The organism is Chryseobacterium vietnamense (assembly GCF_031454475.1).
GTDB classification, from domain to species: Bacteria; Bacteroidota; Bacteroidia; order Flavobacteriales; family Weeksellaceae; genus Chryseobacterium; species Chryseobacterium vietnamense.
Genome location: NZ_JAVDQX010000003.1, coordinates 632,294 through 681,901 on the forward strand (window position 1 = coordinate 632,294; position 49,608 = coordinate 681,901).

The window sequence follows — 49,608 nt, forward strand, 5'->3', positions numbered from 1 at the left end:
ACAACTTTTCACAAATGTCTTATTTTAATAAAGACATGAAAGTGAAAGAAGTGGAAGTTAACCGTCTGGACAACCAGATACTAGTCCGTTATTTCGATGAAGAGTGGGGGAAAGTACAGTAGAAAGCATTTTCTTACAACTATATTTTTAGGTAGCCTTATGCTTCCCTTTTTGCAGTATTGTGGAAAGAAAGTAAAAGCTTTGCTGCTAAAAATCACCGGAACCAATCATGTTCTCGGGCATAAACTGTGGGCAAAAGATTTTCCACAGTTTTCAGAAGTTATCCACACAAAATATCTTGTTGTGGGTGGTGGAATTTCCGGACTATCCGCATGCAGATTTTTCAGCCGGAATAATGAACAGGATTATCTTCTCCTTGAAATGGAAAACCATCTGGGAGGAAACTCTTCAAACGAACAGAATGCATTTTCAAAATTCCCTTTGGGAGCACATTATTTACCATTACCCAATAAGGAGAACGTCGAAATCATAGATTTTTTGAAAGAATGTGGAATCTGCCTCGGAGCAGAAGAAAATGGTGAACCCATACTCGATGAATATCAAATGACTTTTCCACAACAGGAAAGACTGTTTTATAAAAATTCCTGGCAAAATGATATAGTGCCTCAAAGAGGTATTTCAGCAGAAACGCAGCAGGAGCTTAACCGTTTTTTTAAGTTAATGGATGAATTCCGTGTAAAGAAAGATGGACAGGGAAAATACTGGTTTGCCATTCCGGTACATGATTCAAGCAAGGAAGATGAGGTTGTAAAGCTTGAAAAAATCATTTTTAAAGACTGGCTCGTCGAAAATAACTACCATTCTGAAGAACTTCTCTGGCTGCTGGATTATTCGTGCAGAGACGATTTTGGGTTAGGAATTGACTATGTTTCTGCGTGGGCAGGAATACATTATTTTGCTGGCAGAAAAAATAACTGGAGCACAAAATATAAAGATCAGGTATTCACATGGCCGGAAGGAAATGCCAGATTAGCAAAGCATTTTTCAAAATATACAGAAGGAAAACATATGTCCGGAAATCTGGTTTTTGATGTGAAAATCAATGATAAGGTCGAGGTATTGAGCTTTGATAATACTCAAAAGAAAACTAAAAAGATTATTGCTGATAAAGTATTGTTTGCATCACCACAGTTTGTAAACGAGAGAATTTTCAATCATCAGAAAGCAACTCCATTTCATTACGTGCCATGGCTTCTAACAACCATTACCCTGAAAAATGAATTTGGAGGAGATGAAGAACTGGCCTGGGATAATGTGATCTATGGATCTTCGGGATTGGGGTATATCTTTGACCAGCATCAGAATCTGAATCAGATTATAGGTGAAAAGGTAATTACCCACTATAAGAGCTTTTCAACAGGAGATTGTAAGAAAGCCAGGAAAAAGCTCTACGGAATGAAAGAATCTGAACTGAAAACTTTAGTTTTGGATGATCTGAAGAAAGCCCATCCTCTGATAGAAGATTTCATTCTGGAAATGCAGTTCCATAAAATAGGGCATGCCATGATTGCTCCGGTTCCCAATCAGATTTTTGGTGAAGAAACCCAAAAAGCAAAAGAACCGATAGAAGGTAAAATTTTCTTTGCCCATTCTGATCTTTCCGGAATATCTATTTTTGAAGAAGCCTTTTATCAGGGAATCCGTACTGCAGAAAAAATGATGTAAAATAATACAATGAAACAGCCGTGGATACATAGTGCAAAAACAGACTGGTGGTTTATCTTATCACCACCTTTTTTGGTGCTGCTTGTTATTTTTCTTTTTCAGAAACAAATTCAAGAGTTGGAAAATCATTATTCCTTTTATACATGGCTTTTTCTGATCGTTTTTGTGGATGTAGCCCATGTATATTCTACCTTGTTCAAAACCTATTTTGTAAAAGGAGAAATACAGAAAAATAAACTTCTTTACCTTGGAATTCCTGCTGTAAGCTGGATATTGGGAATTATTCTGTTTCAATTCGGAAGTCTGACATTCTGGTCGGTTTTGGCCTTGATCGCTGTTTTTCATTTTATACGGCAGCAGTATGGGTTTATGAGAATCTATGCCCGTTTTGAGCCGAATAACTGGAGCAAGAAAATAGATGAGGTGGCTGTTTATTCCGCAACAATCTATCCCATGTTATATTGGTTCAGTACACCGCGTGCCTTTACTTGGTTTGTTAATAATGAATTTGACTGGCTTAAAAACCTTCCGGATTATACTCATTTACTCACAGTCATATATTTTAGCATTCTGATTATCTGGATTGTTAAAACTACTTTTGAAGCTTTTAAAACCAAAAGAATTAATATTCCCAAAATAGCACTGATCGCAGGAACTTTTCTTTCCTGGTATTTCGGAATCGTGTATTTCAACAATGATCTTCTTTTTACTTTTCTGAATGTGGTTTCCCATGGGATTCCTTATATCGCATTGATTTATATCCGGGAAATACATCAAAAGGAAAACAATCAGCTTAACAGAATGCAGGTTTTTAAATCTTTTTCAGGTGTATTTTTATTTGTGGTTATTATTTTAGGATTTGCCTTTGTAGAAGAATTCTTATGGGAAACGCTGGTTTGGAATGAGCATTTTTCCCTGAATGTGATGCTCTCAGAAATATGGTATCAGTTTCTGGTTCCCTTACTGGTTGTTCCGCAGCTTACTCATTATCTGCTGGATGGCTTTATTTGGAGAAAACCAAAAAAAGTTACCTAACTTTGTCTCAATCTTTAAAATCTAAAAATGAGACAATATTTTCTGTCATTGGCAATTTTTCTTGGAATTATTGTTGGTGCCCAGCAGAAAACTTTCTGCAATCCTATCAACATAGATTATGGTTATACTCCTTTTGAAGTTTTTTCAAAACAAGGGAAACATCGCGCTACGGCAGATCCGGTGATTGTTAATTTTAAGAATAAACTGTTTCTTTTTTCTACCAACCAGGAAGGATACTGGTACAGTGATGATATGCTGGACTGGAAGTTTGTCAAAAGAAAATTTTTAAGAGATACTAAATATATTCATGATCTTAATGCTCCTGCAGTTTGGGCCATGAAAGATACTTTATACGTTTATGGTTCTACCTGGGAACAGGATTTCCCGATCTGGAAAAGTACAAATCCTACGAAAGATGACTGGAAAATAGCGGTAGATACTTTAAAAGTGGGAGCTTGGGATCCGGCATTCCATTATGATGAAGATAAAAATAAACTGTATCTGTACTGGGGCTCAAGTAACGAATGGCCATTGCTGGGAACAGAAGTGAAAGTAAAAAATCTTCAGTCTGAAGGTTTCGTAAAACCTATTATTAAATTAAAACCTGAAGACCACGGATGGGAACGTTTTGGGGAATACAATGACAATGTTTTTCTTCAGCCTTTTGTAGAAGGAGCTTGGATGACAAAGCATAACGGAAAATATTATATGCAGTACGGTGCTCCGGCAACAGAATTCAGTGGATACTCGGATGGAGTATACGTAAGTAAAAATCCTTTGGAAGGCTTCGAATATCAACAGCATAATCCATTCTCTTACAAACCGGGAGGATTTGCCAGAGGAGCAGGCCACGGAGCTACGTTTGAAGATAATTACAAAAACTGGTGGCACATTTCTACCATTTTTATTTCTACTAAAAATAATTTTGAAAGAAGACTGGGAATCTGGCCTGCAGGGTTTGATAAAGATGATGTAATGTACTGTAATACAGCTTATGGAGATTATCCTACTTATCTTCCGCAATACGCACAGGGAAAAGATTTTACAAAAGGTCTTTTTGCCGGATGGATGCTGCTGAATTATAACAAACCTGTTCAGGTATCGTCTACTTTAGGTGGATATCAGCCCAACTATGCTGTAGATGAAGATATCAAAACCTACTGGAGCGCCAAAACAGGAAATTCCGGGGAATGGTTTCAAACGGATTTGGGTGAGGTTTCCACCATCAATGCTATTCAGATCAATTATGCAGATCAGGATGCTGAGTTCATGGGGAAAACCTTTGGAAAAATGCATCAGTATAAAATCTACGGTTCCAATGACGGGAAAAAGTGGAGTGTAATTGTGGATAAAAGCAAAAACACCAAAGATGTTCCTCACGATTATGTAGAACTTGAACATCCTGCAAAAGCCCGTTTCCTTAAAATGGAAAACCTGAAAATGCCAACAGGAAAATTTGCATTAAGTGGTTTCAGAGTGTTTGGAAAAGGAGCAGGAAAACAGCCCGCAAAAGTAGAAGGTTTTGTACCATTAAGAGCTGATCCCAAAAAGTATGGGGAAAGAAGAAGTATCTGGATGAAATGGCAGCAGAATCCTGATGCAGACGGCTATGTAATTTATTTCGGAAAGTCTCCTGATAAATTGTATGGCAGCATTATGGTCTACGGAAAGAATGAATATTTCTTTACAGGTGCAGACCGAACGGATGCTTACTATTTCCAGATTGAAGCTTTCAATGCGAATGGCGTTTCAGAAAGAACAGCCGTTGCAAAGTCAGAATAAAAATTCAATTTTAAAATAAAAAAATAGCACGTTTTGAAGAATCAGAACGTGTTATTTTTTGTCTGTTTTTTTGAGAAATGTTTCTATTTTATCAATAAGAAATTGATCATTTGGGTGTTGATCCCAGTCCAGATGCCCGCCATTGAATGAATAAGACTCATGGAAAATATGGTTTTTATTTAAAACAGAATCTAATATCTTTTCTTGTGAAGAAGGAATAACACGATCTGAATTTCCATAGTAAGATAAAGTAGGAGCGGAGTTTTCATCGATCCATTTTACAGGACTTGCGAAATCTATTAGTGATGTTCCCGCTTTCTGTATTTGGGGATCAACAAGTCTTTTTTCCACAAAGGAATATTCCTGATAGTTTTTAAAACCCGGATCTGAAAGGTCTGCAGGACCAACAATATTAATAACAGCTTTTACTTTTTTATCTGTATCAAACTTATAGGCATACAGCATAGATAAATGGGCTCCGGCGCTGTTGCCTAATAAAATCACATTTGGATTATACCCCAGTTTATTTTTTAGTAGTTCAGTTACTTTTTTTATATCATCAGTTTGATTGGGAAGTCCAAAGTTACTAGCTGAAGCTAGTCTGTAGTTCATATTAACGAAGATATAATTGGGAAATCTCTCCATCATAGAAAGAGTGAAAAATGTAAGCTGTGATTTATTTCCACTGCGCCAGCCCCCACCATGAATCATGATAAAAACATTCTTTTCCTGAGTTGTTTTGATTTGTGGAATATAGAGATCCATTATCTGTTCAGCACTCTTCCCGTAATGAATATTTTCCTCTTTGTCAAAGTTGATATCCTTACCTAGTTTTATCTTTTTTTCTGTACAGCCAACCCAAAGAAAAAGAAGACTCATGTAAATTAAAATAATCGGTATGTGTTTTTTCATAGTGATTAAATATAAAAAATCCGCTGAAAATAATCAGCGGACATCGTAAGAATAATTGAATATGAAGAAAGATAATTCTTTTATCTTGTTCTGCTTTTAATGGCATCTGATGCGCCTTCTATATCTCTTACCTTTTTCACTTTCTGGTTTCCGAAATTATAGGTAAGACTTACGATTAAGCTTCTGTTGTAGCGGTTTTGATGGACATAATTATAATTCCCGTTTTCCTGAAAGTCTTCAATTTTAACGATGTTGGTATTCAGTACATCATTTACATTCACTGCAAACGTCCAGTCGTACCACATTTTCTTAAGACTAAGATCTAAACTCATCAGGTTTTTCAATGAACCAAGCTCAATCTGCTGCTTGTCTACGAAGAAATAATTAAGCCCGAAGAACCATGTTTTCTTTTTATCAAGACGAACGGTATTGTTGGTTTGGATCAAAAGGCTGGTAGAATTGGTTTTATTGGTGTAGGTAATAAAGTTTCCATTAGGACCTTTTTGATCTTTGAATCGGTCTCCGGTTGTAGGATCAGTATCAAGACTTCCATTGTTAATATTATGCTGTACACCGATATTGAAATTGGTCGTCCAGTATTGCTTGAAAAATGACTTTTGAATACCTACCATGGCAGACATTTCCTGCTTATTTCCAAAATTGGTTCTGATATATCTTAAAGCCGGGTTTTCTCCTTCCTTCCCGGCCGGCGATACCGGATATCCCTGAAGCGGAACCTGTGTGATCACATCCTGAATATAAGAGTGGTTTAGAATCAGGAAATATGAATTTTTGAACATATAAGTAAGCTCCTGATTATAGGTGGAAGATGCCTTTACAAATGGGTTATTCTGAGTATAATTATCATCTGTAAGAATGTTCCTTACCGGATTAAGTTCCCAGAAACTAGGTCTTCTCATTCTGCTTGAGAAGGAATAAGAGATATTGTTTTTATCATTAATTGCATAATTCAGACTTAGATAGGGAAGAAGGTTTTTGTAATTTCTTTCAATTCTTCTTAGGGCTTCTGTGGGAGCATTGTCAGAAGTTCCAAGGCTGTTTGTAATTTCATATCGGGCACCTACTTTTCCGGAAAGTTTGTCGGAAATTTTTTTCTCAACGGTAAGATACATTCCGTAGATGTTTTCATCATAGATAAAATGGTTAGGTCTTGAATCCGGAGCTTTTACGGGATTAAAGGAGTAAGTGATGTTTTTAGAATCGTTATCTGTTTTGGTCTTGTTATAATTTCCGCCTATAGAAACCGTCAGATCATTTTTAAACTTTTGATTATAATCCACCATTCCGGAGAAGTTATTAATGATCTGTGGAAGGTCCTGAATGACTTGTCTTGTTCTTGTCCCAACAACTCTGTCAATATCTGAAGCGAAAGTTTGGTTATCTGTGAACTGAAATCTTCTATAGTTGAGGTAAGCACCGTTTACATTCAGTTTACTGCCTAACGAATCCGTTTTTAATTCATAATTTAAATTCACAGAATTGTTATAAGATCTTGAATCCTCCCGGTTTTTAGACCATGTATATTCTGTATTTGTTTTTTTAATGGTATTAAATAAGTCTACCGTTGAATTATAACTTTTATTGGCCCATGTGTTCCATGATAATGCAAGATTGCTCTTATCATTCAGCTGATAATCAATATTCAGGTAACCTCCTATGTTTTTATTCGGGTCATCAACATCTCCTACAGATTCATTAGAAGTTTTGGCAGTCCCATTTCTTAAAGTATAAGTTTGTGGCTCAATATTTTCACCTCCGCTAAGGCTGGCGCTTATTCCCAGTTTGTTTTTTCTGTAGTTGGCTGAGAAGCTTGCCTGGCTTCCATTGTATTTATTGGTAGTGTTAGACATTCGCATGTTTCCGTTGAGGCCATCACTCATTTTTTTCTTTAAAACGATATTGATGATTCCATCAGATGATTCTGCCTGATACTCACTTCCCGGAACTGTAATGACTTCAATTTTCTGGATATTCTCAGCCGGAGTATTTTTCAGAAACTGAGCCAGAGATTCGGAATCCATATTGCTTTTTCTTCCGTTGATATAGATCAGCGCATTATTTTTTCCGGCAATTTTTAATGTTTTATCGTCTGTGGAAGATAATAATGGGGTCTGCTTCAGGAGGTCAAAAGTAGTATTTCCTTTCGCTACGGGAGAAGCTGCTACATCATATACAAAACGGTCGCTTTGCTTTTTGAAAACCTGCTTTGTAATGGTGACTCCTTCTATATTTTTTGTTTTTGCCGTATCAGATTTCTTCTCCTGAGCAAATGCGCAAGTACCGAATACGATGGCCATTGACAAAATTATACGTTTCATGTTGTTGTTATTTAAGAGTGGTTTAGTAATAAAGTTTTTATAAATCAGGTTCTTGATTTTACAGCATCATTAGCTGATTTCATTTCCCTTGCTTTTTTCAGTTTCTGATTTCCGAAATTATAGGTAACCCCGATGCTCATTAACCTTGGATAGTTGAAGTTGGTGATATTATTGTATTTTCCATTAGGCTGTACTCCTTTAATACTGTAGAAACTTTGATTGAATAAGTCACTCACTTCAGCTACGATTGTCCAGTCTCCTGCAATTTTTTTCAGACTCAAATCAAAGCTTTGTCTTGCACCTATCATACCTCCTTCCATTGCGGTCTGGCTGGCAAAGAAGTAATTCACTCCCAGGAACCAGTCTTTTTTAGAAGACAGTCTGATAACATTATTGAGGGTTGCAGACATATTGTAGTTTTTAACATCAATGATATAAGGATCTACTACCTCAGTTTCTCCCGGAACGGGCATAGAAGTAGGATCTTCAAATACGCCACCCTTATAGGTAACATATCCTAAATTGACAGAATAGTTGGTTGTCCATATGTCTTTGAACCATGATTTGTTCATTCCAAGAGTTAATGCAATCTCCCTGTTCTTACCATAATTAGTTCTGATATATCTTAAGAATCTGGTAGTTTCCATAATTGGATTTCCTTTGATATCCTTGATGATTTTCCCCTTAGAATCTTTTTTAGGAGCTGTTACCGTTCCCTGCAATGGAATCAGGTCTGAGGCTGCTGCATCTTCCACCATATTAAAACTAAGATTGGCATAGAAAGCATTTTTGTACATATAGTTTAACTCCTGATTATAATATTTGGAAGCCAATATAAATGGATTGTTCTGTGTATAATTGGTTGGAGTAAAATAGGTTCTTGAAGGATTCAGCTCCCAGAATCTCGGTCTTCTGATTCTGCTGGAAAAAGTATAGCTTAAATTATGGTCTGCACTGATGGCATAATTTAAATTCAGGTAAGGCAGAAGGTTGTTGTAATTTCTTTCAAATCCTGTTTTGTCTACAATATCTCCGGTACTTCTGGTCATTTCATATCGCGCACCTATTTTTCCGGATATTTTTTCAGTTAATTTTCTTTCATAGTTCAGATAAATCCCCAATATGTTTTCCTTGTAAATAAAGTGATTGGTTTGGTTGGGATCAATGATAAATTCTCCGTTTTTCAGTTTATCCTGTCTGGTATCATTATCCGTGTTAGTGTGATTGTAGCTTATTCCCATCAACCATGTAGCTCCTTTCGCTGTCTTTTTCAGATAATCAATATTAGCTGCGTAATTGTTGATAATTTGTGGCACTGCCTGATGTAATGCTGAATATTTATTGATGGTATCATTTGTTAAAGGAAAACTTTCATTGAAACTTACTTTATCCCTGTTGAACCACAGGTAAGAAACGTTTGATGTAAGCTTACTTCCCAGGGAATCTGTTTTCATCTCATAATTTAAATTGAAAGAGTGATTTCTGGTCTGTGCATCCTCATTATTGACTGTTCTGTTATTTAACACCCCGTTTTGCCAGTTAGTAATATCCAGTACGGAATTGAAGCTTTTATTGTATCTCATATTGTAGGAGAATCCAAGACTGTGTTTTTTATTGATCTCGTAATCAACATTGAAACCACCTCCAAAATTTTTGTTAGGATCATCATTAAACCCAAAGGATTCATTTTTGAAAGTAGGATCTCCGTTGGACAGCGTATATCTTTGTCTGTCTGTCCAGCTTCCCGTTCTGAAATTGGAATTACCAGACCATTTTCCCTGTCTGAAATTAAAAGAAGCTCCTGCATTGGGATTATTGTAATAAGCTTGCTCGTTCTGCATTTTCAGCGTTCCGTTGTAGCCGTTGTTTTTGCTTTTTTTCATGACAATATTAATCACGCCTTCTTTAGATTCAACCTGGAATTCACTTCCGGGAACTGTAATGACTTCTATTTTCTGGATATCCTCAGATGGAGTAGACTTCAGCATTTCAATCAATGCCTCAGAATCCATATTGGTTTTCTTATTGTTGATGTAAATTACCGCATCATTTTTTCCCAAAATCTTCAGCGTCTTTCCGTCTATGCTGGAAATCATCGGTGTTTGTTTCAAAAGATTAAAGGTGTTGGTTCCTTTTGCGATAGATGAAGAAGCTACATCGTATACCAAACGGTCACCTTGCTTTTTGAAAACCTGCTTCTTGAGAGTCACTGCATCTATAGCATTTACTTTCAAACTATCTTTTTTCTGCTGGGCAGTGATAAGTCCACCGAAAAATAGTGCTGCAATAAGAATTTGAGTCTTCATGATTATTCTTTTTTAATTAATAGCTTGTATGGTTTGTTATTTAACATTACAAAGATATATAATAAATCTAGTATCATGCAATACAAAGTACTGAAAAATATTTATAAATAAATATAATCAATTGATTATCAGTTATTAAAAATTTACATTAAAATATTGATTGCCTGACCTTTTCTGTATAATAAGACAAATAAGGAGGAGTAAATGTTACATCAAAGACAAAAATTAATGAAGATTTTTTTAAAATTGAAGAAAAAGAATAAAAAATATCAGTGATGTTATTTTATTATTAATTTAGTGAAAACTAAAAACTAATACCATATGAGAAAATTTTACCTCTTATTTTTGTTGTCTATATTATTATTTTCATGTAAAAATGAAGCTTTATTAGAAATAGAAGAAAATACCCCAAATTCAACATCTAATTATAATTTTGGGAATACTACACAACGAAATTTCCAGGGAGTAGTTCTTGATACAAACGGAATGCCGGTTTCCGGAGCAACAGTTACCATTGGAACCAATACAGTTACTACCAATCTTAAAGGTTTCTTCACATTTAAAAATGCTTCAGTAAAAGAAAACTTTGCCCATGTAAAAGTGACCAGGGCTGGCTTTGTAAATGCATCAAGAGTTTTAGTTCCTACCAACGGAATAAACAGAGTGAATATCATGATGATTCCTGTAACAACGACATCTACAATTACTGCTGGCTCAGTATCTACAGTTTCACTACCCAACGGAACCAAAGTGAAATTCGATGGAAGCTTCAAAGATGCAAATGGAAATACATATTCAGGAAGTGTGAATGTGGGAGTTTTTCACCTGGCTCCATCCAACCAATATCTTAATGAATTAATGCCAGGATCCTTTTTGGCTACCGATGCGGGAGGGATTGCCAGAATAATGGAAACTTTTGGGATGATGCATGTACAATTAACAGGAAGCTCCGGACAAAATCTTCAGATTGCCAACGGCCATACTGCAGAAATTAGCGTTCCGGTGGATGCTGCACAAACTTCCAGCTCACCAGCCACAATACCATTATGGTCTTATAATGAAGATACCGGAATGTGGAAAGAAGAAGGCTCTGCTACAAAGATCGGAAATACTTATGTAGGAACAGTAAGCCATTTTTCCTGGTGGAATTATGATGCACAGTTTCCCCAAGCCACGTTGAAAGTAACAGTAAAAAACGCAGCAGGGCAGGTTTTACCTAATACTAGAGTTGTTTTAAAGAGAACTTCTCAAGCATATGAAAGTTACGGAATGACAGATAATACAGGAATGGTTTCCGGAATTGTTCCGGCAGGTGAGGTTCTCGTTTTAAAAGTTTATGATGTTTGTAATAACGTATTATATACCTCTAATGTAGGCCCTTTTCCCGTTGGAATTGTAACAACAATCCCTGATATTACCATAACCAATTCCACGTCTGTTAATTATACTATTCAGGGAAGTCTTAAAACCTGTACAAATACCGATGTTACCGATGGTTATGTAATATTGAAATCTGCCTTAAACACAAACTATTTTCAGTATTTGTCCTTACCGGTAAACAGTACTGGAGGTTTTACATTCAACACATATGCATGTACTGCAAATCCTCAGTTTACCTATGAGGGGTTTGATGCTATTAATTTACAAAGTACCAATGAAGTAACTTTCACGGCTCAATCTACGACAGTCAATTTGGGGAATATCATGGTTTGTAATGCTTTGAGCGAATTGATCAGCTATAAAATTGATAATCAACCAACCGTAAATATAGTGGGATTGTTCAATGCACAATGGACAGGTCTTATACCTACATCACCTACTATGTCATCTAAACAATTGCGAATAAATTCTATGAATGGGACAGGACCATTCTTTACTATGACTCAGAATAATATGTTGGGAGTGGCTGCAAGCTTTACATCCTATTATGGGCTTGAATTTTCTGGAGGTTCTATTAACTCCAATAACGGAAATGTAGTTGTGAATATAACTTCTTTTGGAGCAGTAGGAGACTACATAGATTTCACAGTCAATGGAACATATACTGATAGTTCTGGAAATCATACCTTCACGGCAACAGGACATGTGAAAAGAGATTTGTAATCACTATAAAAATAAGAAAGGACCGAAAAGGTCCTTTTTTTATGATGTATTTATTCTCTATCGAATCGTGCGAGCTTTTTATCCACCCAAACCGTTGCAAAAGGGAAGAATGCCGATAATAAGGCAAAAACAAAATCCTCATCATCCCAGTTATAAATTTTTCTTGCAGGAAGGCATAGTAATAGATAAAGGGTGAAAAATAATCCGTGTAAACTACCAATAACGCTGATGAAGATAATCGAATATAAATTTTCATCATATCGGATCCAGATCATCGCAACGCAATACAGTAAAAGACACGAAACGGCTTCTGCAAGACAGATCTGTTTAAACCATTTGATGATTTTTTCCTGAGAATATTTTGAGAAAAATTTTTCGATGAAGTCCATTTCTTAAATTATGAGGTGAGAGATAAAAGGTAAGAGTCTTTCTCTGGCTTTTAATTTTAGCCTCTCATTTCCAATAGGCAAAATTACTTATAAAAACTACTACCATCCAAATATTCAAAAACTTCAGGTGGCAGCATAGGCCTTACATTTTTACCATTTTTAAGCATCGTACGGATTTCTGTAGCAGAAAGTTCTATTACCGGTGCTTTGATCATGGAGATATTTTCATGCTGTAAATATTCAGAATCTTTCTTTCCCCCCTCAAATACTCTTGGATAAACAATGATATGATGATTTTTGATCAGGATATCAGAATTTTTCCACTTGTGAAGGCTCTTCAGATTATCTTCTCCCATGATCAGGCTGAAAGAGTAATCAGGATGTTTTTCATGAAGATACGTCAGAGTATCAATAGTATAGCTTGGTTTCGGAAGAGAAAACTCCACATTGGAAGCTCTCATATTGGGATAATTCTTTACCGCAAGTTGTACCATATCAAGTCTGTTATGGTCATTCAGTAAAGATTTTTTGTCTTTAAATGGATTTTGCGGGCTCACTACAAACCAAAGCTCATCCATATCAGAATTTTCCAGAATATAATTGGCCAGAATAAGGTGTCCGATATGAATAGGATTAAATGATCCGAAAAATAAACCGATTTTTTTCATTTGTTCAGCTAGCAGGTAGAAGATTATAGGTAATAGTTAATCCCTGAATTTTACATCCTTGATATTAAGATAATGGGTGACATTGCCTTTCCAGTGGTTTTCTTCCAGGGTAAAAGCAAGATCGAAATTTTTATTTTTAAAATCTTCAACAAACTGTCCCAGTTTAAATCCGACACATTCAATATTACGTCCCGTAGATTCCTGTCTGATATAAAACTTCAGGTGATTATTATCTTTTCCCATTGTTTTTACATATCCGGAAAGCTTTTGATTCGTTAATGTAAAGATAGGTTTCATATTATGTGGTCCGAATGGAGCCAGCTTTCTGTGGAAATTGATAAACTCTCTGTTGATTTCGTCCACTGTAATCTCAGTATCAATGGTAATAGAAGGTTCTTTCTGATGATCCTTGATTTTTTCAGAAACTATTCTTTCAAATTTTTCTTTGAAGGCAGCAAACTTCTCTTTCTCCATTGAAAGTCCGGCAGCAGCGTGATGCCCCCCGAATTTAAGGAAATATTCAGAACAGAGATCGAGAGCTTCATGTACATCAAAATCAGAAACAGATCTTGCAGAAGCTACCATCTCCCCATTATTACCATCGGTAAAAACAAGCGTAGGTTTATAATACGTTTCAATAAGTCTCGAGGCAACGATACCAATTACCCCTTTATTCCATTCGGGATGATATACGATGGTGGTATGTTTGGTTTCCTGCTGGGATTCTATAATCTGATTCAGAGCAGAAAGTGTGGAATTCATGTCCAGTTCACGTCTTTCATCGTTGAGGTTCATGATATCATTTACAATCTGGTTGGCATGTTTCAGATTGTCAGAAACCATAAGCTCTACAGCTGCTTTACCATGAGAAATTCTTCCGGCAGCATTAATTTTAGGAGCTATTTCAAAAACGATATTGGAAATTTCAAAATGAGAGAGCTTATCCTCAGGAATCAATAATCTTAACCCAAGATTTCTGGTTTTTCTGAGGGTTTTTAATCCCATTTTAGCCAAAACTCTGTTTTCACCTGTCATGGAAACAATATCTGCAGCAATGGAAATTGCCAAAAGGTCTGTCAGTTCAAATAATTCTGCTTCCGGTAATTTGTAAATTGTATTAAGTCCCTGGCAAAGTTTAAAACCAACGCCACATCCGGAAAGTTCTTTGAAAGGATATCGGCAGTCACTTCTTTTAGGATCAAGTACAGCCGCAGCATCAGGAATCTCTTCACCCGGAAGGTGATGGTCGCAGATAATAAAATCAATGTCCAGATTCTTGGCATAGTTGATCATATCCAGGGCTTTTATTCCGCAATCCAGAGCAATGATTAATGAAAAACCATTTTCTTTGGCGAAATCAATTCCTTCTGTAGAAATCCCGTATCCTTCAGAGTTTCTGTCCGGAATGTAATAATCCAGATATTTTTTCTCAACAATTTTACTGAGATATAGATACATTAAAGCAACTGCTGTGGTTCCATCCACATCATAGTCACCATATACCAATATTTTCTCACCATTTTCAATAGCTGTTGCAATACGCTCTACAGCCTTTTGCATGTCTGCCATTAAAAACGGATTATGTATATCGGTAAGGTTAGGTTTGAAAAATTCTCTGGCCTTTTGATAATTGTCAATTCCCCTTAGAACGAGGATTTTAGATTCAAAAGTACCAAAACCAAGTGACGAACTTAGTCTGTCCACAACTTCCTCATCGGGTTCAGGCTTGTAAATCCATTTTTGACTCATTTCACAAAAATAAGGAAAAAAAGTGTAAAAAGACAGATTCAAAATCGGGAAGAATTATGAATTTACGTGAAGAAATAGTACAGAAAGAGATTATTCTGTTTATTTCCGGCACATTCAGTTGCTGTTTTTATTAGAGAACCGAGCGATTCTCAACCATTACCGTTGCTGTAGTTTGAAAATTTATCCCCTTATAAAAATTATACTAAAACAGATAAATGGTGAAATTTAATTCGAAAAGTAGATGATATTTATTCTGTTTATAAAGTTTTTTTGTTTGTGGATGTAATAATATTTTGTTTATAATATGAATTAAATTAGTTAAAATATGTTAATTCGTTAGGTTTATTTGAAAATAAATTATATTTGTACTGAATAAAAATACAAATTATGAGAAAAAAAATTACAGTAGGTTTCTTTTGCTTAATGACAGTATTGTTGTTTAGTAAAATTAATGCACAGACTTATCAGACGCTACAGGTGGTTAGTGGGTATAATGCTGATCTTATTGCAAACGGATCAGGCGCATCATCATCCAGTACCACTCAAAATGTGGATTCACCAGCTAATGGTTATGTATTTATGTCTAAAGACTTTGTAAACGCAGCAGGAGTGACGCCTACTTCAGGATTACCAAGTTCAGGACTAATTAATTCCGCGAATACAACAGGGTTGTCATTTCAGTTGGCTCCCTACACATCGAATAATGCATTAAGGCTCGAAAATATCAATGATTCGGGAAGTTTAAATTTTGCATCATCACCAAAGGTATCAAAATTGTTTGTGTTGGCAACCGCTGGAGGCGGAAGTTCTGTTGCTAATATTGTAGTCAATTTTACAGATGGGACTAATCAGACATTTACAAATCAGTCTATTAATGATTGGTATTGGGGAACAGGATTTGCAATAATGGGAATTGGGCGCGTAAATAGAGTTACTGATGCTATAGAAAATATCACTTATAATCCCAGGTTATATGAAATAGCGTTGCAGATTAGTTCTGCAAATCAGTCAAAAAGCATTGCCAGTATATCTGTTAAGAAAAATTCTTCAACAGGTATTTTATCTGTTTTTGGGTTTTCTTATATTGCTGCCGGCAGCTGTATCGCACCGGATTCTATAACAGTTTCCAATTTGACTTCAAATTCCGCTACAGTTTCCTGGACAGCCGTTCCGGGAGTATCGTCTTATGAACTTTACAGGAGTACTTCAAACGCAGCTCCTGTAGGATCCACTACACCAACAGATACAGGAATTACGACTGCTACAAAAAACATTACAGGCTTATCTCCCGCTACATCCTATAATATTTGGGTAAGATCAAACTGTGGAGGAGGGAGCGTGAGTGAATGGAGTCCGGTAATGGCTAATTTTACGACACCTTGTTTATCCGTTGATACACCTTATACAGAGGATTTCAATTCTTCATATGGGACCCTTCCAACGTGTACTTCGCAGCAACTTATAAATCCTGGAACAAATTGGAGTACTGGTATTGGGGCATCGTTAGGTTTTAATTCTAACATACTTTATAGATATAGTAGTGGTTCAAGTGATAAAAATACATGGTTTTATACTAATGGAATCAACCTGCAGGCAGGTGCTTCTTATACTTTTACATTTGATTATATTAATCAGGGCAGTCCTCAAAATTTTAAGGTTGCATATGGTACATCACCGTTAGATGTTGCAATGACCAATATAATTCACGACTATCCTAACGTGAATGTCAGTACACATGTGCCTGTATCCGAGACTTTTACAATTACACCTGCAGCAACCGGGGTTTATTATTTGGGGTTTAATATGTATACAACGGCTGTCATGAGCGCGAGTGCCCCTTTTGGAATGGGAATGATGGCATTTGATAATGTATCATTAACTTTAGCTAACTTGTCTACATCTGAAAATCTTTTATCTAAGAATTTACAGATCTATCCCAATCCAACAAGTGATTATTTAAATCTTAAAGGAGATAAGAAAATTACAGCAGTTAAGATATTTGATATTTCAGGGAAGATGGTGTTGTCTTTAGATAAAACAGAAGGAAAAATTGATGTTTCTCGATTGATTAAAGGAGATTATGTTCTTGCGGTTCAGAATGCAGACGGAACTTCTTATACCCATAATTTTATTAAGAAATAATAACTTAGCCAATTCATTATATAAAAATAGCTGTTCAAACGAACAGCTATTTTTATTTTGAAAAATATTTTAAAATTAAGAATACATTTTCTCTCTTAATTCTTTTACTTTTTTATCAGCAAGGTATTCATCGTAAGTCATTTCTCTGTCGATAATTCCGGTAGGAGTTAATTCGATGATTCTGTTACAGACTGTTGAAAGCATTTCGTGGTCATGAGATGCCAGTAAAAGATTTCCTTTAAAGTTAGATAAAGAGTTGTTCAACGTTGTAATACTCTCCAGGTCTAAGTGGTTGGTAGGTTCATCTAATAAAAGAACGTTAGCTTTTTGAAGCATCATTCTACTGAACATACATCTCATTTTTTCACCCCCTGAAAGTACCTTACAAGATTTTAAAGCTTCATCTCCTGAGAATAGCATTCTTCCAAGGAATCCTCTTACAAATTCTTCGTGGCGCTCTTCATCGTTCTTTGTAAACTGTCTCAACCAGTCAACCAGGCTTAGGTCTTCCTGGAAGAAGTTGGTGTTGTCCAAAGGCATGTGAGACTGATTGGTTGTTACTCCCCACGCAACAGTTCCTTTGTCAGCCTGTACATTTCCAGCAAGAATTTCGAAGAATTCTGTAATGGCCAGAGAGTTTTTAGAAAGTACTGCTACTTTGTCTCCTTTTTTAAGGTTCAGATCAATATTAGAGAATAATAATTCCCCGTCTTTGGTTTTTTCAAGACCTTTTACATCTAAAATCTGATCTCCGGCTTCTCTTTCCATTTCGAAAATAATAGCAGGATATCTTCTTGAAGAAGGCTTAATATCGTCAATATTTAATTTGTCGATCATTTTCTTTCTTGCAGTAGCCTGTTTTGCCTTAGCAACGTTGGAGCTGAATCTTGCAATGAAGTCCTGAAGTTCTTTTTTCTTCTCTTCAGCTTTCTTGTTGGCCTGAGCTCTTTGTCTTGTTGCCAATTGAGAAGCCTGGTACCAGAAAGAGTAGTTACCCGTGTATAGGTTAAGCTTAGAATAATCAAGGTCACCGATGTGTGTACAAACCGTATCAAGGAAGTGACGGTCGTGAGATACAACGATTACCGTGTTTTCATAATCAGCAAGGAAGTCTTCCAGCCATGAGATGGTATCGATATCAAGGTCGTTGGTAGGCTCATCCAGAATCAATACATCAGGATTTCCGAAAAGTGCCTGAGCCAAAAGAACTTTTACTTTGTCTTTGTTCTCAAGTTCACTCATCAGCTGCCAGTGCATATCATCCGTAATTCCTACGTTAGAAAGCATGGTCTGAGCATCAGATTCTGCAGTCCAGCCACCCATTTCGTCATAAATTACACCTAGTTCACCGGCTTTAATACCGTCTTCATCAGAGAAATCTTCTTTTGCGTATAACGCATCCATTTCCTCTTTTATCTCAAATAATTTTTTATTACCTCTTAAAACAGCTTCAAGAACTGTAAACTGATCGTAAGCAAAGTGATCCTGCTCCAAAACTGACATTCTTTTCCCTGGTTCCAGAGATACATGCCCTGTTGTAGGATCCTGCTTTCCTGTTAGTATTTTCAGGAATGTAGACTTTCCCGCACCGTTTGCTCCGATGATCCCGTAGCAGTTTCCTTTGGTAAACATAATATTTACCTCGTCAAAAAGAATTCTTTTCCCGAATTGTAAAGATAAGTTAGATACTGTTAACATATAGTTTTGTAAATTTGGCGCAAAAATACGAAAAGAATTTGGGTATTTTGTAATAATATAATAGTCAAGTTTTTAAATGTATGGTATTTTTTATATATTTCATTAACGAAATTTTAAAATGATGAAGATTGAAAAAACAGTTAATATATTAAACAAAAGAGCCCGTTTTGAATATGAGATTCTTGAAGAATATGAAGCGGGGATGGTTTTAACAGGTACGGAAATAAAATCTTTACGTTCATCCAAAGCATCCATCACAGAATCGTTCTGTCAGTTTATTGATGGGGAATTGTACATCATCAACATGATGATTGATGAGTACAAATTGGGAACTTTTTACAATCACAAAACAAAAAGGGAACGGAAATTGCTCTTGCACAAAAAAGAATTACAAAAACTTGAAAAAAAGTTAAAGGATGCTGGGAACACCATAATACCTTTAAAATTATATATCACTGACCGTGGGAAAGCAAAGGTGCTGATAGCGCTTGGTAGAGGGAAAAAACTTTTCGATAAAAGAGAGGCGATAAAAGATAGAGAAAATAAACGGAACCTCGACAGAATATTAAAGAAAAGTTAAAAATCATTTGAAAAACTTTGTATATAAAGAAAAATTATATTTATTTTGCATTATCAATTATTTAATCATTTAATTCTATGAAAAATCTAAAATTAGGAATTTCAGCATTGGCGCTTACTGTTGCCTCTACTGTTTTCGCACAGACTACCAACAATCCGTGGTTAATCGGAGTTGGTGCTCATGCTGAAAACCACGTAGCAGCAAGAGGTAACTTCAGTAATACGTTCTCTGCTAACAATTTGACAAAAAGTATGTTCAATGTGAACAACTTTTCTATTACACCTCCACTATCTAAGTTAACAGTTGCTAGAAACGTTGGTAAAGGTTTAGTAATTGACTGGCAAACTTCTGTTGGAAATGTTGAAAACAAAAGATTCAACATGGGGAAAGAATTTTTCCTAATGACAGGTCTTGGTTTCCAGGCTCACGCTGCAGGTCTTTTATGGAACGAAGAATCTTGGTTTGATCCATATTTAAGAGTTGGTGCTAACTACTTAAGACATGACTATACAGCTCTTACTTTCCCTAGAACATCTGTTGATGCTAACGGTAACGCAATCGAAACTGTAACAAACGGTAAGGATGGTAATGAAAACGGTAAAGCTAACCACTTTACTGTAGCTACAGGTGCTGGTGCTAACTTCTGGGTAACTAAGAACTTCGGTCTTGGTGTTCAGGGAGATTATGTATCAACTCCAGGTGACAAATCTACTGTTGCTAACTTCTGGCAAGCTTCTGCTTCCATCTTATTCAGATTCGGAAACAGAGACAGAGATAAGGATGGTATCCTAGATAAAGATGACCTTTGTCCAGATACTCCAGGTTTACCAGAATTCCAAGGATGTCCTGATACTGACGGTGACGGAGTTCCAGATAAAGACGATCAATGTCCAGAAGTGGCTGGTCCAGTTGAAAACAACGGATGCCCTTGGCCAGATACTGACGGTGATGGTGTAATCGACAAAGATGACGCTTGTCCTACAGTAGCAGGTCCTGCTGAAAACAACGGTTGTCCTTGGCCAGATACAGACGGTGATGGTATCTTAGATAAAGATGATGCTTGTCCTACTGTTCCAGGTCTTCCAGAATACAACGGATGTCCTAAACCAAAAGATGTAATCGCTAAAGAAGCTACGGGAGCTCTTAAAGATATCTTATTTGATTTCAATAAAGCTACTATCAGACCTGAATCTAGTGGTAAATTAGATCAAGCGGCTACAATCATTAAGCAATCTAACGATGGTACATTCTTAGTAACTGGTCACACAGATAAGAAAGGTGCTGATGCTTACAACTTGAAACTTTCTAGACAAAGAGCTGCTTCAGTAGTAGGTGCTCTAGAATCTAGAGGAGTTAATGCAAACCAATTAAAATCTGTAGGAGTTGGAGAAAGAGACGCTACTGTTTCTGAAAAAGCTTCTGATGCAGAAAGAATGGTTGACAGAAAAGTAGTTGTTGAAGCTGTAAACGGTGCTGCTTGGGATGCACTTAAGAAATCTGATCTAGAAGTTGTAGAGAAGAAGACTGTAGTGAAGAAAGCTAAAAAAGCTCCAGCTAAGAAAAAAGCTGCTGCTAAAAAGAAAAAATAATTAATTTTTCTAAATAATGAATACCTCCAATTTGATTGGAGGTATTTTTTTTTTGTTGACTTTTGAGTAATTTTGTTGGAAATTTAAAAATTAAAATGGGAAGAGCATTTGAATATAGAAAAGCTTCTAAAATGGCCAGATGGGATAAAATGGCCAAAACATTCTCTAAAATAGGAAAAGATATTGCATTGGCTGTAAAAGCCGGTGGAACAGATCCCGAATCTAATCCGGCCTTGAGAAGATGTATCCAAAACGCGAAAGGGGCTAATATGCCTAAAGATAATGTTGAAAGAGCTATTAAGAAAGCGAGTGGTGCAGACGCAGAAAACTATGAAGAAATCACTTATGAAGGTTATGGACAAGGTGGTGTTGCTTTTTTTGTAGAATGTACTACAAACAATACAACAAGAACTGTAGCCAACGTAAGAGCTGTTTTCAATAAGTTTGACGGTAACCTTGGTAAAAATGGTGAGCTGGCATTTATCTTCGATAGAAAAGGAATTTTTACCATAGATTTGGCGCAAATCAAAATGGATTGGGATGATTTTGAAATGGAAATGATTGACGGAGGAGCAGAAGATGTAGAAAAAGATGAAGAAGAAGTAATGATTACCACTGCTTTTGAAGATTTCGGTTCTCTATCTCACAAATTGGATGCGCTTGGAATTGAAGCAAAAAGTGCAGAACTTCAAAGAATTCCAAATAATACAAAAGAAGTAAACGCAGAACAGTTCAAGGCTAATATGAAAATGCTTGAGCGTTTCGAAGAAGATGATGACGTGCAAAACGTTTACCACAACATGGAAATTACAGAAGAGCTGATGAACTCTTTATAAAAAATAATATAGCATTCATATACAGTTAATTTTCAATTAGTTTCTTTGTACAAAACTATGAAAAGAAACGTTGAATTAGTTGTTATATCGGATGTTCATTTGGGAACTTATGGATGTAAGGCTAAAGAACTGTTAAGATATCTCAATTCTATCCAGCCTAAAACTTTAGTTTTAAATGGTGATATTATTGATATCTGGCAGTTTAAAAAGTCTTACTTCCCTAAACCTCATCTGAAGGTAATCAGAAAGATTCTTTCACTGGCTACCAAAAACACAGATGTCTATTACATTACAGGCAATCATGATGAAATGTTCCGTAAGTTTACAGATTTTGAACTCGGAAAACTAAAAGTCTGTAATAAAATCTGTCTGAATATAGATCAGAAAAAAACCTGGATTTTTCACGGTGATGTTTTCGATGCATCCGTCCAGCATTCCAAATGGATCGCCAAACTTGGCGGAAAAGGCTACGATCTCCTAATTATTATCAATAATGTTGTAAATTGGTTCTTGGAAAAAATGGGTAAAGAGAAATATTCATTTTCCAAAAAGATCAAAAACAATGTGAAGAAAGCGGTAAAATATATCGGAGATTTTGAACTTACAGCTTCTGAGCTGGCTATTGACAACCAATATGATTATGTAGTATGCGGGCATATTCATCAGCCGCAGATTCGTGAGGTTGTTAATAAAAAAGGGGCCTGTACTTATCTGAATTCGGGTGACTGGATAGAAAACCTTTCTGCGTTAGAGTATCATGATAAAGAATGGAGGATTTTTTATTATGATGAGCATAAACATTTACTGAAAGATGACGAAGCAGAAGAAATCCCGGAAATGGATAATTCAGCTCTTTTAAAAATTGTAACCAACTTTTCCTAAATGAAGATTTTGTATGCATTCCAGGGTACTGGAAACGGGCATGTGGCCAGAGCACAGGAAATTATTCCTCTTCTCAAAAAACATGCATCTGTAGATACCCTGATCAGTGGTCATCAATCGCAGCTGAAGGCTGATTTTGATATTAATTTTCAATACAGAGGTATTTCCCTTCTTTATAATAAAACAGGCGGTTTATCCTACCGAAAAACATTTACCGAAAATAAATTCTTGGAAGCTGCTAAAACAATCAGAGAACTTGACCTGTCGCAGTATGATTTAATTATTAATGATTATGAACCTTTGACAGGCTGGGCTTCCAAACTGAAAAAGCTTCCAATGATAGAACTCAGCCATCAGGCATCCATGAGTTTCCCGGAAACACCAAAACCGAAAAAAAAGGACTTTCTGGGTGAAATGATTCTAAAATATTACGTTCCAAGCGAAAGAAAAATCGGGTTTCATTTTGAAAATTATCATCCACAGATCAAAAAGCCTGTAATCAGAAGAAAAATAAGAAATCTTAATCCCTCCAAACAGGGTTATTATCTTGTTTATCTTCCCAGTTTTGCCGACGAGAATATTATTAAGGTTTTAAGAAAAATTCCTGTAGAGTGGAAAGTGTTTTCTAAATACAGCAAAGTACAGGTTAAAGTAAAAAATGTGGAAGTATTTCCTATAGATGAAAACCAGTATCTGAAATACTTTGAAGGCTGTGATGGAATTTTATGCAATGCAGGTTTTGAAAGTCCGGCAGAAGCATTATTTATGGATAAGAAACTATTTGTGATTCCTATCCATAATCAATATGAGCAGGAATGCAATGCATGTGCCCTTGATAAAATGGGAATTCCCAATTCCAAGGTATTAAATCTTCAGGAAATAATGGAATGGGTGGCTTCTGACCATCATCTGAAAGTGGATTATCCGGATGATATAGAAGATATTCTGGTGAATGAAGTTTTAATTCTTTAGAAATATATCGTCCACATCACTCATTCTCATCATGACGGATCTTGCATAGGAACAGTGCGGGTATACTTTCCAATTATTTTCTCTGGCAAACTTAATGGCTTCTTCCACTAAAAATTTTCCCATTCCTCTTCCTTCAAATTCAGGATGTACCAGGACAAAAGAGATAATGAATTTATGATCTTCAGGGAAAATAGTATAGGTAAGTCTTCCGACTTCTTTTATTTCGTTATTTAAAGTGATGACTCCGCCGTTTCCGGATTTATTGTTTTCAAATTTCATGATTCTGAACTTTATATTAAGGATACAAAAATTGAACCGTCCTTCATAAGCAATAACCTTTGGTTAATTGTTTTTAATTTGACCATTCATCTGTAAAGCAAATTGACTACTGACTTCTTTAATTATCTTTCCCCGTATAATAATTATAATCTTTGATGATTACACCGATAAACTGCCTTTCCGTCATTTTAGTAGGGTCTATTTCCAGCTTCAGAATGCTTTTGATTTTTTCGGACAGCTTACTGATGATCTGGCGGTCGTCTGCTTTCAGAGCTTTGGTATAATTGTCTTTGATAATTCTCATGTCATTATCACTTAAGGCAATTACCTGAGGAAAAGAAGGAACATAATTTTCGTGAATATTCTCCAGAATGGTATGGGAAATATTAATATTGTTCTTTAGAGAAATAACAGCTGTTCCGGAAGCAATGTCACCCAAACGCTGGTTGTTTTTAGAAACAATCATAGAAATAAGTCCTACTACTCCGGCAAATGAAACATCTACAATTCTGAAAACCCATCGGATCATATAATCTGCGAAACTGGCCTGATAACCGTCAATCTTCACTACCTTTATTTTCATAAGCTTTTTACCGGGTGTCTGACCTTCCATCAGGCTTTCCAATACAAGAGGATAAATATAAACAGGAAAGGTAAGGACAAGATATACAGCGCGTATTGACCAGCCGTCAAGTCCGTCCAGAAGATATCCCAAATCAAAAATATTGAAGAACAGATACAGGATAATTACTACGTAAGCAATCCTGATCAGAAGATCAATAATGAAGGCAAGCATCCTTTCTCCTACACCAGCAATATTAAAATTAATATTTACATTTTGTGAGGTATTTATCGCAATTTGAGACATATTTTTTATTATTTTAGCCTTAATAATTATGAGAGAAGTTTATTTCATTAAACAAAATAAAGAAAAATGGTTGGGAATCGAACAGGTTATTCAAGGGAAAATTAAAAAAAATCCTGATGACCTGTCTTCACTGTATATAAACCTGATCAACGATCTTTCTTTTGCCCAGACTTATTATCCCAAAAGCAATACTACCGTTTATCTGAACCATTTATCTGCCCAGATTTTTCAGAAGATTTATAAAACAAAAAGGGTAGAGGAGAACAGACTGATTTATTTCTTCAAAACCGAAGTCCCGCTGCTGATGTATCAGTACCGGAGATATCTGATGTATGCTTTTCTTTTTTTCATCTTATTTACGTCAATCGGAGTACTTTCTGCTATTTATGATAAAAGTTTTGTGAATATTATTCTTGGCGAAGGGTATGTGAATGAAACCGTTGAAAATATTAAAAATAATAATGCTGTAGGGGTTTATCAGAGTGGAAGTACATGGGGTAGTACAATCGGGATTATTTTTAATAATATTCAGGTAGGAGCAAAATTGTATATTTACGGTATTGCCGGAGGAGTGGGAACATTGTTTGCACTGCTTTCCAATAGTGTGATGCTGGGTGCTTTTCAATATTTTTTCTATGATTATGGTGCATTGAAAGACAGTGCAAGAGGAATATGGCTTCACGGAGTTTTTGAGATATTTGCAATGGTAGTGGAAGCAATGTGCGGATTGATTCTGGGAGCTTCTATCTTATTTCCGAGAACATTTTCAAGATTTAATTCGTTTAAAAAAGGATTTAAAGATTCATTTAAGATATTTTTGAGTACGGTTCCTTTCACCATTTGTGCAGGGATTATAGAAGGATATGTCACCAGACATGCATTGAAGATGCCTTTAATATTGAACCTTATCATTATTTTTGGCTCACTGGCAATTATCGGATACTACTATTTTGTGTATCCATCTGTTGTTTACAAAAAAACTAATAAACACATCAATGATACAATTTTATAAAAAAAGAGACTTTGGAACTTTTATCAGTGATAGTTTCAATTTTTTCAAATTATACGGGAAGAATTATTTTAAAAACTATATTCTGATCAACGGTTTGCTTTTGATCTTAATGGTTACCGTCGTAATTTTCGGCTATAAGGAACTTTTTTCACAGATATTCGGATCAAATCTTGGAGGCGAAACCTATTATTTTGAACAGTATTTTTCAGAAAATTCCGGAATGCTGATTACGGTAGGATTGCTGACTTTCCTGCTTTTTATGATTCTGATGATTGTTAATTACCTGTATCCGGTTTTTTATTTAAAAAGAATCGCACAGGGAGCAGAAAAGATAAAAGCGGATGAAATTCTTGGTGACTTTAAAAATAATGCCGGAAGAATCGGAAAACTGTGTCTGGGAATGATCTTTATCGTTACTCCGGCCATTTTATTTGTGGTAGGTTTTTCTTATCTCCTGATTTTTATTATTATCGGGTTGTTTTTGATATTGCTTCTGTATCCCACGATATTCAATTTTACTACATTTCTGATGTATGATTATTTTAATTCGGACAGAGGTTTCTGGGGAAGTCTGAGCTATGCTTTACGCTCTCAGTTTTCTTATCCGAACGGAAGTGAAAAATCACCTTACTGGAAATACTGGGGCTCTGCCTTTGTGATGTTTATTATTATTTACATTGCAACATCTATATTCACATTTATTCCGATGATGTTTTTTTATGGATCATTGCTTACCTCTACACCGGATGGCAATTTTGAACAGAATCCTTTTACCGGAACTGCAGGAATCATTTTTTTCGTATTCTATGGAGTTTCCATGTTACTTTCATTTTTCCTTTCCAACCTGATGTATGTGAATGCAGGATTAATGTATTATGACAGCCGAACAGATCTTCACCAGAAAGTTGAACTTGCAGAAATAGACACGATTGGGATCAATGAATAGAATTCTTTTTTTCATATTGCTTTTCTTCTCCCTTGGGCTGGTTCATGCTCAGGACGATAATCCTACTTCTGATGATCTGGTAGATTCATTATATACAACCGGGCATTACAGGAATATGCTGCGTGCAGATTCTGTACTGATGAAATATCCGGTATCGGAGAATGAAGTGTACCCGAAAACATTTAAAGAAAATATTCCGTCAAGATATAAAGGCAATGAATTTGATTATTCCGTTTCAAAGCCGAGAGAATCTTTCTTTCAAAAGCTGATGCGGAAGATCAATCAGATCATACAGGGGATCTTTGGAGATACGGCACTCACGAAGTCGGCAGAACTTACTACTGTTCTTATCAGACTGTTTGCTATTATTCTTGTTGGATTTCTGCTCTATTTCATCATCAGATATATTATGGGAAAAGACGGGAATTTTATTTTTGGTAAAAAGAATAAAAAGCTGGATCTTAATGTGCAGGAACTTCATGAGAATATCCACGAAATCAATTTTCCTGAAAGTATCTCAAAATTTGAGCTTGCAGGTGATTACCGTTCCGCAGTTCGCTATCAGTTCCTGTTTATTCTTAAAAAACTGAGTGATAAAAAACTGATCAACTGGAATCCTGAAAAAACCAATAAAGATTATGCCCTGGAACTGAAGGCTTCTCATCTGAAAAATGATTTTTCTAATCTGTCTTATATTTTTGATTATGTCTGGTATGGTGAGTTCAATATTGATGAAGAAAGCTACCGGAAATTTAAAAACCAGTATCAGACATTTAAACCATAACAATAATAACCATGAATAAAACTTTCAAAACATATGCTGTAATTTTCGTCATTGTGATGATTATTTTGGCATTGCTTGAAGTTAACAAAAAAGAAACAACAGATTGGCGCAAGAATTTTGATAGTAATGAAAAATCTCCGTTTGGGCTGTTTGTTTTTAATAATGAAGCCAAATATCTTTTTAAAAATAATCTGAAGAAGATTGAACAGGTTCCTTATGAATATTACAGCCAGCACAAAAAAGGAGCTCATAATATTGTAGTCATTGAAAATAACCTTGACGGTGAGTCGTGGAAAAAAATCCTGGCTCAGGTATCTGAAGGCTCAGACGCATTTTTGATGGTAACCCGTATGCCTAAAGAAATTTCAGACAGTATCGGATATTATGATTCTGAAATCTCGTTTGAGGAAGAAAATGTTCTCAAACTTACCGACAAAAAATTTCAGAATGATTTTATTAAGCTGGATAAATTTCCATCAGGAAGAGGATTTTCATTCATAAAACCGGGAGTAGAAGTACTGGGAAAAACGGTTGAGAGAAAGAATACGGATCAGGCGAACTTTATCAAAGTAAAGTTTGGTAAGGGATACATCTATGCTCATGCTGAACCTCTTTTCCTGACGAATTATTATCTTCTGAAACCGGGAAACGTAAAATACGCGCAGGATGTATTCTCATATCTTCAGGATAGGGAAACCCTCTGGTTCGTATCAAACAAAAGTTCTGAATCACGCTTTTTCATGAGATTTATACTGTCAAACCCGGCCTTAAAATATGCATGGTGGGTATTTTTAGGCGGTCTGGTTCTTTTTATCTTCTTTAATGCCAAAAGAAAACAGAGAATAGTTCCTGTAACAGAACCGCTGAGAAATACTTCCCTTGATTTTGTAAAAAGCATTGGAAATCTGTATCTTCAGGAAGGTGATTTTCATGATATGATGGCCAAGAAGGCACAGTACTTCCTGAACAAAGTAAGAATGGACCTGTTGATAGATACCCAGAATGTAGATGAAGAATTTGCTAAAAAATTACATCTGAAAACTGGTAAACCCGTAGAAATGATAGGTGAAGCAATAACACTTATCAAAAAAGCCCAGGATCCTTATGCCAGCGTAATGAAAGAAGACCTTACAAGGATCAATAAGCTCCTTGATGAAATACTTAAATAATATAAAAATATAATAACCTAATGATGTAGTGTTGATCAATGCTATAATCAGTGTTCAGAGAAGGGATACAATTATGCATTCATACATGATTAGAATGATAAATTAAATTTTATTATGGAAAATTTTGATAACCCAAATATAGAAAACCAAAGCTCTATCAATCTCAATAAACAGGAGGAGCAGTTTCAGTCCAGAATTGATATGATTGAACTTCGTACAAGCCTGGAGAAAGTGAAATCTGAGATCGGAAAAGTAATTGTTGGTCAGGAGAAAATGATTGAACATCTTTTGGCAGCATTACTTTCCAATGGCCACGTTCTGATTGAAGGCGTTCCCGGAGTCGCGAAAACAATCACTGCAAAATTATTAGCCAAAACCATTGACGTAGGCTTCAGCAGAATTCAGTTTACACCTGATCTTATGCCTTCTGATATTTTGGGAACATCTGTATTCAATGTGAAAAACTCAGAATTTGAATTTAAAAAAGGACCTATCTTCTCCAATTTCATCCTGATTGATGAGATCAACAGATCACCTGCCAAAACGCAGTCTGCATTATTTGAAGTCATGGAAGAAAGACAGATCACAATGGATGGTACGCGTTATAAGATGGAAGAACCTTTCCTTGTGATAGCTACTCAAAACCCTATCGAACATGAGGGAACATATAGGCTTCCGGAAGCACAGCTGGACCGTTTTTTATTCAAAATCAATGTAGGATATCCTAATCTTGAGCAGGAAATAGCGATCATTAAAAACCAGCACGAAAGTAAAAAAGAAGATAAAACAGAAGGAGTAAACCGGGTTATCACAGCTGAACAGCTGAAAAACTACCAACATCTGGTAAAAGAAATTATTGTAGAGGCCCAACTGATGGAATACATTGCTAAGATTATCATCAATACCAGAGAAAATCAATTCTTGTATCTGGGAGCGTCTCCAAGAGCTTCACTAGCGCTTCTTACCGCTTCAAAAGCATTTGCTGCTATAAGAGGAAGGGATTTTGTAACTCCTGAAGATATTAAAGAAGCAAGCTACGCTGTTTTAAGACACAGAGTCATCGTATCTCCGGAACGAGAAATGGAAGGACTTACAGCAGACGAAATTATCCGCCAGATTTTAGAAGGAATAGAAATACCGAGATAGGTTAGCAGAGAGTAGAGTTTGGATTATAATTCCTAAAACCTATCATCTGCAACCTGCAACCTAACCAATGAAAAATTTATACATCAATACACGTTTCTTTTTTACACTCATCGGAGTGGGGATTCTGTATGTCCTGGCATTTTTCTTTCCGGTGCTCATGTGGGCAGCCCATATTGCACTCCTGATTTGCTTTCTGGCAGCAATGGTAGATTTTCTGTTGCTTTTTAATCAAAAGAATGCATTACAGGTCCAGAGAATTCTGCCGGAAAAACTGTCCAACGGAGATGAGAATTTTGTGAAAATTGATATCAAAAATAATTACAGCTTTACCATAGCTACTAAAATTATTGATGAAATTCCGTTCCAGTTTCAGAAAAGAGATTTTCTGATTGAAAAACAGATCGCTTCAGGAGCGAACACGTTTTTTCAATATTCATTAGAACCTAAGGAAAGAGGAGAATACCATTTCGGAGGACTGAATATTTATGCATCTTCACCATTGGGATTGATCTCAAAAAGATTTATTTTCCAGAAAGATGCTATGCTGCCTTCTTATCCTTCCTTTATTCACCTCAGAAAATATGAGCTGATGGCCATTCAGAGTGAGTTTTTATTGGGCGGAATCAAAAGAGTGAGAAAACTGGGACACACTATGGAGTTTGAGCAGATCAAAGAATATGTACCCGGAGATGATATCAGAACGATCAACTGGAAAGCGACATCGAAGACAAACCGTTTAATGGTTAACCAGTTTCAGGATGAAAAATCACAACGTATTTTTATGCTGATTGATAAAGGAAGAACCATGAAAATGCCTTTCAACGGATTAAGCCTGCTTGATTATTCCATCAATGCAACCATGGCATTGTCTCATATTATTTTGAGAAAAGGAGACAGAGCCGGGATGATGACCTTTTCCAAGAAAGCTGAAAATAAAATTGCTGCTGATAATAAATCCGGACAGCTGAAGAAAATCTCCGAAGCCCTTTATAATATTAAAACAGATTTCTTTGAAAGTGACTTCAACCGTTTATATCAGGATGTAAAATATTCCATCAATCAAAGAAGTTTAATTCTGCTTTTTACCAATTTTGAAACATTGGACGGACTGAACAGACAGCTGAAATATCTCCGCGGAATTGCTAAAAACCATTTATTGGTAGTTGTATTCTTCAAGAATTCAGAGTTACAAACACTGATCAACAAAAATCCTGAAAATATGCAGGAAATCTATGATGAGATCATTGCTGAAAAATTTGAGTTTGAAAAGAAACTGATCATCCAGGAACTTCGTAAATATGGAATCTATACCGTTTATACACTTCCGGAAAATCTAAATATCGATGTTATCAATAAATATCTGGAGATAAAAGCGAGAGGAATTTTATAACTTTGCAGAAGCAATAAGCAATAAATAATGAAAATTACACTTAACAGAATAAACGACGATTTTTTATTTGAATGTACCAATGCTCAGGGAAATTCTATTCTTTTGGATAATACTTCCCAGCCGGGAGCCAAGGGAGTTTCCCCAATGGAAAGTGTACTGATGGCAGTAGCCGGATGCAGCGGAATTGATGTCGTTTCTATTTTAAAGAAGCAGCGTCAGGAAATCAAAAGTTTTCAGGCAGAGGTTGAAGGAGAAAGAGTACAGGTAGAAGATGCGAAACCTTTTAAGTCAATTACCGTTAAATTCCTTTTGGAAGGAGAGATTGATCCTAAAAAAGCTCTGAAGGCTGCAGAACTTTCTTTTGAAAAATACTGTTCCGTATCAAAAACATTAGAACCGAATGTAGAAATCGGATACGAAGTCTATGTGAACGGAGAAAAAATATAATCTCTGATATAAAAACAGCAAAAGCCGGATGAATCATCCGGCTTTTTTATTACTCATTACTGATTATTTATTACTCATCTAAAAGGTAAGTCTTGGTTTTATCAGTTTCGCTACAGTGGCAGTCCATCCTGTTTGGTGGGAAGCTCCTACACCACGGCCGTTATCTCCATGAAAATATTCGAAGAAGGTAATATAATTTCTGAAATGTTCATCATAATTGAATTTTGGATTCCCTCCGTTGAAAGCTCTTTGTCCATGTTCATCCTTTAAAAATAGAGAACAAAGTCTTTTGCTGATGTTCTGGGCTACTTCATCAAGATTTTTCTTGTCGCCGCTACCTGTTGGAAGTTCTACTTTCAGGCTGTTTCCATAATAATAATGGAAGCGCTGCAGGCTTTCCACAATCAGGAAGTTGATAGGAAACCAGATGGGTCCGCGCCAGTTGCTATTTCCGCCAAACATACGGCTGTCACTTTCTGCAGGGGTGTAGTAGACCATATTTTCCGTTCCATGCACAGAAAATACAAAAGGATTTTCTTCATATACTTTGGACATCGCACGGATTCCGTAAGAACTCAGGAACTCATTTTCATCAAGCATTCTGGACAGGACCTTTGTCAATCTGTTTTTGCGGAGTATGCTCATCAGGTGTTTTCGTCCGTGCCCTTCTTCGTCCCAGTGGGAAACCAGTTTCGTTAATTCCGGCTTATTTTTTAAGATCCATTCCATTCGGGTTCTGAAATTAGGCATTTTTTCCAATAAGCGATGGTCCACGATTTCAACAGCAAACATAGGAATCAAACCAACAATACTTCTTAATCTCAAAGAAACACTGTCTCCGTTTCCAAGCTGCAATACATCATAGAAAAATCCGTCTTCTTCATTCCACAGCCCTTTTGTGCCTTCGCCCAGATTTTCCATTGCCTCAGCGATATAAAGATAATGTTCAAAAAACTTGATCGCCATATCCTCATACACCTGATAATATTGGGCAAGTTCCATTGCAATACGCATCATATTTAATGCATACATGGCCATCCAGCTGGTTCCGTCTGCCTGTTCGAGGTGCTGGCCGTCCTTTAAAACCATATTACGGTCAAAAGCTCCGATGTTATCAAGACCAAGGAAACCTCCACCGAAAATATTTTTCCCGTTTTTATCCTTCCGGTTGACCCACCAGGTAAAATTGAGCAGGAGTTTCTGGAATACTTTTTCTAAGAATAATAAATCCGGCTTTCCATTATTTTTTTCATCAATTTTAAAAACACGGAAGCACGACCATGCATGTACAGGCGGATTCACATCGCTCATATTCCATTCATAGGCAGGGAGCTGTCCGTTAGGATGCATGTACCATTCTTTTGTAAGAAGTAAAAGCTGTCCTTTGGCAAATTCTGCATCAATGATGGAAAAAGGAACACAGTGAAACGCCAGGTCCCACGTTGCATACCACGGATATTCCCATTTATCAGGCATGGAAATAATATCTTTGTTGTGAAGATGGTTCCATTCCGTATTTCTTACATATTCACTGAAATTTCTTGGTGCTTCAAAATTCGGATCACCTTTCAGCCACTTTCCGATATTATAATGATAAAACTGTTTGTTCCAGAGAAGTCCGGCAAAAGCCTGTCTCTGTACATTTCTTTCATCTTCGTTAACGGTATCACTCTGAATTTCCTGATAAAACTCTTCAGCTTCAGCCTGTCGGGTATTAAAAATTTCATCAAAGTTTTCAAATGGGTCATCATTTTCCTCAGGACTTAATCTGAATTCAAAAATTTTAGATTCTCCTGCGCCTACCATTTCATCAATCAGAAAAGAAGCTTTTGTTCCCCTTTTTTCAGGATTTACCGTATTTGTCTGATGAATAATATAGTTATTGATTCCGTCTTTGAAATAGGTATTTTCAACTGCTGGAGCTCCATACAGTTTTGAAGTATTGGTTTCATTATCACAAAATACACATTGTGCATTTGAATTTCTGGAATACAGCTTTTTGATCGAAATACTGTCGTGGCCAATGGTAATACTTCCGTCATGGGAAGCACTTAGCTCTGCCTTGTAAGTATTATATCCCCATTTCCAGTTGTTTCTGAACCATGCAGTAGGCGCCACTACAATGGGAGCTTCACGCTGGCTTCGGTTGCACACTGTCACTCTGGCCAGAATATCGTTGTGATCAGCTTTACAGTATTCAATAAAAATATCAAAATATTCGTCATTATCAAAAATCCCGGTATCGAAGAGTTCATATTCCGGTTCCTTTTTGCTGCGTCTTCCGTTTTCCGTAAGAATATCATCATAAGGAAACTCGTTGATCGGGTATTTATACACCATTTTCATATAGCTATGGGTAGGTGTATTATCCAGATAATAAAAGATTTCTTTAATGTCTTCCCCATGATTTCCCTGAGGGTTGCTCAATCCGAAGAACCTTTCTTTTACCATTTTGTCTTTCTTATTCCAGAACGAGAAAGCAAAGCATAAGAGCTGCTTTACGTCAGAAATTCCGGCAATACCTTCTTCGCCCCAGCGGTAGGCATAACTTTCGGCATTATTATGATTGGTAAAATTCCAGGCATTCCCGTTCGGGCTATAGTCTTCCCGTACATTTCCCCACTGCCGGTTGCTTACATAAGGTCCCCAGTTTTTCCATTTGGTATCTTGTAATCTATCTTTTTCGGCGGTCATATGGCATCATTTTTCAATACGAAGTTAGTTTTTTTGAAAAGTAATTCCAATTTTTTTCATCTGAACAATTATTAATATGCTTTTGGAACACTTGTATTTAAGGGCTTTTTTAAATATTAAAATAATTTTTTTTTGAAATTAAAAGAAAAGAACTACCTTTGCACCATTCGTTCATTCAAATATTGAAAATGTTATCAAGAAAGGTTGAGGGATTAGACCCTATGAAACCTTAGCAACCCTTTGTGCAAGCAAAGAAGGTGCTACGTTCTACCAAAGTATTTTGGACAGATAACTTACTGAAGTTCTTTTCAGCCATTTCCTGTGGCATTTTCAATTGTATTAAAATTTAATAGAATTGAAAACAGAACTAAACTATATTAATCTTACGTATCAAACCAATTCCGAGAAGGAATACCATATCCCGCTAAGCTATCAGCTTTTCGGGAAAGATCTGTTTACAGCCCCTATCATCTTGATCAACCATGCTCTTACCGGAAACTCAGAGGTATCTGGAGAAAAAGGCTGGTGGAAACAACTGGTAGGAGAAAATCAGATTGTGGATACCAATCAGTATACAGTTCTGTGTTTTAATATACCCGGAAACGGATATGACGATTTTTTAATTGAAGACTATGAAGACTTTACTCCCTCAGATATCGCTTCGATATTTTTGAAAGGGCTTGAAGCTTTACACATCAAAAAGATATATGCCATTATTGGAGGCTCTCTGGGAGGAGGGATTGCCTGGGAAATGCTTGCCAAGCAGCCGAAACTCGCAGAAATATTTATTCCTATAGCCTGTGATTACAGGACACACGACTGGCTTCATGCGCAGTGTCTGGTTCAGAAATTTTTATTGGATGATAAAGAGGAACCATTACAAAAAGCGAGAATTCACGCTATGCTGTGTTACAGAACGCCACAGTCACTCAATGACAGATTTCAAAACCAATATAATCAGGACAAACAACGCTTGGAATCAGAAGACTGGTTGGTTTATCATGGTAATGCGCTAAACGAAAGGTTTAGTTTAAAAGCGTACAAACTGATGAACCATCTGCTGATGAATATAAACGTTGCCGAAGAAGCACTGGAGAACATACAGGCACGAATGCACATGATCTCCGTAGATACAGACTTATTCTTCCCGGCTTCTGAAATCCGAATGTGTTTTGAAGACTTAAGAGAGAAAAATAAGAATGTTTCTTATCACGAGATCCAATCTATGCACGGGCATGATGCCTTCCTAATGGAATATCAACAATTAAATAATATCATTAAAAACATTTTATAGAAGTAATGAAAAATGCTAACGAAATAAAATTTTTGAAGAACAGATCAATCGTCAAATTTGAAGGAGAAGATTTCCTGGGAGAAATCGGGATTGACGGACGAATTTTTAAAGCGCTTACTTTGGCGCGTATCAGTGTAGGGGTAATTTCTCAGCAGGCCATAGAAAACGGAATTTCTATTCTGGTTCATGAAAATGATGCAGAGAAAGCAGTTGCCTGTCTTATTGATGAATTTGAAGAAGAAAGAAAATCAGGAAAAGTTTCCCAGATCTATAGTATCAATAATGTTTCTGTCATTGGTTTTGTAGCAGAAGATTTTAATAAAGTCTTTGCTGAGCTGGCAAGAAACAATGTTTTCCCATTGCTTTTGAATCAGGTAGCAGGAGAAAACAGAGTGAATATCGTAGTAACATCTTCACAGGATGAAAAAACAAGAAACATCATAGAATCTGAAATTTTCAAAAAGCCAAAGACCGTTCATCTGGCAATTATTGGTCACGGAAACGTAGGAAAAACATTGATAGAGCAGGTGCTGGAATCTGCTGAAGAAATTAAAAAACGTAAAAAAATAGACCTTAAAGTAGTTGCGGTAGCCAATTCAAAGAAAATTGCCTTCAACAAAAAAGGGTTTGATGCCAATTGGGGGGATGAGGTTTTAACAGCAGAACATCCATCAAATGTTGAAGAACTGATCAATTTCTCCAATGAAAATCAACTGGAAAACCTGATCGTTGTGGATAACACGGCAAGCAAGGACTTTGTGAAGAACTATCATGCCCTGGCAGAAAACGGATTTGATCTGGTTTCATCCAACAAAATTTTCAATACCCTTCCGATAGAAGAATACAGAAAACTAAGATATACGTTGAATAAAAATAACAGACGTTATCTATATGAAACGAATGTAGGTGCTGGATTACCGTTAATTGACACTATCAAATTATTACACCTTTCTGGAGAAAATATTACAAGAATCAAAGGCGTATTCTCCGGGACATTAAGTTATGTGTTCAACAATTTTTCTTTGAGAGATGATAAATTTTCAACCATCATCAACGAAGCTCTGGAAAAAGGATACACAGAACCGGATCCGAGAGAAGACTTATCAGGAAATGACGTTGCTAGAAAACTATTAATCCTGGCAAGAGAATTAGACCTGATCAATGAATTCGGAGATATCAATATTCAAAATCTGGTTCCGGAAAGCTTACTGGAGGTTTCAAAATCAGAATTCCTTTCAAGATTGGAAGAGCTGGACGAAGAATATCAGAAAATAAAGGAAAACCAGGAACCAGGACATGTATTGAGATATGTTGGAGACCTACATGGTGATTTACAGAAAGATAAAGGGGAGCTGGATGTTAAATTGATTTCCGTTCCTGCAACCTCCGCATTAGGACAGCTGAAAGGTTCAGATTCAATCTTTGAAATCTACACAGAAAGCTATGGTGAAAATCCAATTGTGATTATGGGGGCCGGAGCCGGAGCTAAGGTGACAGCAAGAGGAGTATTCGGAGATATTTTAAGAGTAAGTGAAACGAAATAATATTTAATGTAACAATCTACCAGTTTAACAGTGTAACAATTACTGCAATTGTCATTCTGAGCATAGCGAAGAATCCAATAGTTACCCTGCTGAATTGACAAATTAAAACTATATGGAAAATTTTGAAACATCAGCAATAAGAACTCAAACGGAAAGATCTCAGTTTGACGAGCATTCTACACCGCTATATCTTACCTCCAGTTTTATATTTCAGGATGCAGAAGATATGAGAGCAAGCTTTGCAGAAGAAAAGCCTAAAAATTTATACAGCCGTTTCTCTAATCCAAACGTAACAGAATTTACAGATAAGATCGTTAAAATGGAAGGTGCAGAAGCTGGATATGCCTTTGCAACAGGAATGGCAGCCATCTATTCTACATTTGCCACATTATTGAATGCCGGAGATCATATCGTAAGCTGCCAGTCAGTATTCGGTTCTACCCATACGTTGTTTACCAAATATTTCCCGAAATGGAATATTGAAACCTCTTACTTCAAAGCAGAAGATGCAGAGAATGTAGAGCAATATATTAAACCCAATACAAAGATCTTATATCTTGAAACACCTACCAATCCGGCAATTGAAATCCTGGATCTTGAATTCTTCGGGCAGATTGCCAAAAAACATAACCTTATCTTTATTGTAGATAACTGTTTTGCAACACCTTATCTTCAGCAGCCTATCAAATATGGTGCAGATATTGTTGTACACTCAGCAACGAAACTGATTGACGGACAGGGAAGAGTTTTAGGAGGAATAGCCGTAGGAAAAGAAGATCTGATCAGAGAAATTTATCTTTTCGCAAGAAATACAGGACCTGCATTGTCTCCTTTTAATGCCTGGGTATTATCAAAAAGTTTAGAAACATTGGCAATCCGTGTAGAAAAGCACTGTGAGAATGCATTGAAGGTAGCTGAGTTTTTAGAAAGCCATCCGAACGTAGAATTGGTAAAATACCCATTCCTGAAATCCCATCCTGGTTATGAGGTAGCCAAAAGGCAGATGAAACTTGGAGGAAATATTGTAGCGTTTGAAATAAAAGGCGGAATAGAAGGGGGAAGAAACTTCTTAGATAAGATACAAATGTGTTCACTGTCTGCTAATTTAGGTGATACAAGAACGATCGTTACGCACCCGGCATCCACAACACACTCCAAACTGTCGGACGAAGAAAGAAATGAAGTAGGAATTACAGCGGGATTAGTACGTTGCTCAGTAGGGCTGGAAAATGTAGAAGATATTATTGCAGATCTGAAGCAAGCCTTGGATTAATTCAAACATCTGCAGACTTACTAAAATAGATAAAATGAAAAATTCAGAACAATTATATAAAGCTTTATCCGAAAGAATTTTAATTCTTGACGGAGCGATGGGAACAATGCTTCAGAGATACAAATTCGAAGAAGAAGATTACCGCGGAGAGCGTTTCAAAGATTGGGAACATCCTGTAAAAGGAAATAATGACCTGCTTTCTCTGACACAGCCTCAGGCTATTGAAGAAGTTCACAAGAAGTACCTTGAAGCAGGAGCTGACATCATTGAAACCAATACGTTTTCAGGAACTACCATTGCAATGGCAGATTATCACATGGAAGATCTTGTATATGATCTGAATTATGAATCTGCAAAAATTGCCAGAAAAGCCTGCGATGAGTACACCGCAAAAAATCCTGATAAGCCGAGATTCGTAGCAGGATCTATCGGGCCAACGAACAGAACCGCGAGTTTAAGTCCGGATGTGAATGATCCCGGTTACAGAGCCATCACCTTTGAAGAATTGAGAGTAGCATATAAACAGCAATGTGAGGCATTGCTGGATGGAGGTTCAGATATCCTTCTTGTAGAAACCATCTTTGATACCTTGAACGCAAAAGCAGCTTTGTTTGCCATTGATGAATTACAGGATGAGAGAGGAATCAAAATTCCGATTATGGTTTCAGGAACCATTACCGATGCTTCAGGAAGAACATTGAGCGGCCAGACAGCGGAAGCTTTTCTGATTTCCGTTTCCCACCTGAATTTATTAAGTGTAGGTTTCAACTGTGCATTGGGAGCAGATCAGCTGACTCCTTATCTTGAAACACTGGCCCATAATTCAGAATTCTACGTTTCAGCGTATCCTAATGCCGGTTTACCAAATGCGTTCGGAAAATATGATGAAACCCCCGAAGATATGGCGAGACAGATTAAAGAATATGTTGAGAAAGGACTGATCAATATTATCGGAGGATGTTGCGGAACCACACCAGAGCATATCAAAGCGATTGCAGATCTGGTGAAAGATTATCCACCTAGAAAATTGAAGGAATTTGTCTGATTTGATAGATTTTTTTAATTAAAATCAAGAATGAAGGCTGGATTATAAATGTTAACTTTAAGTAAACCACAAAGTTAAATATATGGAAAAGCCAATTTACTTAAAAGATTCGGAGGATGTCAGATTATTTAATGAGCTGAGGAAGAAAGTGAACCAAAGAGTAGAAGCCATTTCTGAGAACAGAGATATCTATATTCAGATCAAAGCGGTACTACTCCCATTGGTCTATGTTGGCTTATATGTTCTGGCTGTTTTGAATGCTGAAAAGCACTGGATCTATATTGTGAGTTTTGTTCTGATGGGAATTTCTTTGGTTTTAATTTATTTAAACTTAATCCACGAAGCAGCCCACAACAATATTTATAAGAGTAAAAGACTTAATGGGCTGGTTCTTCACATTTTTGATTTTATAGGTGCCAACTCTTATATCTGGAAAAAAAGACATATCGCAAGCCATCATGCCTATCCTAATGTAGATGGATGGGATACGGATATCGAACAAAGCGGATTACTTTTAATCGTACCTTGGATTAAAGCGAAAGGAGTACAGAAGTATCAGGACAAGTTTTTCTTTTTAGTATATCCTTTGTATTTGTTTAACTGGATGTTTATAAGAGACTTCAGAGATTTTTTTGATAAAGAAAGAGTGATTTTAAAAACCCAGGGAAAGATTCCCACTATTGAAAAAGTAAAAATGATCTGTTATAAACTGTTCTACTTCTTTTATCAGATTGTGGTTCCTGTGGTGTTCTTTAAAGTATCAATAGGATTGGCTTTAGGAGCGTGGTTTTTACAGGTGATATCAGCAAGTATTTTTGCCTTGTTTGTGTTATTGCCTTTGCATCCGCTCCCTGATAATGCCTTTCCAAAATTAAATAAAGAAAAAGGTCTTCCATTCAGCTGGCTTCGTCATCAGTTTGAAGTGACCAATGATTTAAAAGAAAATAACTGGCTGGTAAGAAATGTGTTGGGGAACTTCAATTTTCATGTTGCCCATCATCTTTTTCCTAATTACAGTTATATGTATTACAATGAAATTACAGAGGAGATTGAGGAATTTGCTAAAGAGCATGGGTTAGCATACAAGAGATTTCCACTGATTACAGCTTTAAGTAAGCATAGGGATTTATTGAAGCAGAATGCCAATAATGCCTACTATATTTTAGAAGAATAAAATGAAGTATTTAAGATTATCAGGCCTCGAGCCTCTTATCATAACGCCGGAAAGTAATTTCATCAACGTTGGTGAAAGAACTAATGTTGCCGGTTCCAAAAAGTTTTTAAGACTCATCAAAGAGGAGAAATTCTCTGAAGCATTAGATATTGCCCGCCATCAGGTAGAAGGAGGTGCCCAGATCCTGGACGTTAACTTTGATGATGGATTGATTGATGGAAAAGCATCGATGATCAAATTCCTGAACCTAATTGCTTCCGAACCGGATATCGCAAGAATCCCAATCATGGTAGACTCTTCCAAATGGGAAATCCTGGAAGCAGGTCTTCAGGTAGCTCAGGGAAAATGTGTAGTGAATTCTATCAGCTTAAAAGAAGGCGAGGAAGAATTTATCAAACATGCAAAAGCCATTAAAAGATATGGAGCAGCAGTCATTGTAATGGCATTTGATGAGGTAGGGCAGGCTGACAATTTTGACCGAAGAATTGAAATTTCAAAACGTTCCTATAATATCTTGGTCAACCAGCTTGGTTTTCCGGCAGAAGATATCATTTTCGACTTAAATATCTTTCCGGTGGCAACAGGAATGGATGAACACAGAAGAAATGCCATCGACTTTATTGAAGCTACACGCTGGGTAAGACAAAATCTTCCTTATGCATCCGTGAGTGGGGGAGTGAGCAATGTTTCCTTCTCTTTCCGCGGAAATGATACCGTACGGGAAGCCATGCACTCTGTATTCCTTTACCATGCCATTCAGGCAGGAATGAACATTGGTATTGTAAACCCGGCGATGCTGGAAGTGTATGATGAGATCAATAAAGAATTACTGGAGCTTGTAGAAGATGTAATTCTGGATAAACGGGAAGATGCTACAGAAAGACTTCTCGACTATTCAGAAAAGCACAAATCAGTAAAAAAAGAAAAAACTGAAGATCTGGAATGGCGAAACAATCCGTTACAGGATAGAATTACCCATGCCCTGGTAAAAGGAATTGACCGTTTTATTGAAGAAGATGTAGAAGAAGCAAGACAATCTGCAGAAAGACCACTTCATGTTATCGAAATTAATCTGATGACAGGAATGGGAGTCGTAGGCGATTTATTTGGAAGCGGAAAAATGTTCCTTCCTCAGGTAGTAAAGTCTGCAAGGGTGATGAAAAAAGCAGTAGCCTATTTACAGCCGTTTATTGAAGCTGAAAAAGACGGATCAAGACCTGCCAATGGAAAGATTTTAATGGCAACTGTGAAAGGGGATGTGCATGATATCGGTAAAAATATTGTGAGTGTTGTGCTGGGTTGTAACAACTATGAAATTGTCGACCTTGGAGTAATGGTTCCTGCTGAAAAGATTATCCAGACAGCCATTGCAGAAAAAGTAGACGTTATAGGATTAAGCGGACTGATTACACCAAGTTTGGATGAAATGGTGTACATCGCTTCAGAATTGGAAAGACAAAATTTAGATTTTCCTTTACTGATCGGTGGTGCTACAACTTCAAAGGCACATACTGCAGTGAAAATCGATTTGAAATATAAAAATGCAGTCGTTCACGTGAATGATGCTTCCAGAGCTGTAAACGTAGTAAGTTCATTGCTGGGTGACAGAAATAAAGAATATGTTTCGGATTTAAAGAATGACTACTCTGATTTCAGAGAAAAGTTCCTGAACAGACAAGTGGATAAAGACTATGTTTCCATAGAAGAAGCAAGAGAAAATAATTTTAAAATTGATTGGGAAAACGAAGAGATATTCACTCCGAATAGCGTGGGAATAAAAGTCATCGAGAATCAGGATCTGCGAGAACTTCTTCCTTTCATCGACTGGTCTCCGTTTTTCAGAAGCTGGGATCTTCACGGAAAATACCCGAATATTCTCGAAGATGAGGTAGTGGGCGCTCAGGCGAAAGAACTGTTCAAAGATGCTCAGGTGATTCTGAAAAGAATTCTGGATGAGAAGCTTTTAACCGCAAAAGCCATCTTTGGAATCTTTAAAGCCAATTCCAATGAATCGGATGATATCCTGATTTTTGATGAAAATAATAATGAACAGGCGAAGTTTTTAACCCTGAGACAGCAGGCTCAGAGATCAAAGGGGAAAGATTATCTCGCTCTAAGTGATTTTATCGCCCCTCAAAGTTCAGGAAAAACAGATTATGTAGGAGCGTTTTGTGTAACCACTGGATTTGGTACAGATGAACTGTCTGCGGAATATGAAAAAGCCAATGATGATTACAATTCCATCATGGTGAAAGCTTTGGCAGACCGTTTTGCAGAAGCCTATGCAGAATTTTTACATAAAAAAGTCAGAACAGAATACTGGGGCTATGCCAATCAGGAAAATTTAAGCAATGAAGAATTGATTGCCGAAAAATACAAAGGAATCCGTCCGGCTCCCGGATATCCGGCCTGCCCGGATCACCTGGAAAAGAAAACCATCTGGGATCTTTTAAAAGTGGAAGAAAATACCGGTGTTTTCCTTACAGAAAGCCTTGCGATGTTCCCAACAGCATCTGTTTCCGGGTATTATTTCGGAAGCCCGCATGCCAAATATTTCGGATTAGGAAAAATTACAGAAGACCAGCTTGAAGATTATGCAGCAAGAAGAGGTTGTAGCATCCAGGAAGCGAAAAAATGGTTGTCACCAAATTTAGCAGATTAACATTGACATGAAGATAACAGAACACATTAAAAATGCAAATGGAAAAACTTTATTCTCCTTAGAAGTTGTTCCGCCACAAAAGGGAATAGGTATTGAAGATCTTTATACCAACATAGATCCGTTGATGGAGTTCAAACCTCCTTTCATTGATGTTACTACTTCCCGAGAAGAATACATCTATCTGGACAAAGGGAATGGCCTTATGGAGCGTCGTATCACAAGAATGCGCCCTGGAACCTTAGGAATCTGTGCAGCTATTCAACATAAATATAATGTAGATACAGTTCCACATCTTCTTTGCGGTGGTTTTACAAAGGAAGAAACAGAATATCTGTTGGTAGACTGTATGTACCTCGGAATAGATAACGTAATGGCCTTAAGAGGAGATGCTATGAAAGGGCATCAGTATTTTGAGCCTACGCATGGAGGGCATGCCAGTGCAATGGATCTTGTCAACCAGATTAATGATCTTGGAAGAGGAAAATACCTTCATAACGAAGAGCAGGTGAGTGATGAATTGAATAAATTTTGCATCGGCGTAGCCGGATATCCGGAAAAACATATGGAAGCCCCTTCCATGAACTATGACCTGAAATGGTTGAAACAAAAAGTAGATGCCGGGGCAGATTATATCGTAACCCAGATGTTCTTTGACAATAAAAAGTATATTGAGTTCGTTCAGAAAGCAAGAGAAATGGGAATCACGGTTCCGATTATTCCGGGAATCAAACCTATTGCAACAAAGAAACATTTGAAAATCCTGCCACAGGTATTCAAAATAGACCTTCCCGAAGAACTCATCAATGAAGTGGAAAATGCAAAAAATAATGAAGCCGTAAAACAGATCGGAATAGAATGGTCCATTGCCCAATGCAAAGAATTGCTAGATTTTGGAGTTCCTGTTCTGCACTTTTACTCAATGGGGAAAAGTGATAATATTAAAAAAGTAGCCGGTGAGCTATTCTAATAAAAGTACCAAAATGAAGGAACCCTGCCGTAAAAAGCAGGGTTTTTATTTTTAAATCTGGTAAAGAGATGAAGAAGCCGTAGGCTATACATCCGCTTAGAAAGAATCAATGAAGTTGATTTCGGCTTAGCCTCCTCAAAAATAATACAGCGGCAGATAAAATCTTTGTGTCAAATATCCTAAAGCATCCATTAAAAACTTCCATCTTCCTTTAAAGAATCGGATGTCTCTCAAACTCCTTATTCCTGTCAAACAAATACCGGTATGTAGCCAGTTTTCGGGTAACAGTGGTATCAAGAACTTCGGCAATCTTGATCATCTTAGGGTTGAAATCACCAATCCACTGCAGCTCTGTAATCGTAAAATCCGTATGCTTTCTTAAATGCTGAGTTCCTTCCCAGATCATATATCCGTCAATGCCCTTCTTTTGCCATTCAGGGACAACACCGAAAACAAGCCCCACCATTTTTTCATTCTTTTTAAAACGCTTTAAAAACAAAAATTTTAGCTTTTCAAAAATTCCGAACTTTCCATTCAGATATTTAAACCACTGGTTGAGGTCAGGCATATTGATCCACATCGCAATAGGTTTATCATTTTCATATACAAACCATGAGATATGCTCATTAATGATAGGCTTCATTGTCTTGAACATCTTCAGAACCTTTGCTTCTTCCAAATGCTTTCCTTCGCCGTGTGAAGCCCATGCTTTATTATAAACTTCTGTAAAATCCTTTGCAAATTTTGGGAGATTATTCTTTTTGATAGGCTGTGCAGAAATGGCAGGATTTCTTCTGTTCTTTTCATGCGCAATGGTAAAGATCCTTGAAACTTCTGCAAAAATAGGTCTGGTAAAGCAAAGCTGCTCAAAATACACCTGGAATCCATAATTTTCAAAAAGATCTTTGTAATAAGGGAAGTTGTAATTCATTCCAAACAATGGCTCAATAAAACCTTCCGTTAAAAGTCCCCAGAATTTATCTCTTTCCCCAAAATTGATAGGCCCGTCCATAGCCTCTATATCCTTTCCCTGAAGCCAGTTTTTACAGTAATCAAAAATAAAATTAGCCGTTTCCTGATCATTAATACAGTCGAAAAAGCCAATTCCTCCTGTAGGCTGATTTTGCTCATAATATCCATTCACAAAAACAGCTACTTTACCAACGGTCTTGTTATGTTTTTTAAACAAAAATCGCTCACATTCTCCTTTTTTGAAGAATTTATTTTTTTCAGGATCAAAAATTTCCTCAATATGTTTATCTAAAGGGCGGATATAATTTTTGTCGTGTTGATAAAGGCGGGCCGGGAATTCCAGAAATTCCCTTTTATGGAGTTGGTTTTGTACTTGTTCGACAATAATCATATGTTTTTTTATCAGAAATGGCTATAAAAGATAATGTTTTTCATCTCATTTGAAATAGAGAAAAAGATATTATCCGTATTTTTGCTGCAAATTAAATAAAAATGGTTGATTTTACGGATAACGACGATGATATTTTCACTGGAAAAGAACATACGCCTATAAGGGAAGATGCTTTTGATAAATCGCCACAGGAAAAAATTGAAAAAATTACTGAGCTTTTTGGCGAGATCATGGAAACGCTGGGAATGGACATGACAGATGATTCTCTGAAGGACTCTCCAAGACGTGTAGCCAAAATGTATGTGAACGAAATTTTTGGAGGACTCCTTCCTGAAAACAAACCGGGAATCTCCACTTTCTCCAACAAATACAAATACCGCCAGATGTTGGTGGAAAAAGATATCACCGTATACTCTTTCTGCGAGCACCACTTTTTACCTATCATAGGAAGAGCACATGTTGCTTATATTTCCAATGGAGAAGTAATTGGCCTTTCAAAAATCAACAGAATTGTTGATTACTATGCGAAAAGACCACAGGTTCAGGAAAGACTTACCATGCAGATTGTAGATGCTTTGAAAGAAGCCTTGGGAACTAAAGATGTTGCGTGTATCATTGATGCAAAGCACCTTTGCGTTAACTGCAGAGGAATAAAAGATACCGCAAGTTCTACCATTACTGCAGAACTAAGTGGTATTTTCAGAACAAACCCTATAACAAGACAGGAATTCTTACATTATGTTGGAAGCCATGCAAAGCTTGATTAATAAATAATGAACTACCAGATTCTTAAAAATATTATTGATGCCGAGCTTCAGAGATTTCAAAATATCACTGAAGAAGAATGGTTATATAGAAGTTCTTCGGAAAAATGGTCCAAAAAAGAAATTATTGGCCATCTTTGTGACAGCGCTTTTACAAATATCCGTAGATTTGTTGTGACACAATATAAAGAAAACGAAAATATTGTATATGACCAGAATTTTTGGGTAAAAGCTCAGAACTATCAGAATGTTCCTACTTCAGATCTTATTGATTTGTGGAAGTCTTTGAACTATCAGATTGTTCATATTGTAGAAAATATCCCGGATGAAGCATTACAGAGAACCTGTGATACCACCAAAACAGAACCTCGGGTGTATACGTTGGAGTTTATTATCGAGGATTATGTAGATCATTTACAGCATCATTTAAAAGCGATTTAATTATGATAAAATTTAAAAAAGTTTCAGATAAGATTTTTATCACAACAATTATTTGTTGTGACAGATGTAATTTTTAACTCAATTTTGAATCTTTAAAATCATTAAATCTTTTAACTTAAAAATAAATGCAATTAAAAATATATAACTCGCTTACAGCAGAAAAAGAAATATTCAAACCTATCTTGGAAGGAAATATCGGAATGTATGTATGTGGACCTACCGTGTACAGCAATGTACATTTGGGAAATGTAAGAACTTTCCTTTCTTTCGATTTTATCTACCGTACCCTGACGCATTTGGGATACAAAGTAAGATACGTAAGAAATATTACTGATGCAGGTCACCTTACCGATGATGGAAATGTAGATAATGACAGATTCGTAAAACAGACCAGACTTGAAAAGCTGGAGCCTATGGAAATTGTCCAGAAATATACTGTAGATTTCCACAAAGTCCTGGATATGTTCAATCTGCTGCCACCCAACATCGAACCTACCGCTACAGGACATATTGTAGAACAGATAGAATTAACCCAAAAGCTGATTGAAAGAGGCTTTGCTTATGAAAGCAACGGTTCAGTATACTTTGATGTATTAGAATACAACAAACGAGGACTGAACTATGGTGAACTTTCAAAACGTAATATAGAAGAACTTTTCGCCAATACCAGAGACCTTGACGGACAGGGCGAAAAGAAAAACCCACAGGATTTTGCATTGTGGAAAAAAGCATCTCCAGCCCACATTATGAGATGGAATTCCCCTTGGGGAGAAGGTTTCCCGGGATGGCACCTGGAATGTACTGCAATGAGTACAAAATATCTGGGTGAAACATTTGACATCCATGGAGGAGGAATGGACCTTAAATTCCCTCACCACGAATGTGAAATTGCACAAGGAAAAGCTTGCAATGATGCCGCACCGGTAAATTACTGGATGCACGCCAATATGCTGACGATGAATTCTCAGCGTATGAGTAAATCTACAGGAAACTATATCCTTCCCATGCAGTTGGTTACAGGAGATAATGACTTCTTTGAAAAACCTTTCCATCCTTCAATTGTACGTTTCTGCTTCCTGCAGGCGCACTACAGAAGCGTTCTGGATATTTCAAACGATGCCATGATAGCCAGTGAAAAAGGATTCATCAGATTGATGGAAGCAGTGAAAGTATTGAATTCTATTACTCCTGATGATACAAAACAATCCGGTTTCAGCCTGAAAGAGTGGAAAGATAAAGCCTATGAAGCTTTAACAGATGATTTCAATTCACCAATTCTGATTGCCCACCTGTTTGAAGCAGTGAAATACATCTTTGCTCTGAACGATGGTAAAGAAACGATCTCAACAGAAGATCTTGAAGATTTGAAAACCACTCTCAATGCCTTTATCTTTGATGTTCTTGGACTACAGACCGTAGAAGAGAATAACAATGAAAAGCTTGATCAGACCCTAAAAGTTTTGATTGAATTGAGAAATCAGGCAAGAAAATCCAAAAACTTCGAGCTTTCAGACCAGATCAGAGACAAATTGCTTGCAGAAGGTATCGAATTAAAAGACGGAAGAGACGGAACATCATACGTTCTGAACTAGAAAATATAACTTCGTTTTATCCCCATTCCGTAGGAGTCCCTTATATACAGGATTCTTACGGAATGTTTTTTTATATCCTCCAGAAAATATATATCACTATTTTACACTCCGCATTTCTATTCTCTTCTCAATACCCTTACACTTTTTCACCTTCCAACCTCTTACATTCTCACTCTCGAGCTTCTTCACTTTCAAACCCTCCAACTCTCCAGCTCTCCAACTTTCTCAGGAGCTTTATCCTGCTATCCATTCATACTCCTCGCGCCAGCGCACTCCCACGCCCAGTCCCACCCACTCTCCAACCCATGCTGCGGGGTAACCATTACTATCAGGGCTAGGGCAGGAGCTATCAATTATCAATTATCAATTATAAATGATGAATGATGAATGATGAATGATGAATGATGAATGATGATTTTCGGGGTAGGAGTGTACAGTGGTTCGGGTTTTTGTGTTGCGGGTTTCGAGTTTCCATGTAGAAAGGAACATTGGTAGTGAATTTTTCCTATTGCTGATTTCTATGGAAGCTGGTTATTGAGTATAAATTCTCTATTCCCATTGTGTCATTGTACAGAAATCCAAACTTCTTTACAAAAGCTCTTAAAGGATGTAAGTTGGCAGGTTGCTATCTAAGACTTTTTTTAGCAGTTAGTATTAGCTGTGTCATGCTGAGCGGAGTCGAAGCATTTTATTAATTATGGGTATAGGATTTAAATCCTATTACTCTATATTATATATGATGTACTCTTTAACATTTCCCATCCTATATTATATATAATATAAATGCGGACATCTTATTTGTGCAGATCCAGGAGATCTGTAAATATTCAATAGGAACGGGCTTTAGCCCGTTTAGTAAAAAATAATTCCTTAGTTTGGCTTTAGCCAAAACTTATATATAGTGTATTAATTTAAAAAAAGCTCTACTATATAATATATATACCTTCTTTTGATCAATGGTCACCCTAAAAACCCCGCATCTCGAAACTCTCCCGAATGATCCATTTTCACCCTCTCCAACGCTCAAACTCTCCAACCCTCCCACACTCTCACCCGATCCCCAAACAAATGTTTAAAATTTTTCAC

General features: G+C 36.6%; 39 protein-coding genes and 1 riboswitch (1 of these 40 running past the window's edge). Of the genes, 28 read left to right on the forward strand and 11 right to left on the reverse strand.

The annotated features are described in order from the left end of the window. The 4 genes in view from J2786_RS16960 to J2786_RS16975 are tightly spaced (at most 37 nt apart) and all read left to right on the forward strand, a layout consistent with a single transcriptional unit that may run on beyond the window. On the forward strand, positions 1 to 122 hold the 3' portion of the coding sequence (locus tag J2786_RS16960) for a polyamine aminopropyltransferase (RefSeq protein ID WP_047427659.1). 1,393 nt of this gene lie to the left of the window's left edge; 122 of the gene's 1,515 nt are visible here — the last part of the coding sequence; the start codon falls outside the window, past its left edge; it ends in the stop codon at positions 120 to 122. Between the two features lie 37 nt (positions 123 to 159). Then, the gene (locus tag J2786_RS16965) at positions 160 to 1,686 is read left to right on the forward strand and encodes an NAD(P)-binding protein (protein ID WP_047427662.1); all 1,527 of its coding nucleotides are present in this window, start codon (positions 160 to 162) and stop codon (positions 1,684 to 1,686) included. Positions 1,687 to 1,695: 9 nt separating this feature from the next. Next, entirely contained in the window at positions 1,696 to 2,721 is a 1,026-nt protein-coding gene (locus tag J2786_RS16970; RefSeq protein ID WP_047427665.1) for a hypothetical protein, read from the forward strand. 27 nt (positions 2,722 to 2,748) lie between these two features. Then, positions 2,749 to 4,503 (forward strand): discoidin domain-containing protein, encoded by a 1,755-nt coding sequence (locus J2786_RS16975; protein WP_047427669.1) that lies wholly within the window; start codon positions 2,749 to 2,751, stop codon positions 4,501 to 4,503. Between the two features lie 51 nt (positions 4,504 to 4,554). On the opposite strand, the gene J2786_RS16980 is transcribed toward J2786_RS16975, so the two are convergent. The 3 genes from J2786_RS16980 to J2786_RS16990 form a co-directional block, all read right to left on the reverse strand. Next, a complete protein-coding gene (locus J2786_RS16980) occupies positions 4,555 to 5,415 on the reverse strand; it encodes an alpha/beta hydrolase (RefSeq protein ID WP_047427672.1) in 861 nt (286 codons plus the stop codon). Between the two features lie 80 nt (positions 5,416 to 5,495). Continuing rightward, the gene (locus J2786_RS16985) at positions 5,496 to 7,754 is read right to left on the reverse strand and encodes a TonB-dependent receptor domain-containing protein (protein WP_047427675.1); all 2,259 of its coding nucleotides are present in this window, start codon (positions 7,752 to 7,754) and stop codon (positions 5,496 to 5,498) included. Between the two features lie 44 nt (positions 7,755 to 7,798). Then, positions 7,799 to 10,060, reverse strand: a complete 2,262-nt coding sequence (locus J2786_RS16990; RefSeq protein WP_047427677.1) for an outer membrane beta-barrel family protein — start codon at positions 10,058 to 10,060, stop codon at positions 7,799 to 7,801. 321 nt (positions 10,061 to 10,381) lie between these two features. Between J2786_RS16990 and J2786_RS16995 the strand changes: the two genes are divergently transcribed. Then, on the forward strand, positions 10,382 to 12,163 hold the full coding sequence (locus tag J2786_RS16995) for a carboxypeptidase-like regulatory domain-containing protein (protein WP_047427679.1): 1,782 nt from the start codon (positions 10,382 to 10,384) through the stop codon (positions 12,161 to 12,163). Between the two features lie 50 nt (positions 12,164 to 12,213). Here the strand turns inward: J2786_RS16995 and J2786_RS17000 are convergent, their stop codons facing one another. The 3 genes from J2786_RS17000 to recJ all read right to left on the reverse strand — a co-directional run bounded on the left by J2786_RS17000 (position 12,214) and on the right by recJ (position 14,969). After that, positions 12,214 to 12,552 carry a DUF3817 domain-containing protein gene (locus J2786_RS17000; RefSeq protein ID WP_047427681.1) on the reverse strand — a complete coding sequence of 113 codons (339 nt, stop codon included), beginning with the start codon at positions 12,550 to 12,552 and terminating at the stop codon, positions 12,214 to 12,216. Between the two features lie 83 nt (positions 12,553 to 12,635). Further along, positions 12,636 to 13,220: a nicotinate (nicotinamide) nucleotide adenylyltransferase gene (gene nadD / locus J2786_RS17005; protein ID WP_047427684.1), complete on the reverse strand. Its 585-nt coding sequence runs from the start codon at positions 13,218 to 13,220 to the stop codon at positions 12,636 to 12,638. Positions 13,221 to 13,256: 36 nt separating this feature from the next. Beyond that, positions 13,257 to 14,969, reverse strand: a complete 1,713-nt coding sequence (gene recJ, locus J2786_RS17010; protein ID WP_047427687.1) for a single-stranded-DNA-specific exonuclease RecJ — start codon at positions 14,967 to 14,969, stop codon at positions 13,257 to 13,259. 387 nt (positions 14,970 to 15,356) lie between these two features. Here recJ and J2786_RS17015 point away from each other — a divergent pair, with 387 nt between their 5' ends. Beyond that, the gene (locus J2786_RS17015) at positions 15,357 to 17,111 is read left to right on the forward strand and encodes a fibronectin type III domain-containing protein (protein ID WP_310025990.1); all 1,755 of its coding nucleotides are present in this window, start codon (positions 15,357 to 15,359) and stop codon (positions 17,109 to 17,111) included. A gap of 75 nt (positions 17,112 to 17,186) precedes the next feature. Here the strand turns inward: J2786_RS17015 and J2786_RS17020 are convergent, their stop codons facing one another. Further along, positions 17,187 to 18,809, reverse strand: a complete 1,623-nt coding sequence (locus J2786_RS17020) for an ABC-F family ATP-binding cassette domain-containing protein (RefSeq protein WP_047427693.1) — start codon at positions 18,807 to 18,809, stop codon at positions 17,187 to 17,189. 121 nt (positions 18,810 to 18,930) lie between these two features. Between J2786_RS17020 and smpB the strand changes: the two genes are divergently transcribed. From smpB to J2786_RS17045, 5 genes are all read left to right on the forward strand, one after another. Beyond that, positions 18,931 to 19,389, forward strand: a complete 459-nt coding sequence (smpB, locus tag J2786_RS17025; protein ID WP_047427948.1) for an SsrA-binding protein SmpB — start codon at positions 18,931 to 18,933, stop codon at positions 19,387 to 19,389. Positions 19,390 to 19,466: 77 nt separating this feature from the next. Next, positions 19,467 to 20,978 carry an OmpA family protein gene (locus J2786_RS17030; protein WP_047427696.1) on the forward strand — a complete coding sequence of 504 codons (1,512 nt, stop codon included), beginning with the start codon at positions 19,467 to 19,469 and terminating at the stop codon, positions 20,976 to 20,978. 95 nt (positions 20,979 to 21,073) lie between these two features. Further along, a complete protein-coding gene (locus J2786_RS17035; RefSeq protein ID WP_034694756.1) occupies positions 21,074 to 21,814 on the forward strand; it encodes a YebC/PmpR family DNA-binding transcriptional regulator in 741 nt (246 codons plus the stop codon). A gap of 57 nt (positions 21,815 to 21,871) precedes the next feature. Then, entirely contained in the window at positions 21,872 to 22,696 is an 825-nt protein-coding gene (locus J2786_RS17040) for a UDP-2,3-diacylglucosamine diphosphatase (RefSeq protein ID WP_047427700.1), read from the forward strand. Further along, positions 22,697 to 23,668: a glycosyltransferase family protein gene (locus J2786_RS17045; protein ID WP_047427703.1), complete on the forward strand. Its 972-nt coding sequence runs from the start codon at positions 22,697 to 22,699 to the stop codon at positions 23,666 to 23,668. It abuts the gene before it with no gap. Here J2786_RS17045 and J2786_RS17050 read toward each other — a convergent pair. Then, positions 23,657 to 23,947, reverse strand: coding sequence for a GNAT family N-acetyltransferase (locus J2786_RS17050; RefSeq protein WP_047427706.1), 291 nt, complete (start codon positions 23,945 to 23,947; stop codon positions 23,657 to 23,659). The two genes, J2786_RS17045 and J2786_RS17050, sit on opposite strands and share 12 nt — an antisense overlap. Positions 23,948 to 24,065: 118 nt before the next feature. Further along, complete coding sequence (locus tag J2786_RS17055) at positions 24,066 to 24,815, reverse strand: RDD family protein (RefSeq protein WP_047427709.1); 750 nt, start codon at positions 24,813 to 24,815, stop codon at positions 24,066 to 24,068. Positions 24,816 to 24,843: 28 nt separating this feature from the next. Here J2786_RS17055 and J2786_RS17060 point away from each other — a divergent pair, with 28 nt between their 5' ends. From J2786_RS17060 to J2786_RS17090, 7 genes are all read left to right on the forward strand, one after another. Beyond that, positions 24,844 to 25,827, forward strand: a complete 984-nt coding sequence (locus tag J2786_RS17060) for a stage II sporulation protein M (RefSeq protein ID WP_047427712.1) — start codon at positions 24,844 to 24,846, stop codon at positions 25,825 to 25,827. Further along, positions 25,811 to 26,773 carry a DUF4013 domain-containing protein gene (locus J2786_RS17065; protein ID WP_047427715.1) on the forward strand — a complete coding sequence of 321 codons (963 nt, stop codon included), beginning with the start codon at positions 25,811 to 25,813 and terminating at the stop codon, positions 26,771 to 26,773. Before J2786_RS17060 ends, J2786_RS17065 begins: the two co-directional genes overlap by 17 nt. After that, positions 26,766 to 27,557 carry a hypothetical protein gene (locus tag J2786_RS17070; RefSeq protein ID WP_047427719.1) on the forward strand — a complete coding sequence of 264 codons (792 nt, stop codon included), beginning with the start codon at positions 26,766 to 26,768 and terminating at the stop codon, positions 27,555 to 27,557. The genes J2786_RS17065 and J2786_RS17070 overlap by 8 nt, the downstream gene beginning before the upstream one ends. Before the next feature lie 11 nt (positions 27,558 to 27,568). Next, positions 27,569 to 28,726: a DUF4350 family protein gene (locus J2786_RS17075; RefSeq protein ID WP_047427722.1), complete on the forward strand. Its 1,158-nt coding sequence runs from the start codon at positions 27,569 to 27,571 to the stop codon at positions 28,724 to 28,726. A 114-nt stretch (positions 28,727 to 28,840) separates the two neighbouring features. Continuing rightward, complete coding sequence (locus tag J2786_RS17080; RefSeq protein ID WP_052186807.1) at positions 28,841 to 29,872, forward strand: AAA family ATPase; 1,032 nt, start codon at positions 28,841 to 28,843, stop codon at positions 29,870 to 29,872. A gap of 67 nt (positions 29,873 to 29,939) precedes the next feature. After that, positions 29,940 to 31,262, forward strand: a complete 1,323-nt coding sequence (locus tag J2786_RS17085; protein ID WP_047427725.1) for a DUF58 domain-containing protein — start codon at positions 29,940 to 29,942, stop codon at positions 31,260 to 31,262. A 27-nt stretch (positions 31,263 to 31,289) separates the two neighbouring features. After that, positions 31,290 to 31,709, forward strand: coding sequence for an OsmC family protein (locus tag J2786_RS17090; RefSeq protein ID WP_047427729.1), 420 nt, complete (start codon positions 31,290 to 31,292; stop codon positions 31,707 to 31,709). 78 nt (positions 31,710 to 31,787) lie between these two features. On the opposite strand, the gene J2786_RS17095 is transcribed toward J2786_RS17090, so the two are convergent. After that, entirely contained in the window at positions 31,788 to 34,403 is a 2,616-nt protein-coding gene (locus J2786_RS17095) for an MGH1-like glycoside hydrolase domain-containing protein (RefSeq protein WP_047427732.1), read from the reverse strand. Between the two features lie 188 nt (positions 34,404 to 34,591). Continuing rightward, positions 34,592 to 34,698: riboswitch (SAM riboswitch) on the forward strand. A gap of 60 nt (positions 34,699 to 34,758) precedes the next feature. On the opposite strand from J2786_RS17095, the gene J2786_RS17100 reads away from it, so the two are divergent. From J2786_RS17100 to metF, 7 genes are all read left to right on the forward strand, one after another. Further along, the gene (locus tag J2786_RS17100; RefSeq protein WP_047427734.1) at positions 34,759 to 35,697 is read left to right on the forward strand and encodes an alpha/beta fold hydrolase; all 939 of its coding nucleotides are present in this window, start codon (positions 34,759 to 34,761) and stop codon (positions 35,695 to 35,697) included. A gap of 5 nt (positions 35,698 to 35,702) precedes the next feature. Further along, the gene (locus J2786_RS17105; RefSeq protein WP_047427737.1) at positions 35,703 to 37,241 is read left to right on the forward strand and encodes an ACT domain-containing protein; all 1,539 of its coding nucleotides are present in this window, start codon (positions 35,703 to 35,705) and stop codon (positions 37,239 to 37,241) included. A 112-nt stretch (positions 37,242 to 37,353) separates the two neighbouring features. After that, the gene (locus J2786_RS17110) at positions 37,354 to 38,514 is read left to right on the forward strand and encodes an O-succinylhomoserine sulfhydrylase (RefSeq protein ID WP_142018512.1); all 1,161 of its coding nucleotides are present in this window, start codon (positions 37,354 to 37,356) and stop codon (positions 38,512 to 38,514) included. 34 nt (positions 38,515 to 38,548) lie between these two features. Then, the gene (locus J2786_RS17115; protein WP_047427739.1) at positions 38,549 to 39,559 is read left to right on the forward strand and encodes a homocysteine S-methyltransferase family protein; all 1,011 of its coding nucleotides are present in this window, start codon (positions 38,549 to 38,551) and stop codon (positions 39,557 to 39,559) included. An 82-nt stretch (positions 39,560 to 39,641) separates the two neighbouring features. Beyond that, entirely contained in the window at positions 39,642 to 40,733 is a 1,092-nt protein-coding gene (locus J2786_RS17120; RefSeq protein WP_047427741.1) for a fatty acid desaturase family protein, read from the forward strand. Position 40,734: 1 nt separating this feature from the next. Further along, positions 40,735 to 43,395 (forward strand): methionine synthase, encoded by a 2,661-nt coding sequence (gene metH / locus J2786_RS17125; RefSeq protein WP_052186809.1) that lies wholly within the window; start codon positions 40,735 to 40,737, stop codon positions 43,393 to 43,395. A 7-nt stretch (positions 43,396 to 43,402) separates the two neighbouring features. Then, complete coding sequence (gene metF / locus J2786_RS17130; RefSeq protein WP_047427744.1) at positions 43,403 to 44,362, forward strand: methylenetetrahydrofolate reductase [NAD(P)H]; 960 nt, start codon at positions 43,403 to 43,405, stop codon at positions 44,360 to 44,362. Between the two features lie 211 nt (positions 44,363 to 44,573). On the opposite strand, the gene J2786_RS17135 is transcribed toward metF, so the two are convergent. Next, complete coding sequence (locus J2786_RS17135; RefSeq protein WP_047427746.1) at positions 44,574 to 45,725, reverse strand: hypothetical protein; 1,152 nt, start codon at positions 45,723 to 45,725, stop codon at positions 44,574 to 44,576. A 101-nt stretch (positions 45,726 to 45,826) separates the two neighbouring features. On the opposite strand from J2786_RS17135, the gene folE reads away from it, so the two are divergent. From folE to cysS, 3 genes are all read left to right on the forward strand, one after another. Further along, the gene (gene folE / locus J2786_RS17140; protein ID WP_034694807.1) at positions 45,827 to 46,492 is read left to right on the forward strand and encodes a GTP cyclohydrolase I FolE; all 666 of its coding nucleotides are present in this window, start codon (positions 45,827 to 45,829) and stop codon (positions 46,490 to 46,492) included. A gap of 6 nt (positions 46,493 to 46,498) precedes the next feature. Continuing rightward, the gene (locus J2786_RS17145; RefSeq protein WP_047427750.1) at positions 46,499 to 46,930 is read left to right on the forward strand and encodes a DinB family protein; all 432 of its coding nucleotides are present in this window, start codon (positions 46,499 to 46,501) and stop codon (positions 46,928 to 46,930) included. Positions 46,931 to 47,055: 125 nt separating this feature from the next. Continuing rightward, positions 47,056 to 48,522: a cysteine--tRNA ligase gene (gene cysS / locus J2786_RS17150; RefSeq protein ID WP_047427753.1), complete on the forward strand. Its 1,467-nt coding sequence runs from the start codon at positions 47,056 to 47,058 to the stop codon at positions 48,520 to 48,522. Positions 48,523 to 49,608: the final 1,086 nt, after the last annotated feature.

Bases quoted from the DNA above. Each gene is read 5' to 3' on its own strand.
- J2786_RS16965 (WP_047427662.1), top strand. From the start codon at position 160: ATGCTTCCCTTTTTGCAGTATTGTGGAAAGAAAGTAAAAGCTTTGCTG.
- J2786_RS16970 (WP_047427665.1), top strand. From the start codon at position 1,696: ATGAAACAGCCGTGGATACATAGTGCAAAAACAGACTGGTGGTTTATC.
- J2786_RS16975 (WP_047427669.1), top strand. From the start codon at position 2,749: ATGAGACAATATTTTCTGTCATTGGCAATTTTTCTTGGAATTATTGTT.
- J2786_RS16980 (WP_047427672.1), bottom strand. From the start codon at position 5,415: ATGAAAAAACACATACCGATTATTTTAATTTACATGAGTCTTCTTTTT.
- J2786_RS16985 (WP_047427675.1), bottom strand. From the start codon at position 7,754: ATGAAACGTATAATTTTGTCAATGGCCATCGTATTCGGTACTTGCGCA.
- J2786_RS16990 (WP_047427677.1), bottom strand. From the start codon at position 10,060: ATGAAGACTCAAATTCTTATTGCAGCACTATTTTTCGGTGGACTTATC.
- J2786_RS16995 (WP_047427679.1), top strand. From the start codon at position 10,382: ATGAGAAAATTTTACCTCTTATTTTTGTTGTCTATATTATTATTTTCA.
- J2786_RS17000 (WP_047427681.1), bottom strand. From the start codon at position 12,552: ATGGACTTCATCGAAAAATTTTTCTCAAAATATTCTCAGGAAAAAATC.
- nadD (WP_047427684.1), bottom strand. From the start codon at position 13,220: ATGAAAAAAATCGGTTTATTTTTCGGATCATTTAATCCTATTCATATC.
- recJ (WP_047427687.1), bottom strand. From the start codon at position 14,969: ATGAGTCAAAAATGGATTTACAAGCCTGAACCCGATGAGGAAGTTGTG.
- J2786_RS17015 (WP_310025990.1), top strand. From the start codon at position 15,357: ATGAGAAAAAAAATTACAGTAGGTTTCTTTTGCTTAATGACAGTATTG.
- J2786_RS17020 (WP_047427693.1), bottom strand. From the start codon at position 18,809: ATGTTAACAGTATCTAACTTATCTTTACAATTCGGGAAAAGAATTCTT.
- smpB (WP_047427948.1), top strand. From the start codon at position 18,931: ATGAAGATTGAAAAAACAGTTAATATATTAAACAAAAGAGCCCGTTTT.
- J2786_RS17030 (WP_047427696.1), top strand. From the start codon at position 19,467: ATGAAAAATCTAAAATTAGGAATTTCAGCATTGGCGCTTACTGTTGCC.
- J2786_RS17035 (WP_034694756.1), top strand. From the start codon at position 21,074: ATGGGAAGAGCATTTGAATATAGAAAAGCTTCTAAAATGGCCAGATGG.
- J2786_RS17040 (WP_047427700.1), top strand. From the start codon at position 21,872: ATGAAAAGAAACGTTGAATTAGTTGTTATATCGGATGTTCATTTGGGA.
- J2786_RS17045 (WP_047427703.1), top strand. From the start codon at position 22,697: ATGAAGATTTTGTATGCATTCCAGGGTACTGGAAACGGGCATGTGGCC.
- J2786_RS17050 (WP_047427706.1), bottom strand. From the start codon at position 23,947: ATGAAATTTGAAAACAATAAATCCGGAAACGGCGGAGTCATCACTTTA.
- J2786_RS17055 (WP_047427709.1), bottom strand. From the start codon at position 24,815: ATGTCTCAAATTGCGATAAATACCTCACAAAATGTAAATATTAATTTT.
- J2786_RS17060 (WP_047427712.1), top strand. From the start codon at position 24,844: ATGAGAGAAGTTTATTTCATTAAACAAAATAAAGAAAAATGGTTGGGA.
- J2786_RS17065 (WP_047427715.1), top strand. From the start codon at position 25,811: ATGATACAATTTTATAAAAAAAGAGACTTTGGAACTTTTATCAGTGAT.
- J2786_RS17070 (WP_047427719.1), top strand. From the start codon at position 26,766: ATGAATAGAATTCTTTTTTTCATATTGCTTTTCTTCTCCCTTGGGCTG.
- J2786_RS17075 (WP_047427722.1), top strand. From the start codon at position 27,569: ATGAATAAAACTTTCAAAACATATGCTGTAATTTTCGTCATTGTGATG.
- J2786_RS17080 (WP_052186807.1), top strand. From the start codon at position 28,841: ATGGAAAATTTTGATAACCCAAATATAGAAAACCAAAGCTCTATCAAT.
- J2786_RS17085 (WP_047427725.1), top strand. From the start codon at position 29,940: ATGAAAAATTTATACATCAATACACGTTTCTTTTTTACACTCATCGGA.
- J2786_RS17090 (WP_047427729.1), top strand. From the start codon at position 31,290: ATGAAAATTACACTTAACAGAATAAACGACGATTTTTTATTTGAATGT.
- J2786_RS17095 (WP_047427732.1), bottom strand. From the start codon at position 34,403: ATGACCGCCGAAAAAGATAGATTACAAGATACCAAATGGAAAAACTGG.
- J2786_RS17105 (WP_047427737.1), top strand. From the start codon at position 35,703: ATGAAAAATGCTAACGAAATAAAATTTTTGAAGAACAGATCAATCGTC.
- J2786_RS17110 (WP_142018512.1), top strand. From the start codon at position 37,354: ATGGAAAATTTTGAAACATCAGCAATAAGAACTCAAACGGAAAGATCT.
- J2786_RS17115 (WP_047427739.1), top strand. From the start codon at position 38,549: ATGAAAAATTCAGAACAATTATATAAAGCTTTATCCGAAAGAATTTTA.
- J2786_RS17120 (WP_047427741.1), top strand. From the start codon at position 39,642: ATGGAAAAGCCAATTTACTTAAAAGATTCGGAGGATGTCAGATTATTT.
- metH (WP_052186809.1), top strand. From the start codon at position 40,735: ATGAAGTATTTAAGATTATCAGGCCTCGAGCCTCTTATCATAACGCCG.
- metF (WP_047427744.1), top strand. From the start codon at position 43,403: ATGAAGATAACAGAACACATTAAAAATGCAAATGGAAAAACTTTATTC.
- J2786_RS17135 (WP_047427746.1), bottom strand. From the start codon at position 45,725: ATGATTATTGTCGAACAAGTACAAAACCAACTCCATAAAAGGGAATTT.
- folE (WP_034694807.1), top strand. From the start codon at position 45,827: ATGGTTGATTTTACGGATAACGACGATGATATTTTCACTGGAAAAGAA.
- J2786_RS17145 (WP_047427750.1), top strand. From the start codon at position 46,499: ATGAACTACCAGATTCTTAAAAATATTATTGATGCCGAGCTTCAGAGA.
- cysS (WP_047427753.1), top strand. From the start codon at position 47,056: ATGCAATTAAAAATATATAACTCGCTTACAGCAGAAAAAGAAATATTC.